Annotated in this window: 58 protein-coding genes and 1 tRNA gene (2 of these 59 cut by a window edge); 31 read left to right on the top strand and 28 right to left on the bottom strand. The window is 52.2% G+C overall.

Annotation, left to right across the window (positions count from 1 at the left end; all coding sequences use genetic code 11):
* Both HRF49_07090 and HRF49_07085 read right to left on the bottom strand, forming a co-directional pair.
* Window positions 1-1695: the 5' portion of a hypothetical protein gene (locus HRF49_07090; GenBank protein MEP0814414.1), read on the bottom strand. Its footprint begins 1296 nt before the window's first position; 1695 of the gene's 2991 nt are visible here — the first part of the coding sequence; its start codon is at window positions 1693-1695; the stop codon falls past the left edge of the window.
* Window positions 1696-1748: 53 nt separating this feature from the next.
* Window positions 1749-1831, bottom strand: a tRNA-Leu gene (locus HRF49_07085).
* Between the two features lie 84 nt (window positions 1832-1915).
* Here HRF49_07085 and HRF49_07080 point away from each other — a divergent pair.
* The 7 genes from HRF49_07080 (at window position 1916) to HRF49_07050 (ending at window position 8644) form a co-directional block, all read left to right on the top strand.
* Entirely contained in the window at window positions 1916-3196 is a 1281-nt protein-coding gene (locus HRF49_07080) for an ABC transporter substrate-binding protein (GenBank protein MEP0814413.1), read from the top strand.
* Between the two features lie 78 nt (window positions 3197-3274).
* Window positions 3275-4744, top strand: a complete 1470-nt coding sequence (locus HRF49_07075) for a branched-chain amino acid ABC transporter permease (GenBank protein MEP0814412.1) — start codon at window positions 3275-3277, stop codon at window positions 4742-4744.
* The gene (locus HRF49_07070) at window positions 4744-6009 is read left to right on the top strand and encodes a branched-chain amino acid ABC transporter permease (protein MEP0814411.1); all 1266 of its coding nucleotides are present in this window, start codon (window positions 4744-4746) and stop codon (window positions 6007-6009) included. Before HRF49_07075 ends, HRF49_07070 begins: the two co-directional genes overlap by 1 nt.
* Complete coding sequence (locus tag HRF49_07065) at window positions 6002-6766, top strand: ABC transporter ATP-binding protein (protein MEP0814410.1); 765 nt, start codon at window positions 6002-6004, stop codon at window positions 6764-6766. Before HRF49_07070 ends, HRF49_07065 begins: the two co-directional genes overlap by 8 nt.
* Window positions 6766-7470 (top strand): ABC transporter ATP-binding protein, encoded by a 705-nt coding sequence (locus tag HRF49_07060; protein ID MEP0814409.1) that lies wholly within the window; start codon window positions 6766-6768, stop codon window positions 7468-7470. Before HRF49_07065 ends, HRF49_07060 begins: the two co-directional genes overlap by 1 nt.
* Window positions 7471-7512: 42 nt before the next feature.
* Window positions 7513-7794, top strand: a complete 282-nt coding sequence (locus HRF49_07055; protein MEP0814408.1) for a hypothetical protein — start codon at window positions 7513-7515, stop codon at window positions 7792-7794.
* A 31-nt stretch (window positions 7795-7825) separates the two neighbouring features.
* Window positions 7826-8644 carry an MBL fold metallo-hydrolase gene (locus tag HRF49_07050; protein ID MEP0814407.1) on the top strand — a complete coding sequence of 273 codons (819 nt, stop codon included), beginning with the start codon at window positions 7826-7828 and terminating at the stop codon, window positions 8642-8644.
* On the opposite strand, the gene HRF49_07045 is transcribed toward HRF49_07050, so the two are convergent.
* The 8 genes from HRF49_07045 to rseP form a co-directional block, all read right to left on the bottom strand.
* Window positions 8641-9576 (bottom strand): ComF family protein, encoded by a 936-nt coding sequence (locus HRF49_07045; protein MEP0814406.1) that lies wholly within the window; start codon window positions 9574-9576, stop codon window positions 8641-8643. The genes HRF49_07050 and HRF49_07045 overlap by 4 nt on opposite strands.
* 39 nt (window positions 9577-9615) lie before the next feature.
* On the bottom strand, window positions 9616-10089 hold the full coding sequence (rfaE2, locus tag HRF49_07040) for a D-glycero-beta-D-manno-heptose 1-phosphate adenylyltransferase (protein MEP0814405.1): 474 nt from the start codon (window positions 10087-10089) through the stop codon (window positions 9616-9618).
* On the bottom strand, window positions 10089-11057 hold the full coding sequence (locus tag HRF49_07035; GenBank protein MEP0814404.1) for a bifunctional hydroxymethylpyrimidine kinase/phosphomethylpyrimidine kinase: 969 nt from the start codon (window positions 11055-11057) through the stop codon (window positions 10089-10091). Before HRF49_07035 ends, rfaE2 begins: the two co-directional genes overlap by 1 nt.
* A 15-nt stretch (window positions 11058-11072) precedes the next feature.
* On the bottom strand, window positions 11073-11654 hold the full coding sequence (locus HRF49_07030; GenBank protein MEP0814403.1) for an HAD family hydrolase: 582 nt from the start codon (window positions 11652-11654) through the stop codon (window positions 11073-11075).
* 3 nt (window positions 11655-11657) lie between these two features.
* The gene (gene waaF, locus HRF49_07025; protein MEP0814402.1) at window positions 11658-12704 is read right to left on the bottom strand and encodes a lipopolysaccharide heptosyltransferase II; all 1047 of its coding nucleotides are present in this window, start codon (window positions 12702-12704) and stop codon (window positions 11658-11660) included.
* Complete coding sequence (locus tag HRF49_07020) at window positions 12701-13780, bottom strand: mitochondrial fission ELM1 family protein (GenBank protein MEP0814401.1); 1080 nt, start codon at window positions 13778-13780, stop codon at window positions 12701-12703. Before HRF49_07020 ends, waaF begins: the two co-directional genes overlap by 4 nt.
* A complete protein-coding gene (locus tag HRF49_07015; protein MEP0814400.1) occupies window positions 13780-16461 on the bottom strand; it encodes a hypothetical protein in 2682 nt (893 codons plus the stop codon). Before HRF49_07015 ends, HRF49_07020 begins: the two co-directional genes overlap by 1 nt.
* Before the next feature lie 296 nt (window positions 16462-16757).
* Window positions 16758-18110: an RIP metalloprotease RseP gene (rseP, locus tag HRF49_07010; GenBank protein ID MEP0814399.1), complete on the bottom strand. Its 1353-nt coding sequence runs from the start codon at window positions 18108-18110 to the stop codon at window positions 16758-16760.
* Window positions 18111-18243: 133 nt separating this feature from the next.
* Between rseP and HRF49_07005 the strand changes: the two genes are divergently transcribed.
* The 5 genes from HRF49_07005 to HRF49_06985 all read left to right on the top strand — a co-directional run bounded on the left by HRF49_07005 (window position 18244) and on the right by HRF49_06985 (window position 21615).
* A complete protein-coding gene (locus HRF49_07005; protein MEP0814398.1) occupies window positions 18244-18456 on the top strand; it encodes a YggT family protein in 213 nt (70 codons plus the stop codon).
* Between the two features lie 18 nt (window positions 18457-18474).
* Entirely contained in the window at window positions 18475-18975 is a 501-nt protein-coding gene (locus HRF49_07000; GenBank protein ID MEP0814397.1) for a DivIVA domain-containing protein, read from the top strand.
* A 93-nt stretch (window positions 18976-19068) separates the two neighbouring features.
* A complete protein-coding gene (locus HRF49_06995; GenBank protein ID MEP0814396.1) occupies window positions 19069-19716 on the top strand; it encodes an HD domain-containing protein in 648 nt (215 codons plus the stop codon).
* Window positions 19717-19725: 9 nt separating this feature from the next.
* On the top strand, window positions 19726-20181 hold the full coding sequence (gene ssb / locus HRF49_06990) for a single-stranded DNA-binding protein (protein ID MEP0814395.1): 456 nt from the start codon (window positions 19726-19728) through the stop codon (window positions 20179-20181).
* Between the two features lie 99 nt (window positions 20182-20280).
* The gene (locus HRF49_06985) at window positions 20281-21615 is read left to right on the top strand and encodes an MATE family efflux transporter (protein ID MEP0814394.1); all 1335 of its coding nucleotides are present in this window, start codon (window positions 20281-20283) and stop codon (window positions 21613-21615) included.
* Between the two features lie 13 nt (window positions 21616-21628).
* Here the strand turns inward: HRF49_06985 and HRF49_06980 are convergent, their stop codons facing one another.
* The 5 genes from HRF49_06980 to HRF49_06960 form a co-directional block, all read right to left on the bottom strand.
* A complete protein-coding gene (locus HRF49_06980) occupies window positions 21629-23362 on the bottom strand; it encodes an N-acetylmuramoyl-L-alanine amidase (GenBank protein MEP0814393.1) in 1734 nt (577 codons plus the stop codon).
* Window positions 23359-24474 (bottom strand): UDP-N-acetylglucosamine--N-acetylmuramyl-(pentapeptide) pyrophosphoryl-undecaprenol N-acetylglucosamine transferase, encoded by a 1116-nt coding sequence (locus HRF49_06975; GenBank protein MEP0814392.1) that lies wholly within the window; start codon window positions 24472-24474, stop codon window positions 23359-23361. Before HRF49_06975 ends, HRF49_06980 begins: the two co-directional genes overlap by 4 nt.
* Window positions 24475-24536: 62 nt before the next feature.
* A complete protein-coding gene (gene mnmA, locus HRF49_06970) occupies window positions 24537-25694 on the bottom strand; it encodes a tRNA 2-thiouridine(34) synthase MnmA (GenBank protein ID MEP0814391.1) in 1158 nt (385 codons plus the stop codon).
* A gap of 69 nt (window positions 25695-25763) precedes the next feature.
* Window positions 25764-27317: a hypothetical protein gene (locus tag HRF49_06965; GenBank protein MEP0814390.1), complete on the bottom strand. Its 1554-nt coding sequence runs from the start codon at window positions 27315-27317 to the stop codon at window positions 25764-25766.
* A gap of 24 nt (window positions 27318-27341) precedes the next feature.
* Complete coding sequence (locus HRF49_06960; GenBank protein ID MEP0814389.1) at window positions 27342-28376, bottom strand: hypothetical protein; 1035 nt, start codon at window positions 28374-28376, stop codon at window positions 27342-27344.
* 143 nt (window positions 28377-28519) lie between these two features.
* Here HRF49_06960 and rpmH point away from each other — a divergent pair, with 143 nt between their 5' ends.
* From rpmH to HRF49_06910, 10 genes are all read left to right on the top strand, one after another.
* Window positions 28520-28654 (top strand): 50S ribosomal protein L34, encoded by a 135-nt coding sequence (gene rpmH / locus HRF49_06955; GenBank protein ID MEP0814388.1) that lies wholly within the window; start codon window positions 28520-28522, stop codon window positions 28652-28654.
* A complete protein-coding gene (gene rnpA / locus HRF49_06950) occupies window positions 28655-28993 on the top strand; it encodes a ribonuclease P protein component (GenBank protein MEP0814387.1) in 339 nt (112 codons plus the stop codon).
* A gap of 1 nt (window position 28994) precedes the next feature.
* Window positions 28995-29207, top strand: a complete 213-nt coding sequence (gene yidD, locus HRF49_06945; GenBank protein MEP0814386.1) for a membrane protein insertion efficiency factor YidD — start codon at window positions 28995-28997, stop codon at window positions 29205-29207.
* Window positions 29208-29222: 15 nt separating this feature from the next.
* The gene (locus tag HRF49_06940; GenBank protein ID MEP0814385.1) at window positions 29223-30296 is read left to right on the top strand and encodes a YidC/Oxa1 family membrane protein insertase; all 1074 of its coding nucleotides are present in this window, start codon (window positions 29223-29225) and stop codon (window positions 30294-30296) included.
* Between the two features lie 8 nt (window positions 30297-30304).
* Entirely contained in the window at window positions 30305-30955 is a 651-nt protein-coding gene (locus HRF49_06935; GenBank protein MEP0814384.1) for a hypothetical protein, read from the top strand.
* A 22-nt stretch (window positions 30956-30977) separates the two neighbouring features.
* Window positions 30978-31571: a DNA-3-methyladenine glycosylase gene (locus HRF49_06930; protein MEP0814383.1), complete on the top strand. Its 594-nt coding sequence runs from the start codon at window positions 30978-30980 to the stop codon at window positions 31569-31571.
* Between the two features lie 80 nt (window positions 31572-31651).
* Window positions 31652-32110: a RidA family protein gene (locus tag HRF49_06925; protein ID MEP0814382.1), complete on the top strand. Its 459-nt coding sequence runs from the start codon at window positions 31652-31654 to the stop codon at window positions 32108-32110.
* A 41-nt stretch (window positions 32111-32151) separates the two neighbouring features.
* Complete coding sequence (locus HRF49_06920; GenBank protein ID MEP0814381.1) at window positions 32152-33681, top strand: hypothetical protein; 1530 nt, start codon at window positions 32152-32154, stop codon at window positions 33679-33681.
* Between the two features lie 103 nt (window positions 33682-33784).
* Window positions 33785-35347 carry a hypothetical protein gene (locus HRF49_06915; protein ID MEP0814380.1) on the top strand — a complete coding sequence of 521 codons (1563 nt, stop codon included), beginning with the start codon at window positions 33785-33787 and terminating at the stop codon, window positions 35345-35347.
* 1 nt (window position 35348) lies between these two features.
* Window positions 35349-36164, top strand: a complete 816-nt coding sequence (locus HRF49_06910) for a hypothetical protein (protein MEP0814379.1) — start codon at window positions 35349-35351, stop codon at window positions 36162-36164.
* Between the two features lie 31 nt (window positions 36165-36195).
* Here HRF49_06910 and HRF49_06905 read toward each other — a convergent pair whose 3' ends face one another.
* The 6 genes from HRF49_06905 to HRF49_06880 form a co-directional block, all read right to left on the bottom strand.
* On the bottom strand, window positions 36196-36861 hold the full coding sequence (locus HRF49_06905; protein ID MEP0814378.1) for a glycosyltransferase: 666 nt from the start codon (window positions 36859-36861) through the stop codon (window positions 36196-36198).
* Between the two features lie 17 nt (window positions 36862-36878).
* Window positions 36879-37940, bottom strand: coding sequence for a flavodoxin-dependent (E)-4-hydroxy-3-methylbut-2-enyl-diphosphate synthase (ispG, locus tag HRF49_06900; protein MEP0814377.1), 1062 nt, complete (start codon window positions 37938-37940; stop codon window positions 36879-36881).
* A 72-nt stretch (window positions 37941-38012) separates the two neighbouring features.
* Window positions 38013-38570 (bottom strand): 2-oxoacid:acceptor oxidoreductase family protein, encoded by a 558-nt coding sequence (locus HRF49_06895; protein MEP0814376.1) that lies wholly within the window; start codon window positions 38568-38570, stop codon window positions 38013-38015.
* Window positions 38571-38577: 7 nt separating this feature from the next.
* Entirely contained in the window at window positions 38578-39375 is a 798-nt protein-coding gene (locus tag HRF49_06890) for a 2-oxoglutarate oxidoreductase (protein MEP0814375.1), read from the bottom strand.
* A 46-nt stretch (window positions 39376-39421) separates the two neighbouring features.
* Window positions 39422-40531: a 3-methyl-2-oxobutanoate dehydrogenase subunit VorB gene (gene vorB, locus HRF49_06885; protein ID MEP0814374.1), complete on the bottom strand. Its 1110-nt coding sequence runs from the start codon at window positions 40529-40531 to the stop codon at window positions 39422-39424.
* 27 nt (window positions 40532-40558) lie between these two features.
* Entirely contained in the window at window positions 40559-40768 is a 210-nt protein-coding gene (locus HRF49_06880) for a 4Fe-4S dicluster domain-containing protein (protein ID MEP0814373.1), read from the bottom strand.
* 283 nt (window positions 40769-41051) lie between these two features.
* On the opposite strand from HRF49_06880, the gene HRF49_06875 reads away from it, so the two are divergent.
* Both HRF49_06875 and HRF49_06870 read left to right on the top strand, forming a co-directional pair.
* On the top strand, window positions 41052-41927 hold the full coding sequence (locus HRF49_06875) for a hypothetical protein (protein MEP0814372.1): 876 nt from the start codon (window positions 41052-41054) through the stop codon (window positions 41925-41927).
* 353 nt (window positions 41928-42280) lie between these two features.
* Entirely contained in the window at window positions 42281-43186 is a 906-nt protein-coding gene (locus HRF49_06870) for a hypothetical protein (GenBank protein ID MEP0814371.1), read from the top strand.
* A 34-nt stretch (window positions 43187-43220) separates the two neighbouring features.
* On the opposite strand, the gene HRF49_06865 is transcribed toward HRF49_06870, so the two are convergent.
* Both HRF49_06865 and HRF49_06860 read right to left on the bottom strand, forming a co-directional pair.
* Window positions 43221-44195 carry an electron transfer flavoprotein subunit alpha/FixB family protein gene (locus HRF49_06865; protein ID MEP0814370.1) on the bottom strand — a complete coding sequence of 325 codons (975 nt, stop codon included), beginning with the start codon at window positions 44193-44195 and terminating at the stop codon, window positions 43221-43223.
* Window positions 44196-44231: 36 nt separating this feature from the next.
* Window positions 44232-45014 carry an electron transfer flavoprotein subunit beta/FixA family protein gene (locus HRF49_06860; GenBank protein ID MEP0814369.1) on the bottom strand — a complete coding sequence of 261 codons (783 nt, stop codon included), beginning with the start codon at window positions 45012-45014 and terminating at the stop codon, window positions 44232-44234.
* Between the two features lie 415 nt (window positions 45015-45429).
* On the opposite strand from HRF49_06860, the gene HRF49_06855 reads away from it, so the two are divergent.
* Window positions 45430-47232 carry a (Fe-S)-binding protein gene (locus tag HRF49_06855; GenBank protein MEP0814368.1) on the top strand — a complete coding sequence of 601 codons (1803 nt, stop codon included), beginning with the start codon at window positions 45430-45432 and terminating at the stop codon, window positions 47230-47232.
* On the opposite strand, the gene HRF49_06850 is transcribed toward HRF49_06855, so the two are convergent.
* The 4 genes from HRF49_06850 to HRF49_06835 all read right to left on the bottom strand — a co-directional run bounded on the left by HRF49_06850 (window position 47229) and on the right by HRF49_06835 (window position 49429).
* Complete coding sequence (locus HRF49_06850) at window positions 47229-47474, bottom strand: hypothetical protein (protein MEP0814367.1); 246 nt, start codon at window positions 47472-47474, stop codon at window positions 47229-47231. The two genes, HRF49_06855 and HRF49_06850, sit on opposite strands and share 4 nt — an antisense overlap.
* Window positions 47475-47557: 83 nt before the next feature.
* Complete coding sequence (locus tag HRF49_06845) at window positions 47558-48010, bottom strand: hypothetical protein (protein MEP0814366.1); 453 nt, start codon at window positions 48008-48010, stop codon at window positions 47558-47560.
* A gap of 74 nt (window positions 48011-48084) precedes the next feature.
* Window positions 48085-48807: an SDR family oxidoreductase gene (locus tag HRF49_06840; GenBank protein MEP0814365.1), complete on the bottom strand. Its 723-nt coding sequence runs from the start codon at window positions 48805-48807 to the stop codon at window positions 48085-48087.
* A gap of 19 nt (window positions 48808-48826) precedes the next feature.
* A complete protein-coding gene (locus tag HRF49_06835; protein ID MEP0814364.1) occupies window positions 48827-49429 on the bottom strand; it encodes an ATP-dependent Clp protease proteolytic subunit in 603 nt (200 codons plus the stop codon).
* Between the two features lie 163 nt (window positions 49430-49592).
* Here HRF49_06835 and HRF49_06830 point away from each other — a divergent pair, with 163 nt between their 5' ends.
* The 6 genes from HRF49_06830 to HRF49_06805 all read left to right on the top strand — a co-directional run bounded on the left by HRF49_06830 (window position 49593) and on the right by HRF49_06805 (window position 57543).
* Window positions 49593-51611 carry an ABC transporter substrate-binding protein gene (locus HRF49_06830; protein MEP0814363.1) on the top strand — a complete coding sequence of 673 codons (2019 nt, stop codon included), beginning with the start codon at window positions 49593-49595 and terminating at the stop codon, window positions 51609-51611.
* Between the two features lie 70 nt (window positions 51612-51681).
* A complete protein-coding gene (locus HRF49_06825) occupies window positions 51682-53568 on the top strand; it encodes an ABC transporter substrate-binding protein (protein MEP0814362.1) in 1887 nt (628 codons plus the stop codon).
* A gap of 76 nt (window positions 53569-53644) precedes the next feature.
* Complete coding sequence (locus tag HRF49_06820; protein ID MEP0814361.1) at window positions 53645-53866, top strand: twin-arginine translocase TatA/TatE family subunit; 222 nt, start codon at window positions 53645-53647, stop codon at window positions 53864-53866.
* Window positions 53863-55059 (top strand): aminotransferase class V-fold PLP-dependent enzyme, encoded by a 1197-nt coding sequence (locus HRF49_06815; protein ID MEP0814360.1) that lies wholly within the window; start codon window positions 53863-53865, stop codon window positions 55057-55059. The genes HRF49_06820 and HRF49_06815 overlap by 4 nt, the downstream gene beginning before the upstream one ends.
* A 122-nt stretch (window positions 55060-55181) precedes the next feature.
* Window positions 55182-56660, top strand: coding sequence for an NAD-dependent malic enzyme (locus tag HRF49_06810; protein MEP0814359.1), 1479 nt, complete (start codon window positions 55182-55184; stop codon window positions 56658-56660).
* A gap of 91 nt (window positions 56661-56751) precedes the next feature.
* On the top strand, window positions 56752-57543 hold the full coding sequence (locus HRF49_06805; protein ID MEP0814358.1) for a metallophosphoesterase: 792 nt from the start codon (window positions 56752-56754) through the stop codon (window positions 57541-57543).
* Window positions 57544-57557: 14 nt separating this feature from the next.
* Here HRF49_06805 and HRF49_06800 read toward each other — a convergent pair whose 3' ends face one another.
* A protein-coding gene (locus tag HRF49_06800) for a hypothetical protein (protein MEP0814357.1) crosses the window boundary here: on the bottom strand, window positions 57558-57671 show its end. Its footprint extends 1416 nt past the window's final position; 114 of the gene's 1530 nt are visible here — the last part of the coding sequence; its start codon lies beyond the right edge, outside the window; its stop codon occupies window positions 57558-57560.

The following is a 57671-nucleotide window of genomic DNA, read 5'->3' as shown; positions in this document are numbered from 1 at the left end:
CCTGGTTTGTGCAGAAGGCTGGTTATTGGAGAGCATCAGAGTTCTATATACGCCAGCGAACGGCAAATACTGCGAGTCCTCCAACTGGCTTGAAGAACGCACGGCCAGTGGAAATGTACGGTTCGCCACAAATTCAGAGACACTAGATTCCGCGTCTTCCGGAAATTCCCCCGACAGGAACAGCCGATCGATGTCCGAATCGGACATATCTCCCAATACTTTGTCCCAAAGGCGGTTCCGGTTCATGAATTCTTCAAAGACGCCGGTGGCAATTACGGCTGTGATGGGCAATTTATATGTCATTCCCGACGGTCCGCCGTCGAACGTATAGCGCGACATCATCCTGTTGATAAAGGCAAGATTGTGTGCCTTGCCTCCAAGGCTGCCGGCTCCAATTCGGGTGAATCCGGAAGTTGAATGGCCGGCAAAGTCGGTTACAACGCCTCTTAAAATTGCGCTTCTGAATTCGCTGAATACTCCTATTAGAAACGCGCGCAATTCTGCAATATCAGCGAATTCCTCCACGCTAATCGGCTTGAGCATTGCTGCAAGCTCAAATTCGGTGCGTGCCTTGAGCCAGCTTGAAAAATGATTGTGACTGGCGTGATAAAGCACGGACTCGTCCGGTATATCGGGCAGGATTTCCTGCAGTTCCTTTAAATTTCCAGCACGTCCGACTTCTTTGCCGTCCGGCAACCTGAAGATAAAATCCCCGAATCCGAAATTCTCCCTTATGAAGTCTCGGAGCTCGTTCAGGAGCGTGGGGGAGTTCTTATTCAAGAATCGGACTGCCAATTCCTCCGCTGTTTTCGAGTTATCCGCAAGGCTCGATTGCAGCAAAACGGGAAGGTGCGGATTCTCCTTGCGAACCATTTGAATGAAATGGAAGCCCGCGCCGTGATCGTGCACGCCGCGGCGCGGAAAAGCTACATCAGATACCACACCAAGCAGGTTGTCCTTGAATTCCTCATAGTACGCGCATGCTTCTTCGAAAGTTCTGGCGAGCAGAATTTTCGGCCGAGCGCCCTGACGCAGAAGCCTGTGGGCCAAGTTGAAGCCCTCGGCCATCAGGTGCTGGGTTTGTCTCATGATTTCGGTGTAAATAAGCGGAAGAAACTTGGATATGAATGTTGGCGAGTCTTCAATGACGATGATCGCTTGCACTCCTCCGACTTTAACGTCGTGTTGGGCGTTCAGTTGATCCTCGATCATCTTTGTGATCGCCATAAAAACCTTCAAATCACCTTGCCAAAGGAAAACATGGTCAATGGCCGACGAGCCTGGAAGTTCCTTTAAACGATCGATTTCACGCGAATTGTGCGCCAGGAGTACAATCGGCAGACCCCGATGCATTTTCTTGATTTCCTTCGCCAAATCCGTGATGCCGCGATCTTGAATCCTTGGCATCGTGACAACCAGATCGTAATTGCGCCCATCAAGCGCCCGAAGCGCTTCCTCCGCGGAACCTGCGCGATGGAATCTGGGTGAAAACCGCAGGTTGAGTTCAAGGAATTCGGATAGGAGGAGTTCGGAGAGATGCCCTTCGCCCTCTAGAATATAAGAGTCGTACAGGCTTGCCACCAGAAGGACATCCATAACCCTATGATGCATCAGGTTATGAAATCCCTCGAAATCGAGCGACATCCGTTTTATCCGCTCGTCCAGGGTGGATTTTCCGAAGGATTTTGGATGCATCGAGGCGATTATAGCGCCTGAAACCGCGAAGTATGCATTAAAAAACGGTTTAATGCCGAAGGTGGGAGTCGAACCCACACGCCCGTGAGGACACTAGATTTTGAGTCTAGCGCGTCTGCCATTCCGCCACTTCGGCCTTGCCTGAATTGTATTGTGGTGTATACTTTCGTGTCAAGGCGCCGGCCGCTTTGGCCCGCGCCAGGCTTTGGGGAGGTTGCTCATGAGGAAATGCGTTTATGGGTTGATTTCGGTCGTTCTTGCCGCGTTGCTGGCCGGATGCAATCCGCCTCCGGCCGAGGATGAAGGCGGCGGCGCGGATGGCACTGCCAAGCTTCACGGCGACGCCGAGGGCATCAAAATCGGCGTGAACCTTGAGCTTACGGGCGACACGGCGACTTTCGGCCAGTCGTGCCTTAATGGAATCAAACTTGCTCTTGAGGAAATGGGTCCGAAGCCGGTTCTGGGGAAGGATATCATTCTGATTCAGGATGATAACCAGGGCAAGGGAACCGATGCGGCGAATGCCGCAAAGAAGCAGGTAGATATAGATAAGGTTCCGCTGATGATCGGAGCTGTTGCTTCAACAAATTCCATCGCGATCAGCGCGATAGCCGAAGACAAGCATGTCCCGCAAGTTACACCGGCGTCCACCAGGACAGATCTTACGCTCGCGGGCGACGGCACAACCAAAAAGTACACATTCCGGACGTGCTTCATTGACGATTTTCAGGGCGATGCGATTGCAAAGTTTTGCCGCGAGGATTTGAAGGCGGAGCGGATAGCAATTCTTTACGACAACGGCTCGGACTATTCCAAAGGAATATATGAACGCGTCAAAAAGACCTTTGCAGAGCTTGGTGGAACGATTGCCGCGGAACGAACCTACGACGCCAAGGTGGACAACGATTTTAGAGCCCATCTTTCGCAGATTCACGCAAGCAAATTTGACGTGCTGGTCGTACCGGGCTATTACAGCGAAGTCGGCAAGATAGCTTCCCAGGCGCGCGAAATTGGAATAACACAAACAATTGTCGGAGGCGACGGTTTCGACTCGCCAAAACTGGTCGAAATAGCCGGCGACGCGATAGAAGGCGCGTTCTTCACGACACACTTCTCGGCGGATGATCCCAATCCGACCGTCCAGGCGTTCGTTTCAAAATACAAGGCGCGCTACAACGCGGTGCCCGACGCGATGGCGGTTTTGGGATACGACGCGATGAACTTGTGTGCGGACGCAATAAAGCGCGCGGGCGCAGCGGATCCTGAAGCCATAACGAAAGCTCTCGGCGAAACCAAGAATTTCCCGGGAGTTACCGGCAATATTACGATCAACGACAAGCATAACGCCGTGAAGGATGTCGTTGTTTTGCAGGTCAAGGAAGGTAAGTTCGCAATGTACAAAACCATTCCTGCCGAATCGCCTGCCCCTGCAGCCACGGATTCAAACGAGCCGGTTGAAATGAGTGATGCCGCCGAGCAGGGCGAAAGCCACGGTGCGTAGTCAGGATTGCAAATGTGTCGATAAAATGCGGGGGCGAATTCCGCCCCCGCATTTGGATTCAAGTCACCGGGGGTGCAAGTGAGGCTGTCGCTTTTGCCGACAACCAGGGGAGGGCGTATCGGCGCAGTTGCGTCGGCAGCGGTTTTGCTGTTGCTGTGGCTTCTTTTCGGCTTCCTTCAAAACAAATACCCTGATAGCGATCTTTTTACCGGCGGCTACCTTGTCCAACTTCTTTTTAATGGTGTGGTGCTCGGCTGCGTATACGCGCTTATCTCACTTGGTTACACGATGGTTTATGGCGTAATCCAGCTGATTAACTTCGCTCACGGTGACATATACATGCTGGGAGCGTACTTCGGCTATTACTTTTTGCGGATTTTCATCCACAGGCTTTACTTCGAGCGTGAATGGCCGCTGTATGCGGCGTTTTTCCTTGCGATGTTTTGCGCGATGGCTCTTTGTGCACTTTGCGGTGTTTTGATGGAAAAGTTCGCGTACCTGCCGCTTCGAAAGTCCACGCGAATCGCCGCGCTAATTACCGCGGTCGGGATGTCGTTTTTCCTCGAAAACCTGGGGATAATCGTTTTTACCGCCAATCCAAAAAGCTTTGCGCCGAAATCGTTCGCCGTTTACACGGCGGAATTCGACAAATCGGCGGATTTCTCCACCCCGATCAGGCGCATCGTTTACGACGCAACGCGCGCGGAAGCGGAGTTGCAGGGCGCGTGCTTCGCGCGCGTTCGGGTGGAAACGGAACTGGGCAAAAGCGATTGGAGCCAGCCTGTCGCGCTGGCGGAGGGCGAAGAATTCGCCGCGGGAGGATTCGAGGAGCAATCCGGCTCAAAACTGGAAGCGCCGACGGGATTGACGATTAACAGGAAGCCTGGCAAGACGACCGGAAGCGTTGAACTTAAATGGGCTGAGACTCCCGCAAGGATTAGAAATATAAGGTCGGTGTTCGGCTCGAACGCAGTTTACATTCCGCTCGATTTTGGTCTTCGAACTAATCCGGCAAACGCAGCCTCATCAGACTACGATGCGGCCGAAAAGCGCGGGTTCGGTCTGAGCGCAACGCCGATTCAGCTGGTAATCCTGGCTACGACAGCTGCCATCCTTGCGTTTCTATTCTGGCTGATCAACCGGACAAAGTTCGGCATTGCAATGCGGGCAATAAGCTTTGACAAGGATGTTACGCGGCTGATGGGCATTGACACCGATTCCGTTATCAGCAAAACATTCGCGCTGGGCTCGGCACTTGCTGCGGTTGCAGGATGTCTTGTGGGGCTGTACTGGGAGAGCATTACGCCGCTAATGGGCATCCTTCCGGGAATCAAGGCGTTCGTCGCAGCTGTTTTGGGCGGTATCGGCAGCATTCCGGGCGCTGCGGCTGGCGGCCTGATTATGGGAGTGTCCGAGTTCCTCGTGAAGGGCTATATTCCGGCCAATCTAAGCGCGTTGTCTGATGCAGTGGCGTTTGCATTCCTTATCATCGTATTACTTGTCAAACCCACGGGGCTGTTTGGAAGGTCCGCCAAGGAGAAGGTGTGATGATCAACGGGTATTTCGAGACCATCATCATCCTTATCCTTGTGAATATCATTTTCGCGCAAAGTCTCAACTTGATTCTGGGATTTAACGGACAGTTTTCACTTGGCCATGCCGCATTCCTGGCCATCGGGGCGTACACGAGCGCGATTTTGGTAGGCGGTTTCGGTATGCCGCTTCCCGTCGGAGTGATTTGCGGCGGTTTACTTGCAGCGATTTTAGGATTGTTGACAGGAGTGCCGGCACTAAGGCTGCGCGGGGACTATCTGGCAATCGCAACCCTTGGATTCGGGGAAATCGTCATTCGAATATTGCTTATTTTGCCGCCTGCGTATTTCGGCGGAGCAACCGGGGTTCCCGGTGGGGCTTCTAAAATCGAAACGCTTCCGCAGCTTAAAAACGTACTGGCTTGGCCTGGTGCGATCGCCCCCGAATACGCGGGCAAGGCGATTGCGGAACTGTCGGGCGCGCCGCCAGCGAATATCAACCAGGCGATGAACTTGGTATTTGCATTCCTTTGGATAGGGGCAGCGGCGTTTCTGCTCGTTTACGGCCTGGCCGTGCTGGAAAGAAAATTGTCCGCTTTTGTTGGAAGGCGTTTCGGCGTCAATAAACCGGCCCTCTTGATTCTACGGGTTATTTACATGGCGACGCTGGCAACTATTGCGGTGGTAAACTCGCGAAAGCTGAACAATGCCTTTTATTCAGTGTTCGAGTTGCAAAAGGCGAGATCATGGTCAAGTTATTTGTCTAGCCAATGGACGGTGTTCCTTTTGTTGATCGGCGTGGTCACGCTGGTGATTTGGCTTTTCCGCAACTACTTGAGGAGCATTTACGGCCGGGCGGTTATAGCCATCCGCGAAGATGAAATGGCAGGAACTATGCTTGGCATCAACCTATTTAAGTTCAAGCTCATGAATTTCCTGATTGGAAGCTTTTTCGCCGGCGTTGCAGGTGGGCTTTTGGCGCATTCAATTCCGTCTTTCAACCCATACGAGTTCAACTTCTTCAAAAGCGTTGAAGTTCTGCTTATGGTGGTGTTGGGCGGAATGGGCAGTCTAACCGGGACGATAATCGGCTCCACGGTGATCACGATATTGCCCGAAGCATTCAGGGCTGTCGGGCAATGGCGGATGGTTATTTATTCGCTGGCTCTTGTGTTCCTTATGATTTTTAGACCTGGCGGGCTGTTCGGTCAAAGTGAGTTTGCCTTTCAGCTGCCCAAGTTTTTGCGCCGCGCGCCCGCGGCCGGGAGCGCTGATGCTTGAGCTGCGCGACGTGAGCGTTGTATTCGGAGGGCTACGGGCGGTTGACAAGCTTACGATGTCCGTAGGAAGTAAGGAACTGATCGGCCTTATCGGCCCGAATGGAGCGGGGAAAACTACTGTTTTTAACGCCATTACCGGAGTTTATCCGCCTACCGAGGGCGAAGTAATTCTCGATGGAGAGAGATTGAATGGGGTCGAAACGCACGAAATATGCCGAAAGGGAATCGGCCGGACGTTTCAAAACGTGCGCCTATTCAAGAACCTGACCGTCTTGGACAACGTTAAAATCGCGCTGGACCGTAATTGCAAATACTCATTGGTGGATGCATTCCTGAGAACGCCTCGATGCCGCCGAATCGAGCGCGAAATCGAGGAAAAGTCGTATGAGCTTCTCGACTATCACGGTTTAAAAGATTGCGCCAAGTCTATTGCCAAAAACCTACCTTACGGACTTCAGAAGCATCTTGAAATTGCCCGGGCCATGGCTACAAATCCGAAAATACTGCTTCTTGACGAGCCTGCGGCAGGATTGAACGACCGGGAAACTTCAGAGCTTATGGAGAAGATTTTCCGCATTTTGGAAGAGCACGAGCTGGGCATACTTTTAATAGAGCACGATATGAAGCTGGTGATGGGCATTTGCCAGCGAATCGTGATGATCGACTACGGCAAGAAGATTGCCGAGGGAGCACCGGAGGAAATCAGAAGCAATCCGCGCTGCATCGAGGCTTACCTGGGCAAGGAGGCAAATGCCTGATGCTGAAGGTGGATGCTCTTCGGGTCAATTACGGCGCGGTCGAGGCGCTTAAGGGGATTTCGATTGACTGCCCGGAAGGAAAGATAATCTCGCTGATCGGAGCCAACGGAGCCGGCAAAAGCACGACGCTGAACGCGATTATGGGGTTGGTTCGAACTTCGGGCGGCACCGTTTCCTATAGCGGCCTCGACATTACTAACAAGCCGGCGCACAAAATAGTGGCGCTTGGAATGAGTCTGGTGCCGGAAGGCAGAAGGATATTCACGAATCTGACTGTCAACGAAAACCTGGAAATCGGAGCATTTCTGGAGAAGGACCGCGGCAAAATTGCCGAGCGCAAAGAGGAGGTTTTTGCGCTTTTCCCGCGGCTGAAGGAGCGCATCGGTCAGATCGGTGCAACGTTGTCCGGCGGCGAGCAGCAGATGCTGGCGATCGGAAGGGCGATGATGCAGGACCCGAAGCTGATGCTGCTAGACGAGCCGTCGCTGGGGCTTGCCCCGAATTTGGTGGCAGAAATCTTCGAAACCATTCGCAAGATCAACTCGCGAGGCGCTACAATACTGCTGGTCGAGCAGAACGCGTTCCAGGCGCTCAAGATTTCGGATTACGCGTACGTGCTCGTCACCGGCAGGATTGAACTTTGGGGCACGGGCGCTGAATTGATCGAAAACGAGGACGTCAAGAAAGCGTATTTGGGAATTTGACTTCTGAAAATTCGATGCCGGCGTACGCCGGGTGATGACACGATGGATTACTTCTGGGAATACGCCGAGGTGTACGCCTCGTTTTACAAAAACGCATTCAGCGTGCGAGTGCAGTTTCCTGACGGGAGTCACACGATTTCGACTCCCGACTCGACGCTAGTAATCCTAAACGAACTTGGCCGGGATGGATGGGAGTTGGCCGGATTAATCGGCCGTGGAAGACGTGGCGACGAGGGCGAATTCGGTCAGATTTACTACATGAAGCGGCAAGTGAAGAAAAAGCCGACGATGGAGTCATACGGTCCGCTGAGAGGCGCGAGGTAAAATGCGGTTCCCGCACGGGGAGGAATAAAAGATGATCGTTTTCGAGTCGGCAAACATGAAGCTGCACGCAATCTCCGACGGCTCGTTCGCGCTGGACGGCGGGCTGATGTACGGCGTCGTCCCCAAGTCATTCTGGCAGAAATGGCACGATGTTGACGCGGAAAACCGGATCAGGCTTGGCGTGTGGTGCCTGGTCGCCGAGACGCGGGAGGGATTGGTCGTTGTGGACACGGGCTGCGGCGACAAGCTTTCCGAAAAGCTGCGCGGAATCTACGATTTGCAGCGTCCGGAGGGCGATTTGATTGAAGGGATGAAGGCGGAAGGACTTTCGCCGGACGACGTGGTGGCGGTTATCCAGTCGCATCTGCATTTCGACCATTGCGGCGGTGTTACGAAGAAGTCGGACAGCGGCTGGGCGTTGCAGTTTCCGAACGCAACGGTTTACTCGACCTCGACCGAATACGCGGAGGCGACGCTTATTAACGAGCGCACCAAGGGCAGCTATTACAAGCATACGCTTGAAGGCTGGGAGCCGGGCGAGCGGCTGAAGCTTCTGGACGGCGAAACCGAAATTCTGCCCGGCGTTCGGGCGATTCCTTCTCCCGGGCATACTCTGGGGCATCAACTCGTTTTATTCGATGACGCGGGGATGAGGCTTGTCTACTGGGGCGATCTGATTCCGATGTCAACATTCACGCACATCCCCGTCATCGCATCCATAGATAACTACCCAATGGTGACGCTGGAGCGCAAGAAGGAGTTCCTTAAACGGGCCGCCGAAGAAAAGTGGCATCAGTTCTTCTGCCACAATTTCGGCTCGCCGTATTCGGAGCCGCCCGCGGCAGGCTAGTCGAACTCGATCGGAGCGGGGATTTCAAGATCGTCCGGGCCGTACCAATCGGGAAGTTGGGCGTCAGGCGTTTCCGGACGTTTGGTTGTGGAGAACAAGGTCAGCAGGTATACCGATTTAGCTCCCGCGCGTTTGAGTGCCCGCGAGCACTCGCTTGCGGTCGAACCTGTTGTGATTAAATCGTCGCAGAGAAGCACTGTCGCCCCCTTAACGCGCCGGGCATACCAGGAAGGGACATCGAATGCACCTTTCACGTTTGCCCGGCGCGCCGTGTGCGAAAGACCAACTTGCGAAGGGATGTCGCTGATTTTGCGCAGAACGCCCGACAAATAAGGTACTTTCAGGCTTTGAGCGGCGTAAAAGGCAAATACGGCGGCCGTGTTGAAACTACGGGTGTTGCCTCCCTTCCTCTTCTTTTCATCGTTTGGCGGCGGGGAGAACATCGGAAGCCGGGCCAGGGCGGACCACCGGGGCCGAAATACCGGCACCTCAACCGCGAAATCAAAGGCAAGTCCTTTCGAATTGAAAAATTCGGCTGAATCCTTTCCGGCGATACGCTTCTGAACTGCTGCCGAAGATAGCCTGTAATTCAGCTTGCGCTTTGAAACAGTGAATTTTGACGCCAGGAATAAGTTTCTCGCCGCGCCTTCGTATGGATAAAGGCTTCTAGCCCGGATAAAGCCGTATGTTTCGTCATGGCACTCCGCGCAATCCGGGCCGGGCCAGCCGGAACGCTTGAGCCGTCCGCAGCGAAGGCAAATTTCGTCTGGCGGTACGAAAACCTGATCGAAGCACGCGTCGCAAAGAACGAAAGGATTTTCCCGGCCGCAGAGCACGCAGCTTTGGGGGAAAAAAAGCTCGGCAAACGCGGCAAGCAGAGGCGGACTTTTGACCGCGGTTTGCGCGCCTTCTTTTCCAATTCTTCCCGCCATTCAAATATGGGTCCGCCGATTCGTAGGCGGCAAGTTATTTCACAAACCGAGTTTCCTGGCTAGTTCCGTTGTAGAAAGCCCCGGCACTAGCTCCAAAAGCACAACCTCACCACCGTAACTTTCAACGAAATCGCCGCCCACAACACCCGCGCGGTCGTAATCGCCCCCTTTAACGAGCACATCCGGCCGCAAGGCTTCAATCAGGCGAATTGGAGTATCTTCATCGAAGATGATAACAAGATCAACGCTTCTTAGTTCTTCAAGGACCGTTTTGCGCAAGGATTCGCGGATAAATGGCCTGTTTTCGCCTTTGAGCCTTTTTGTCGAGGCATCTGAATTCAGACCGACGATCAGCACATCGCCCAGTCGTCGCGCTCTCTTCAAAATGTCTATGTGGCCCGGATGAAGTATGTCAAAGCAGCCGTTGGTGAAAACTATCTTGAATCCCCGGGCGCGCCACTCGGCAATGGCTTCCGCAGCATCCGGCGGCAACTGAAAAGCGGACTCTTCCATCATACGCCCTCCGCATGCATCAAAACGGAAAGCACTTCCGCCGCTGTCACGGCCGCGATACCGGGCTTGGCTACAGCTACGGCGCCAGCCGCGTTGGCGATGTTCGCGGAAGTCACAAGGTCTGCTCCAGCGGCAATAGATGCGGTTAGTGCCGCAATGACCGTATCCCCAGCTCCGGTAGGGTCAAAAACAGAAACGCGGTGGGATGGAATTGTTGTGAGCGAAGCGCCATCCCATACGTGCATCCCTTCGGCTCCCCAAGTCATTACTACCTTGCCTACGCCCGAAAGATGAGATACCGCCTTCGCCGTCGCCGCAAGATCCGCAACCGGCCGCAAATGTTCAGGAACCGCATTCCGGGCTTCCTTTTTGTTGGGCGTAACGACGTCGCATCCTTGATAATAAGACCAATTGGGAGGTTTGGGATCCACTACGATCGGTATTCCGACACGCCGGGCGCAGCCTATCAGCGATTTACCCCAAAACGGGACCGCGCCCTTGTTGTAATCCGAGACGAGCAAGGCGTTACAATCGGACAGTACTTCCTCGGGAGGCACCGCATCCCTGTCGATCGGTAACGGCGATTCGTCGTCCACTCTAATCAATTGCTGGGACATTGATACAAACCTTGTTTTTACGGTGGTGATCGCTCCGGGCAGGCCGACAAGCAGCGATGTATCAATGTTGTTCGATTTAAGTTCGGCCTTAAGTAGTTCGGCGGCCGCGTCGTTTCCTACAATGCCTATCAGCAGCGGGGTTGCTCCGAGCCCGGCCAAATTTACAGCCACGTTTGCCGCGCCTCCAGGGAAACATGCTTCGCGCTCCCTCAACAGAACAGGGACCGGCGCTTCTGGAGAAATGCGTTCGACCGAACCATAGACGTAACGATCGAGCATTACATCGCCCAGTACGGCGATGCGCAGCTTCGGAAATAAATCAAGAATCCGCCGATAATCTGCAAGACTCATAGGGTCGGGGGCATTTTACATTAAATCTTTCGGCCTAGCGGGCGCCGTCTTGGCCTTCAATATGATTTCCGGAATTTCGGTGAAATCAGATGTGGCCCCGGCAATGTCCTCCGGATATCCCGAGACACCGTGGATATTGAAGTAAACGGTAGTTATTCCAAGCGCGCGCCCGAGTTCGATGTCAGCCGCAACGGTGTCGCCTACAATCGCGGAGTTTGCAAGGTCAATATCAAGCTCGCGAACCGCTTGATTCACCATTCCGGGTTTTGGCTTACGGCACCGGCATTCAACAGCGTATTCCGGTATAGTCCCTTCTGGAAAATGCGGGCAAAAGTAATACGCGGCCGGCGCGGCGCCACCGTTGTTAATTATTAGTTCGTTAATCCTATTGTTGACTGCGCGTACGCTCTCCTCACGGAAATACCCCCTTGCGATTCCACTTTGATTGGAGACGACGACAAGCAGATACCCCATGTCCCGCAATTTAAAAAGTGTTTCAGGTACGCCCGGAATCAGTACAACCTTTTCAGGATCTCGAACGTAATCCGTGTCATAAATCAGCGTGCCATCGCGGTCAAGGAATACTGCTGGGCGCATAATTCAGCACACTTCCTTTTCAGCGGGTGCGGTATTCCCGATGGCGCGGAACAAGGCGTCAATTACCGAGTCGGGCGAAATTTCGGCCATGCAAAACGTTCTATTTTTGCACTTCTTTTCCCAGCAGCAAAGACAAGACATGTGCGGCTGAATATGTACGCCCGCGGAATGAACCATTCCGCATATCTTCGGATCTGTCGGGCCGAAAAGACCGATTGTCGGCTTACCCAGTCCTTCGGCAATGTGCATTGGGCCGCTGTCAGGAGCGATGACGGCGTCGGCGCGGGAAATTACGTGTCCCAACTCCTCTATCGTGGTTTTGCCCACTAGATTGTAAACGGGAACCGAAATCGAATTTAGTCCTTCAGCCAAGCTCTCTTCTCCCGGCGCTCCGACAAGAATAATGCACACGCTGCCGACGGGAAGTTTATTTAAAAACGCCTGAACATTTTTTCGAGGCCAGATTTTTGTCGGCCAAGTGCTTCCGACTGCCAGGACGACCATGGGCCTTCCCGGATCAAGGGAAGGCAGGAGACGCGACAATGATTCGCTTACTCGGCTCGAATCCACGAAATAGGCGGGCATTTGCAAAGGTGCGTCTAGTCCGGATTTACGAAGCAGGGATAAACGCTGTTCGATAAGGTGCTGCCTTTCTTTGGGAAGAGCGACGCGGATCGTAAGCAAGTTTCCGCGGCCCTCCGTCGCGTATCCAACGCGGTGCTTAATGCCCGCCATCCATGCAACAATTGCGCTTCCAATTGAATTGTGAAGCAGGAAAGCAATTTCAAATTTCCGCTTTCTGAGCGCGGCCGCAGTTTGAAATATCCTGAACGGCAACCGAAATGCCGACTTCTTGTCAATTCCAATCACTTCGTTCACGTTTGGGTTGCCCGCAAGCGCCGGCGCGGAAGTTTGTGAGGCGAGTACGGATATCTTTGAATCGGGATAAGCCGCGCGGATTGCCGACAAGGACGGTGTAGCACAGAGGAGGTCGCCTATCATCGCCAAGTCCACGACCAGGATTCGCTCGGCGACCTTTGGCAGTTTCAAGCTTGTTTCTCCTTAGCCTGGTGCGACCAGCCCAGCTTTAGCATAATTTCGTCCCGAATCGCCGCAAGGTCGATAGTCGGAGATTTGGATAGTGATTCGGACTCCGCTCTGAATACTTCCGCCAAATCGGCCGACTGCACCCACCGCGCGAGCTTTTGGTCAATCAGGTATTTTTTGAATTTGGCAAGTTTTGCCGAGGCGCGCCTTTTCTTGAGTTCAAGGACGAGCGGCCTGTGCCCCTGAATAATCGCTTCGCTGATCATCGATATGCTGTCTTCGGTAACAACCGCGGCGCTTGCACGAGGAAGAAGAGCCGGGAGAGGATTAAACGTATCGGTTCTGCCCCAAATCCAATGAGCGTCCTTCTTTTTTTCGAATTCAGCTTGCAGCTTGCGCTCAAGGGAGGGAGCTGTCCTGCGTGAAGTTGTTCCTACCAGACCACACTTCTGTTTGCTTGCCCACGACCAGCTTATTTCCGCCGCTTCCAATACATCGTCGTCCGTCATATCGAATACTTTCGAGTTTCCTCCAACAATAAGGGCAATTGGTCTGTTTTTGAGTACGTCGCAACCGAAGCGGCGTGCGAGTTCGGCATCCGCGGTCTCAATACGCGCGGCATCGAAATAGGACAATGCCACGGGCGTGAATACGGCATTTGCAGGGTTTTTGGAACGCCTGTCATGCTCCGGCATCACTATTACGTCGAAAGATTCAAGCGGAATTGCGTTCGGTCTCATCATTGCAATGGATTTTCCGCCAACTGCACGGGCGATTAAAAGATTCGTCGCCGCCAGCGTCGAACCGGCGGAAACAATCACATCGGGGCGCTCAGAAAGCATGGATTGCAATGCCGTAAGGCAGGGTTCGGAAACAAAATAGCCCAGCAAGCCCAGCAGCTCCGGAATATTTGACGGACTGCGCTGGGACAGGTTCATCCTTGCCCGCAGCAGCTGCTCCCTAAGTTCGCTTTTAAATTCAATTTGCGTTTCGTGCGCAGCTAATCCCAATAGGGCGCATAACGCACGCGACTGGTTAAAGTGGCCGGGCTTGCCGTCCGAAAGAATCAAACCTCGCATTATTGCTGGTCGGGGTAAAACTCAGCCGAGATCAGGTACGATCCCGTGCTACCTCCTCCTCCCGTTACCTGAAGGTTAACCGGACCGAATCCGGCGGGAAATGATAGCACTTTAAGGTCAACGCCCGGCAAAGAATTAGAGTCGGAAAAGCTTTGTGAGTTAACCTTCACAATCGGGTTGAGTCCGCCCGGATGCCCTGCCACCACCCTTAGCAACATCAGTCCGCTTTCAGACAAGTTTGTAGTAAAGACGTCCTGGTCGTCGCCGCTTTCGATTGTTCCAGCGAAGTAGCGGTTGAATTCGAACGGCGTTGAGCCGCTTTGGGATTCGAAAACCTGAATTTCGTCAGCAGTTCTGGCGAATACCCCGATTATTGGTTTGGAACCGGCCGTTATCGCAATTCGCTTCGTGCCGGCGGACGAATCGTTAATTAAAACGAACAACGGCGCATTTGGAATCAACTGCATCGTCAAAGGCTCCGCATCGAGTCGGAGGGTCAGCGGACGGGGCAGCCTGGATGTTCTGCCGGAGTAGTCCACGAAATTCTGCAGGAAATTGACACCGGTAAGTCCGCCTGTCACCGAATGGATTGTCGGCTGCTTATATGAAAAATCCGCGGGGGGCGAACCCTGCCATCCGGCAAAGGACAAAGCAGCCAGCCAGCCCTGCAGCAGGGATTCCATAGGTTTGCCGGTCGCCTGCTCGATGTTGGCTTGTCCTGCGAACGCTGTAGAAGGAGTGGAAGATAGCACTAGCTTGGAGAGCGCGTCCTGCCCGTACTGCTCGAAAATGTGGCGTATGAAAAGGTAACCCGCACCGCGCACCTGCGGATTGTCCAGCGATTCGGGTGCGATCAAAGGTACGGCGTAAGCGGCATCCAGGAATTGCCCGATACCGATCATGTTGAAGTAGCCCTGGTAGCCGACGAAATCTTCTGTAAAATGCGAAAGCGCTTCGTTTAACCATACTTCTTCCGAAATGATGTCTCCTCCGAACGAATCCCTTACGCGAAGCCGGTTGGAAAAGTTGATCAAATGCTGAAGCTCGTGCGCGATAACCTGCCTGATGCTTGTCGAATAATCGTTGCGAGTTATCGGAGCGGTTCCATCGAAAAAGCCCGGTGCAATCGGAGATGGAGGCGTGAATTCGTCCGGCGGATCCTCCGCATCGGGAATGTCCACAAACACAACGTCCATTAGGTTCGAGGCTGGAGTATCTTGCAGATCGCCCGAAACGAACAAGCCGCGTACCATTCCGGGCAGATTGTTGACCCAAGGCGTTGCCAGAATATCTAAAAAGCCATCGGAGTCTATGTCATATATGTCGCCGTATGCAGCAGCCTCTTGCGCCCTAATGACTTCGCGCACATCATCAGCAACATCTTGAGCAAAAGAATCCGATATCCGGCCGTCGTCCACTTGCGGATCTATCCAAAATCTGACCGATTCATTTTCGCCTTTGAGTACTGCGTTGACTGTCGCATCCACCGTTTCCAAATTCAGTGCGGGATCGCCGAAAACTATTTTGAACTGACGGATATCACCGATGGTCGCGGGATTCCTTGACAACGCAGGGCGTGTTCCTGTTTCGGCAAGCAGTTTTTGTTCCAGCTGACTCAATTTGACTGAAAGCTTGTTTTGCTCGAAGGGGATTTCTTCCGTCGTCACCGAGGGCAGCTTGGGAGCTGCACTGACGCCTGATGTAACTTCCTCGATAGTTACATTATCTCCGGTTGCAGCAGGCTGTCCGAAGCTAATAAACGCCGCTATGTAATTTGCTTCCGCGGAATCGCGCACAACGTCGAAAGTCTGCGTGGTTCCCGCGGGGATTTCGAATGATTTAACTCCGAACTCGGCCAAATTTACGGTGTTGTCCGGCGGTGAAACTTCCTCCGGAGGATCAGGGGTAAGTGCGGGATTGGAGCCGGGCACACCGATTACGACGCTGGGCGTGCCCAAGTCGTCCGCGAGATCGTATGGCCTGACGCAATAGTATGTATCTGGCGACGTTGCCGCGGGGTCCAAATACGTGTAGCTTGGCGGACGCCAGTTGGGATCGGGTAGAGCAGGGCGCTCTTCGCGGGCGATTTCCACCCAGGAGCCGCCTGCTGTAAATCTGAGCACCGCGTACCCGGATACCTGATTCTGATAGTTGATGGCGATCGGAGTGATGTCGGACACTCCGACTTCGTTGTTGCCGTCGCCATCCACAATGGCAGCGTGATCGTTCGGATCCGAATGGTTGACCGTCGCCTGAAAGTTAAGCGCAATCGGCGTGATGTCGGACACGGCGACTTCGCCGTCATTGGAGTAATCACCTACGTTTCTCTCGGTCCATGAAAGCGCCCAGTTTCCCGCGTCGTCGAATACGGCCAGGTCGGTAACAGAGTTTTCAGCTCCTCTTGGCGCGACCGAAATCCTGCGCGCAGCCATATCCTTGCCTGAATTAAGCTTTATCTCAAATCTCACTTCCGCATCAAGCGCCTTAAGCGGTGCAGCTCCAACCAAAACCACTCCAGGCGCTGGATGCAGAATCAGTGTTATGGCTCCAATCGAGGAATCGACTGCGGACTCAAATTGGAGCCCGGAAGGATCGAAAACCACAGCCAAAAAAGAGCCGTCGGCGTTTGGGCTGCCTTCGATTTGTACGTTACTACCTGTTCCGGAAATCTCGAATTCCAATGGCGCTGCTACAGGCAGGATATGCCTTGCCGAATCGAAGGCGATTACCTCGGTTTTTGAATCGGTTCTGTTGCCAAGCCAGGCAATCAGTTCCGAGTCCGATGAAAACTGTAAATTCTGCCGGTTTTTGGGCAACTGCAAGCGACCGGAAGTCGGTGATTTGGCCCGGTTTCCTGAACAGCCAAATGCAATTGCAAGCAAGAGCGCAATCGGCAGCGTTTTGAGTGCGAAGCTGCGAAATCTAATGTACAGCATACCAACCCCTGAATGAATTCCCCGAGTTTCTCCGAACCGGTTCATCCGACCGGCAAGAGGCCCAGAACCTCTTTGAATGTAATCACGATAATCAGGCCAATCAGCATGATGAAGCCGACGAGATGCACAAGCGCTTCCTTGTGCTCATTTATGCGGACTCGGAACAAACCTTCCAACAGCAGGAAGACGAGCCTTCCGCCGTCAAGCGCCGGAATCGGGAAAAGGTTAATCAAGCCCAGATTGACGTTTAGAAGAATGGCGATGAGCATCAGCTGGTACGGCCCGCTTTTGGCGGACTGCGCAATCAGGTTCGTTATGCCGAGCGGGCCAACGAGATTCTGTGTCGGAGCATGGAAAAGCGTCCAAATTCCTTGGATCATGCCTTCCACAATGTCCCTGAGATAATTGAATGTTGTCTCCATCGCCTCGGCAAATGGCAGTTTGACAAGCACCGGTTCGAACACCATTCCTGTATACGCCACATTTGCTCCGACCTGCGCGTTCGACTCCGGTTGTATCGTGATTTGCAGCAGTTCGTTGTCGCGCACGACGCCCAACACTACCGGTTTGAATACGGGTGGGTTCCCCGTCTCCTGTTGAGCCGGGCGCACCGGCTGGCCTGCGCGCGTCTCCAATTCGATAAATTCATAGACTTCCCAGCCATCCCTTGCAGAATTAGAATTGACGGAAGTGATTACATCCCCAACCTGCAGTTGTGCTTTAAACGCGGGGGAACCTGGAATGATGCTGGAAATTTTGCTTTTGAATTCCGGGTATTTTCCAAGGGCAACACCGAGGCTTGGGATTTCGTTGTTGTATTCGGGAATTACGGTCGGAGCGGCCGAAAGGCGGAGAAGTTTGCCATCGCGTTCCACCTCGAATTCAAGAGTTCGCCCACCCGCGTTGCGGACCGAGCGTTGGAATGCAAGCACACTTTCAACCGGTTTGCTGTCCACCGATTCGATTACATCAAAAACCTCAAAACCGGCCGCCTCCGCGGGACCGCCGGGGAAAATCGCGCCGACGCGCACCTTGTTTTTGGGGTAGCCAAAGAAGCCAAGCGCAAAGACGAGCAGTACCGCGAGGATGAAGTTGAAAACAGGGCCCGCGGCGATAACCGCAATTCTTCGCGAAACCGGCTGCGAATTGAAGCTGCGGTCGGATTGAGGCTCTCCAGGCTCCATTCCGGCCACTTTGACGAAGCCTCCAATCGGAAGCAGACAGATTCCGTAATATGTTCCACGATGCTTGAATCCCCACAACTTGGGTCCGATGCCGATGCAAAACTCGGTGACCTCGATGTCGAAAACGCGCGCGAGCAAGAAGTGGCCGAATTCGTGGACAATCACGATAACCGCGAAGACAAGAACAACCCAAAACGCCGCGACAAGCATGACTTGAGATTATACCCTTTCACTTCACAATTCCTGTTTTTTGCCAAGGCGAGCCGGGGGCACTGATACGGCTAAGGTATAATCGCTGACCGTGGGTATCGGCGCGTTTTTGGCAGGCTTGGTCGAGCTTTATATGCTTGTCATATTCGTTTGGATTATTTCATCATGGTTCCCGCAGGCGCGTTACAACGCGATTGTGGACTTCTGCGGCAGACTTTCGGAGCCGTTTTTGAAAATTTTCCGGTCCGCTATCCCCCCGCTTGGCGGGATGCTTGACGTTTCACCCATTCTTGCATTCATAGTCCTGCAGCTGATTGCTCGGATTTTGATTCAAGCACCCTTTTAAAGTTCCAGGAGTTCGACCGTGACATTAACCCCGCTCGATGTCGAAAACGTGGAGTTTCCCCAAAAAACCTTCGGCGGCTACCATCCTGACGCGGTTCACGAGTTCCTCGAAGAGGTGGTCAAATCGCTTGTGGAACTCATCCGGGAGCGCGATTCGCTTAAGGAAAAGGTTGCCAAGCTAAGTGAGGAAATCGAGGGATGGCGAGCGAAGGAGCAACTGGTATCGCAAAGCGTCCAGCTCGCGCAGCAAACCCGCGACCAGGTAATCAACTCGGCGCAAGCCGAAGCGGAAAATATTGTAAAAGAAGCCAGGCTGTTGGAAGTGGCACTCAAGAACGAACTTTCGGCACTAAAAACCGAGCGTGAACTTTTCGAGTTCGAGTTCTACGGGCTTCTTCGCGGATTCCTGGAAAAGCTTGAATCCCGCAATCCTGCGCTAAAATCGGGCGCTGACAGCCGGGGTAGCATCATCGCGGGGAGTCCATCCGCACCGGATGGTGCTCCCGGCAAAGCCCAATAATGGAGATCTGTTTTGCGAAAGAAACACAGTCTGACTCTGGATCACCCTTATCACGACCACCGCGAGGTTCCGACCGACGAGGAAAGCATATATATGCGCGTTTACAATGACTTGGAAGTACGCGAGTACATCGAAATGGCAGACCGAAGCACCGCGGTGATCGGATATACCGAACACGGTTTCAGGCATGCGCTTATGGTCAGCCAAACCGCCGGGTACATTTTAGAATGCCTCGGACATCCACTGGAGCAAGTGGAATGTGCTAGAGTTGCCGGATTAATGCATGATATCGGGAACATGTTAGGACGCGTTGCTCACGGCCAGACCGGCGCCGCGCTTGCATATCCGATTCTTACGCGCTTGGGATTCACACCATATCAAAAGGCTCTTGTCTTGAGCGCCATCGGAAACCACGAAGAGCAATACGGCCAACCGCTTAACGCGATTTGCGCCGCGTTGATAATCGCGGACAAAGGAGATGTCCACCGAAGCCGGGTGCGCTCGTTTGATCCTTCCGCGAACGACATTCACGATAACGTAAATCAGGCTTGCATCGAATGCAGCCTCCTTGTGGACGAGCACATCCCGAAGGTGTCGTTGGAACTTTTGATCGATACTTCCATCGCATCCGTGATGGAATACTTCGAGATATTTACAGAAAGAATGGTGATAAGCAGAAAGGCCGCCGAGTCGTTAGGCGCGTCTTTCGAGCTGGTCATAAATCACGTAACTTTAAGCTAGGTGAGTATCATGGCAAGCCTCAACAAAGTTTTCCTAATCGGCAATGTGGGTAAGGATCCGGAAGTGCGGTATGTCGCGGACGGTGTTGCTGTAGCAAATTTTCCAATTGCAACATCCGAGCGCTTTACTGATCGTAGCGGCCAGCAGCAGGAACGAACCGAATGGCACAATATAGTTGTGTGGCGCAAGCAGGCCGAAATTGCAGGTGAATACGTGCGAAAAGGCAGACAGCTTTATGTCGAAGGCTCAATAATGACCAGAACATGGACAGATGCCGACAACGTAAAGCATTTCCGCACCGAAATTCTTTGCCAAAGGTTCCTCTTACTCGGTCGCAAGGATGACGCTCCCAGCACCGCTCCACCGGGCGCGCGCCAAGCGGTCAGATCCGCGGAGGAGCCGGAAGAGGAAGAGCTTGGGCCGCCGCTGGACTACGACGACAACATTCTGAACCCACCGGGATAATCCGCCACGTTAGCATTCAAGTTTAAGCGAAATAACGGCAACTTCCGAACCGCTAGTCTCCGTCTGAACGGCGATGCGATTACGCGCGTAGGCGGAGAAATGGCTGCACCCGACCTGTCCGGCGCCATTCGACCTATTTTGCTCAAACTGGCACTGCCTGTAATCGCATCCAATTTGCTTGTTGCGGTTATCAGCTTCACCGACTTCAAGATGGTCGGCTGGTTGGGCAAAGAGGCAATTGCGGCACTTTCGATGAGCCGGACAGCGCTTTTTATAATTCAAAGTGCATTTATGGGAGCCGGCATAGGGGCGACCGCATACGTCGCCAGAAGCTACGGCGCGGGCAGAACGGATGAAATGAAGCGTTACGCCGCGCAGGCGGTGATGATGTGCATTTATATTTCCGTTCCGATCACACTTCTTGGCTATTCGATTGGGCCTGGTATGCATCACTGGCTGGGTGCGGATCCCGTTACAGCCGGGTACGGCTGGGATTATCTGAGCATGATTTATATTGGAATGTCGGTTATTGGATTACGGTTTATCGTAACCGGCGTGATGAACGCGCTCGGACGCACCGACGTGCCGATGTACTTGAATGTTGCGTTCGCATTTCTTAATCTGATTTTCAATTTTCTGCTGATTCCAAAGTGGGGAATGTTCGGGTGCGCGTTGGGAACTACACTCACAAGCCTCTTGGTTTTCGGCTATGGTGTGCTTTACATGCATTTTAAGGGATGGGCCGCGTTTGCCATATCGCAGTTCTCGGGAGCCGAACGGGCGATAAGGAATATGCTCGCACTCGCCGGCCCGGCGATGCTCCAAGTCGTTGCCCGCTCCGGCGCAGGGCTATTGATGTATAAAGTAATTAGCCTAGTGCCTAACTCGACGGTAGGAGCGGCAACCCTTGGTTTAGGACTTCAGGGCGAAAGCATCAGCTTCATGCCGGGGCTTGCGGTAATGACTGCTTCAGCGACGCTGGTCGGCCAAGCGCTTGGAGCGGGACGCAAGGACAAGGCTGCGGAAACTCTTAGGGAATCGCGCAATTTGACGCTGCTGATAATGATTTTGCTCGGTATTGTTTTTTTTGCCTTCGCCAGGGAGTTTATGGTGTTTTTCACCAAAGACCCCGATGTGATCAGAGAAGGAATCCGCTACCTTCGCATCAACGCATTCGCACAACCGATTATGGCGATTTCCTTTTCCGGAATCGGATGCTTGCGCGGGGCCGGTGATACTAAATATCCCTTCATCACAACCCTGCTATCGCATTACCTATTCCGGTTACCGGTTGCATATTTGCTGGGTGTCTCGCTCGGAATGGGTATTTTAGGAATATGGATATCCTTCCTCATCTCAAACGTGGCGGAGGCTCTATTGATACTTCACCGCCTGTCCCAAGGAAAGTGGCTGCATATAGAACTGAAGTATTGATTCCGGGCTGCATCTATCTCCCCGAAATGTCCGCGCAATAGTCCAGAATCCCCTCGCCGATGGCTTCCGCCAATTTTTGGCGGTATTCCGGAGTCGACAGCAGACTCTCCTCTTGTGAATTGGTTATGAATCCGACTTCGACCAGCACTGCAGGCACCACCGTTTCCCGGAGAACGAAGAAATTGGCGGTTCGAACGCCTTTATCCGTGACGCGGCACCTATTGACAAGGTTTTGCTGAATGTACGCGGCAAGCTTTTTTCCTTCGCCGCTCGACTCGAAATGGAAAGTCATCGCGCCTTTGATGTCCGGATTGCCGATGGAATTGGTGTGGACGCTCACGAACACCATCGGCAGGATTCTGTTGGCGATGTCAGCCCGCTCCTGAAGCGAAATGAAAAAATCGTCATCTCTGGTCAAGTAAACGCTCTGTCCTTTCTTTCCCAGATACGCTTGAAGCCTAAGTGCGATATCGAGGTTTATTTCCTTTTCCTGAAGCTCGGTAAAGGGGGATAATGCGCCGGGATCGCTGCCTCCATGGCCTGCATCAAGCATAATCGCGTATCTGCCCGTATCCTTCCCAAGAAATTGAATGTAGTAAGTGTCCTTGTTTTTGGTCGGTATAACACGATACCTTGTCCGTTCTGTCAAATCCACAACAACACGTACAACGTATTGATCCGGGGGCTGGCTGAATTGGCCGATTCTGATGCTCTTCACAACGCCTATTCCGACATCGTGCTTTGCTGTGGCGTCCGTGTAAATGCTGTCAGCAAAGTCCAAAACAAGCCTGTCGGGGGATGACAGCTCCCTTGCAGTGAGAAAAGTTGGCTTGCCGAATTTCACTTTCAACCTGATTTCCCCGGACGCGGTCTTTTCGAAATCCGCAAGTTGAAAGTGGTTTCGGAAGTTAACCCGGAAAAATTTGTTATCCGGCTCGGAGTAAAGTTTGAAACCGGTTGTTTCTTTTTGTCTGACCGAAATCGTAAGGACGGATTCGACGTCGGTGGAAGAAACTTTCAGCTTGTCCACTTCGGCGGAGCCTATGCTTCTTTCTTCTGATTCTACGATGAACGCGCCCAGCACCGTGAATTTAATGACCTTTTCCGCGTAGTCTTGCTCCTCGATGACGCGAACCGGCAACGTGCTTTCGAATACAAGATCGCGCGATTCTTTGTTATAGGAGATCCTCGTTAGCTTTCCAATTACCTGCCATGCCTTGAAAATCGGATTCCACCTCGGCCTGAATCCCCATTTTTCCCAAAATTGTGCGGCCAAATACCACTTATTGTTTCTTAGTAACAGCGCGTCTGGGGGAATTGATTCTGTGCCCAATACGGCTTTTTTCGACTTCATTTCAAGTTGGAATTCCTTTTCCGCAAGCTCTGCATTGATCGTTTTGGATGTCGCGTCGAATTTCACCGAGCCGCCGAGATTCCAAATGGCATCAAGCCCCAGATACACGCTGCCACCCGAAACTTGAACCGGTTTGGCAGCGACAGCATAAGCCTGGTTGCCGATATAAATTACCCACGCACGAGAGCCGGAGTTTTCTGAAAAATCAGTGGTTTCAGCTTTGGGCGGCCTGGATTCAATGTTAATTGCGCCGCCGTCTTGCGCGCCGACGCGAACTGGCAAAAGCGGCAAGAACAAAGCGGTTATCAGCAGCGCAAATGCGCCGCAGATTCCAAAGGAACGCTTTGCATTTCGGGTTTCGAATTCCATTCCGGGCACGATTCGCGCTTTCATTTGAAGGCCTGTACATCGGCTGCGATTTGCGCTGCTATCACCCTGGCTGCATCCGAGTCAAACTCTCGTATCCTTTTTCTTAACTCCTCGTTGTGGCAAGCCCGGAGCATTTCGGATAGGTCGTCAATGAACCTAGCTCCATTGAATCCTTCCTCCAAATGAATGCACGCCAGGCCTTCCTTGGCAAGAGGCATCGCGTTTAAAATTTGTTGCTTGTCTTTATGGTGCGAGTAGGGTATGAACACCGAGGGAAGTCCGAATTTTGCAACCTCGGCGACCGAGTTTGCGCCTGAGCGTCCCACGAAGACATCCGCGATGTGCAGCACTTCAGGAGAATCCCTAATATAATCAATCGGCATGTACGGGAACGAAAGTTTGCTGCGCCATTCGGTTGCCTCATGAATTTCTACCTTGCCTGTTTGATGCAATATTTGAACACTCGGGGTGATTCCGGAATCCCCCTGAATCCAAGGCAGGATGTAATCGAAAACCGCCCGATTAACGAAGCTCGCTCCGGTGCTGCCTCCTATCACCAAAATCGTTTTGCGTCCAGATTGTAGACCGTACTTTTCGAGTATGGCTTCCCTGTCGAGCTTGCCCGAGTAGCTTCGAATGGGCGCGCCCGTGACGTTGCAATTGGCCCGCGGTCCGAGCGCGGCGGCAGCTTCCTCGAACGCGCAGTACACAACTTTTGCTTTGGCTGCAGTTTTTCTTGTCACAAGACCAGGTATATAGTTCGGCTCGATCAAATACAGCGGAATTTTCAACCGTGTCGCCGCAATGCATGCCGGATACGCCACGTATGCTCCCGTTCCAATCAATAGGTTGGGGCGAAATTCACGAAGGTGTATTGCGGCCTGTCCAACGGCTTTTCCAGATAGCAAATTCCAGGCGAGCCTCAGGTTTTGCGCTACGGCGGAAAAGTCAATCGAACGACGGGGAGGCAATATGTCTACGGTCAACAAACGGATTCCGTAATCCCGGAGAATCTCGGCCTCTTTACGTTTGGTTCCGATCCAAACGACATCCGGGGGCGCAGGAAGAAGCGCTTGAAGCGCCTCCAAAACAGCAATTGCGGGATAGACGTGCCCGCCTGTCCCGCCTCCGGTCACCGCAATACGCACGGGCGAATTGTAACAAAGCAAATGCCTTGCTTGATTGTCATTGATTCGAGTTATTCGGAAGCGGGGAGCGAGCGCACAATCTCTCCGCATCCAACCACTATATCGCCGAGATATGCAACCGCCCACTGTCCCGGCGCCAGCAAATATTGAGGCTCCTTGAACTCGAGAACGGCTTCGCGTCGGGAGTATGAAGGCACAAATTTGACATCCTCGGACGCACCCCTCGGCGCTGTCCGGCCAGAAGAAGTTAGGTCGAGTGCCGCTCGAACCGGTTTTGCGCGGTAGCGAAGCTGCCACTCGAACTCATCTGCGCGCTCAAGTAGATCCGGCGCCGTCCAATTTAGGCTTCCAAGCTCCATAGCCGTGATGGGCCTGTAATTTCGCGGCCCGACTTTGACTGCAGCGGTTGCCGTGTCTATTTCGTAAACGAACTTGCGCTCGCCCATCCCTACGCCAAACCCTTTGCGTTGACCTATTGTGAAATTCTCAATGCCGCAATGCCTGCCGCGCACGCGGCCTGTTTCGTCAAGTATCGAACCCGGCTTGCTTTTCGGCAGCTGAATTCCATTGCGCTGGGCAATTTCCGCGAAAGACGCGCCTTTTTGCAAAAAGCATACATCCTGGCTTTCCGGGCGGGCAGCATTCCGAAATCCGATTTCGGCAGCCAAAGTGCGAACTTTATCCTTTGTTAGCCCGCCAATCGGAAATCGTATTCTTGGAAGCAACTTCGAGGGAATAACAGCAAGAAAATACGATTGATCCTTGTTGCGGTCTACTCCGCGCTTGAGTCTGTACGCGCCGGTTTCGTCACGCTCCAAGCGCGCATAATGACCGGTTGCGAGCATCTCGGTATCCACTGCTGCGGCCAGGCGATAAAACAGGTCGAACTTGATGAACCTGTTGCAATCCACGCAGGGATTGGGAGTACGACCCTCGCTGTAGCTTTTGAAAAACCTCTCTATGACTCCCGCCCTGAACTCGTTAACAAGGTTTTTGGTGATATGAGGAATCCCAAGCATGTCGCACGCGCGCCGCGCGTCGCGCGCGCTCTCCGCGGTGCAGCACTGTGTCGAGCAATCTTCAGCTTCTCCTGCAAGAAACTTGCCGGTGACTCCGAAAACGTCGTATCCTTCGCGATGCAGCAAGAGCGCAGCTACCGTCGAATCAACTCCGCCGCTCATCGCGACAGCGATTTTGGTCCCGCTCACGGGATTATTCTACCTGTGGCGGGTCAGGTTATTCTTGTTTTGCCGGGTCAAATGCTGCCAAATGAGGCTTTAAACGATCTCATCGTTTGCCGCTCCCTGGGCAAGCTGCTGGATGTCCTCTGCCTTAACTGAAAACTTGCGCCTTATCTGACCTGAAACCTCGCTGTCTGAACTTAGAAACGCACTGAACAAAATAGAGGAAGTCACATCGGGGGAACCTGATTGCACCGCCAAATCCATTGCTTTTGTCCAAAAGCGGACAAAAGGCCAGCGCAGGTCAAGTTCTTCATGAGAACCTTTGGCCGCCGCAGAAAAGGCTTTTTGAGTTGTCAGCTCCCATTCTTCCTTGGAACGGATTTTCAACCCTTCAAGGTTTGCGATCATTTCGGCGATATCGCCTTCAGTGCCGATAATGGGTATAACCGCCTTTCCGGTAACCTCTTCGATTTCGCGCAATATTTCCTTATTGTGCGGATCCGATACTATAACAAGCAACTCGTTTTCATCAACCAAAAGATAGGGCAAGGCACGCAATCTGGCGGCATCGCTTTTAGACATACATTTCAGCGCGTTGCCGTCGAATCCGGCGGTTTCCGGATTAAAAAACTCGATTCCAAGCTGGAGCGCAAGTCCCTTTGCAACAGCTTCACCGGAGCAATAACCCAGATCTACCAGCGTTTCGCCAAGGCGTTTACCGCGCTCTTTCTGGACAAGTAAAGCCTGATCCAATTGGTCCGGGGTAATCGAGCCGAGGAGAATTAAGATATCTCCAAGCTTCTTCCATGTGTACGGTTCAGACTTATCGGCATCCTTTTGACCGGCTTTGAGTGCCTGTCGCTGCGTGTAGGTTTTCAGCCTCAAATAGCACCACTTGGAATCGATACCAATGGATTCAAGATCGTCGACTAGCGGATCGGATTCTTTGATCGCGTTTGAAAGAACGGCCGAAATAATTTCTTCAGGCAATACACGGCCCGGCGTCAGAGAAAGCCGTTCGGAAAGCGCCTGCCCAATCGCGAACGCAGTACGCGATTCCGCTGTCAGAAAGATTAACGAAAGCGCGGGGCCATAATGCGCAACTGGTTGACGGAACTGTTTTGCCAAAGAATTAGTTTTGCCATGATCAATTACAGAATCTTCAATACCGTTGTTCCACCCGGGAGATGTCAACCACATCCTAATCAGATCTGAGCTAATTTCGAGATCCTCCAGAACCTTCGACAGTTCGGAAAAGCGCTCGAAGTCCATCGCAAGGAGCAAGTGCACCGTGGAAATCTCACCGGATCCCGAGCGGGTTTTTTCTTTAAACGCTTGACCCATCAGCAAAGTCGTGCGTCGGGAAAAAGAAGGTCGGCCGGAAGGAACATCTCGCGCTTTGTTTCTCGCCAAAAGGCTTTTTAGTCGAAGCTCAAGCGGACCCAAATCCTGGCAAAAGGAGCGGAGCAAATTCCCCGCCTTGGATTCGGGGCTTTGGACAATCGCAAGGAGGACGTGCTCTGGTTCTATTTCACCGTGCCCGTGCAAATCAGCCAATGAACGGGCGCGGTCCAGAACCGCCTTGGCCGAGGGGCCGAAGTAATCGAGATAATCCATCGCGCCGCCGGAAAAGTGGGATCGGCCCATTATAACACCGAGAGAAGTACGATATTAAAGCATGGTCGGCTTTCCGGTAAGCGCTTCGATCGCTATGTAATAGTCGAAATGCTCCAAATACTGGATGAATCTTTTTTGAAGTGGATGTTGCTTTGGAAGGACAGACTCCATCTCGCCGACTTCCATATCCACGCGGTGCTGCCACCGGCACATCAGCAACCAAGCAGGAACTACCGTAATGTAATCTCCCCGCAAATTTACGTAGCCCAGCTTCATGTTGATAAGCGTCAAATACGGGATGTTCGTTACCGTGGCGCTTCGATCGGTAAATGTTTGGCCGCCTGCCTGCTGGATAACCCAGCGCTTGGCCTGATTCACGGCGAATCCTGCGTCTATTATTTTTTTATCAGGTACTCCGGGACCGGGGGCAAGTTCGTCGTCCCAAAAATAGGCGAAATTCACAAGGCTTCTGTTCGAATCCAAAACAACCTGTATGTAATCGTCCAGTAACTGCACACCTCTGAAATACTTATTTGTTGTTAAAACGAACAAACCGTCGGCCTCTTCCCCGATTATGGCGGACTGCTTCACGCTCATTTCTTTCGCCTGTGCAGGCATTTCGCCGATGTACGTGCTTGTGAATTTCAAAGCGGCAAGCTTACCTTCCTCCACGGAGTAAACGTAGGATTTGTCGCCCCTTTCGTTCAGTGTCAGCACGCGTTCGATTTTTGCGGGATTGGCATCGAACTCGAAGCCGTACTTGAACACACGCAGGGTTCTCCCTCCGGAATCGCTGTAAAGCTTGCCATCCCCGTAAATCGGTGAGTAAATCTGCTTTGCAGTGCTGGTTGTCCCTTTCTTAAAGAACTTGTCGACCAGCTCCTGCTCGCCGAATCTCATTGGCCCGCGCTTAAGCCAAGTTAGCGTTGGCATATCGGTCGGCAGCTCAATCTCTACGTTTATGGCCGATGCTTCGAGAATTGACCGATCAAGACCTCCGGCTTGAGAGCCGTACAATGGACCCGATGCCAGCGAAACCGCAAATGTCAAAACCGCTCCCGCAAGAGCGGCGAGATTGTATTTCTTCATCAACTTATTTTATCACCGGATGCTTTGACCCCCATCCGCTTATACCGCTAAGCAAATTTGGGATTTGCGCCAAGGAATCAAAAGTGCTATTCTACCCGTTCGATTTTCGGCCTTGCGCCAATTCTCATCGGAAGTGGTGTGTAATGAAGCAGACGTATCAACCCAAAAAGACGAAGAGGTTAAGGAAGCACGGCTTCCGCTCCCGGTCTGCATCACCGGGCGGAAGGCGGGTATTGGCGCGCCGCCGGGCACACGGAAGGAAGAAGCTAGCGGTGTAAATGAAATCGCTTCCTTCTCTCCGGGGCGCGTATGGATTTTCGAGGGTTATGAGGCTCGGAAAGACCGTGAGAAGCGACTTTATGAGAATACATGTGCTCAAAAAGGAGGAAGGCGAACCACGGCTCGGAATCATGGTAACAAAAGGAGCTGGTTCGGCCGTGAAGAGGAACAAAATCAGAAGACGAATCCGGCAGGCGTTTGCCGAGCTGTTATCCGGAAAGCAGCTTTCCGCGGATATCGTCGTTTACGTGAACTCGGATATATCTTTTGTTGGATTTAGAGATTTAAAGATCGCGGCGGCTGATTTGGCAAAGCGAGCGGGTGTGCCCGTATCCTGAAATGGGCAAGCGACTTCTCTTATTCATGATTCGTTTTTACCAAAAAAGGATATCGCCGCTCACACCCCCGTCTTGCAGATATTCGCCCACATGCAGCGCCTACGCTCTGGAGGCAATTGAGAAATACGGAGCTATAAGGGGAAGCTGGCTTGCCGTCAAAAGGCTGCTTAGATGTCATCCTTGGCATCCCGGCGGCTATGATCCCGTTCCTTAAGGATATCGAAAACAGATGATTTTGCCCATTTCTGATTTGGCGCTGATTCTGGCCAACGGCCCTATGGGTCCGTTCCCGGAAGGTGTCACGCCGCATACCGTCACTCCGGGTATGACCGGATGGCTGGTGGACTTGTTTATCTTGATCATTGTTTCAATATCCTCCTACACCGGCAGCTGGGGGATTGCGATAATTTCCGTTGCTGTATTGGTGAAGCTCAGCCTTTTCAGGCTGACCGTCACGCAATTCACCGGAATGGCCTGGATGCAGGTGCTGGCCCCGATGCAGAAGGCGTTGAGCGAGCATTTCAAGGCCGACAAAGAAACGCTGAACAAAAAGGTGATGGCGCTTTACCAGGAGCTCAAAATCAACCCGTTGGCCGGCTGTTTGCCGCTTTTGATTCAGATGCCGATTTTGTTCGCGGTAATCCGCGCGCTATACAATCCTTCGGTTTTCGGAGATGCAAAGTTTCTGGGAATTCAGCTGATATATTCCGCGCTGCCTAAGTTTGCGCTTGGAATGAGGCAAAACGGTGGGCATGTGGATTTTAGCGATCCGGCCATATTCAACTTCACGCTGGGGACAAATGAGATTAATCTGTACTTTCCCGCTTTCGCCATCGTGTTAGGTTATATCGCCTCGTCGCTGTATTATCAGTTCATAATGAAGAAATACCAAGCGAAAATGCCAAAGGTGACCATTCCCGGAGTAGCCGCAGAGCCGCCAAAACAGATGATGAACCAGAACGCAATGACGATCATCATCGTCATATTTTCGATGATCATTCCGGCTGGGGCGATGATTTACTTCATCACCCAAAACGTTTGGTCCATTTTCGAATACACTTTCATCATGAATTCCGTCATCCCTCAAATCAAGGCTAAGGATCTGGATTCCCTATACGAAAAGCTGATAAAACCCGAACCGCGCGAACCTGCCTCCAAGTCCAAACCGCCTTCCAACGGTGAGCCATCCAGCCAATCCGATAAGCCGGACGAGGACTCAACAACCCATGATGCTAAAATAAACGGTGCGGCGCCGCCCGAAGCTTTGTATCCCAAGCCGAAGCGCAAGCGCCGCAGGCGCTGAGGGGGCCGATGGACATACTTCAACTTGAGGTTTTCAAGTGGCGCGGCGAAAGCGATGCCGAAGCGCGCAAATTGGCGCAGGATCATTTCGGCCAACTCGCGATAATTATAGACAAAATCGAACGCGACGATTACACGGAATATTTCGCCTACGCTCTCGAGCAGGTGGAGGCCTTGGCAAATCAGGTTGCTGATTATGTCATAAAGCGTATGGACAACCGCGCCAGGGTTTTTGTCAAGCCATCGAAGGATTATTCCGAATTTTTGGTTTCCATCAGAACAAAGAAAAGCGGATTGCTTGTCGGACATCATGGCGCCACATTGGATGCTCTGGAGCTTATTATATCGGTAATTTTCAACCGACAATTCGCCTTAAACAGGATCTTGACTCTCGATGTGGACGGTTATAGGGAAAGGCGCGAAGCAGCGCTGATTCGTGCGGCAAAAAGCTTAATCAGGGAAATAGAAAAAGATCACAAGCCGCGACCGCTACCTAATCTTCTTCCCAAGGAGCGAAAGGTGATTCACAAATTCCTTGCGAACCACCCTTATCTTACGTCTGTAAGCTCAGGAAAAGGCAAGGACAGGACGCTCTATATAGCTCCAAAATCGTTTTCCGGCGCGTTGGGCGTGCCGTCAGACGACAATGACGACGGGTAGTTTATAGCGCCTTAGCGATGATATGAGCGAGCAGGAATTCGCGTTTTTGGACAGCGACGTTGTGATAGCCGCGAAGAAACTTATCGGTTGCAGGCTAGTTCGAAACTTCAGGGGGCGAAAAGTTACGGTCAAAATCATTGAAACAGAGGCTTATCACCAATCTGAACCGGGCTGCCATGCATACAAAGGCCCCACAGCGCGTAACATAGTGATGTTCGGAGCGCCGGGGCTCGCATACGTCTATTTTATATACGGGATGTACCATTGCCTTAATGTAGTGGCGGAAAAGGAAGGGATCGGTGCGGCAGTCTTGATTCGAGCCGCTGAATTCGCCGATTCAAAAATGGGATCATCGTTAGCAATCAATGGAGGAAACAAGAAGCAGCATCATCTTGCCGGTCCTGGTAGGTTATGCCGCGAACTTGATATAACAAGGGCGGAAAACGGAATCAACCTTTTGGATAAAGAGAACGGCTCGTTGTGGCTGCTTCCACGAAAACCGGGCGATCGTCCCATACTCGGGTGCTCCAAGAGAATCGGTTTGTCAATGGAATCTGACTTGGAATGGCGGTTTTACGAAATCGGGAATCCCCGAATCAGCGGTCCGAAAAGATAAAACCTATCAAACCCATTCGGGCAATTTTGCCCATATATAAACAGGTAAAATAAGGCGGCGCAAGGCCAGAGGAGTTACCGATGAACCAGCGACTGAAAGAGATTGAGGATCGGCTTCCGCCGCCCATTTCGCCGGTCGGAAATTACGTTTTCGTAAAACGGACAGGCGACCTAGCATTCACGTCGGGAATTATTCCGCTGCGCGACGGAAAGCTTGTTGCAACGGGCAAATTAGGCGGCGGGCTTTCGGTGGAGCAAGGTGCTATGTGCGCGCGAATCTGCGCCGAGAATGCCTTGTCGCTGGTCTTGGAAGCGCTTGGCTGCAATCTCGAAGCTATTAGGGAAGTTGTTTCACTTCGTGCAATCGTATCAAGCACGCCGGATTTCATCGAGCACGCCAAAGTGGCGAACGGCGCAAGCGATTTTTTGGTCGAAGTATTCGGCGATTCGGGAAAGCACACGAGATCCGCATTCGGCGCGCCTTCGCTGCCGCTTGACGCACCGGTCGAGATCGAGTTTGTTTTCAGGATCGAGCAATAACCACGGACGGATTTCCGTCCGGTTTGGGGAGGTTGATGAAAATGTGGAGTTTTCGGCATTGCTTCCTGGCCGCGTTCGCGGTTGCGTATGCATTCGCATTATTCGGTTGCAATCCTGCGGATGATGAAGAGCAAGATGCTTTGACCAGAGACTCCGCTGTAGCTGGGCTGGCTTCGAAAAATTTCAATCCGGACGCGCTATTTATCGCGTACACTTACGATACGAACGGCAAACTGGAATCCTGCGGGTGTGATTCGCGCCCCCTTGGCGGATTTCCGAGGCGCGGTACTTTGATGGATTCGTATAGAAACAACTACGGCAGAAGCCTAATTGCGCTGGATGGAGGGCGGCTGTTGCCCGACAATTCGGACATCTCTAAATTCAAAGCCCAAATAATGCTCAAGATGATGAGCAAGATAGGATACTCGGCAATGCACGTCGGCCATTGCGAGCTGAATTTCGGGATCGAAGAGCTTTCGAAGTGGGCGGACGAAGCGAAATTTCCGCTTGTTAATTCGAATGTTCTATTGGCAGGCGGCGGAACAAATTTAATTCGCAAATCCGCTCTTGATTCAGTGGGGGCGCAGGACGTGTCAAATCGCATACTTGCAGAGGAATTTTACAAAAGCGTGACCGGCAAAGAGCCGAACGAAAAATTGAATTGGCTGGCAAATCCTGTCCTGATTTTGAAATCTGGAAACGTTCGAATCGGTATTGTTTCGGCGACCGACCCGTCGTATGTGGAGCGGCTGGGCTGGAAAAACCTTCGCGCGCTTCCCATGCGCGATGCACTAAAGCGGCTCGTGGCGCTAAACAAGGATTCGGCCGACCTTTGGGTAGCTATGGTGGAGGCGGGAAATGTAGAAATCGTTAATTTAATGAAGGCCTTGCCGGAGATAAAAGTCTGGCTTACAGGCAATTCGAAATCGTCGGAAGGTTCCGTCGGACACAGCAAAACCCAGGAAGGACAGTACTGGCAAAATGTTTTCCTGGACGGCAAATATCTTGGAATTTCCTCCATCGACTTACGCGAAGGCAACCTGTTTGTTTCACAGGAAGAGGTGCCGATCGAGATGAGCAACAAGCCGAGGGAGGATCTTCAGCTGATTCTGGTCAGCGAATGGCGCCCGAAAGTAGAGGAAATCTACTCTGTCCAGGCTCAGCCGATCGGCGGAAAGTTCGTCTCCGCCGAACAGTGCAGAAAATGCCATCCGGAGCAGTACGAAAAATGGAAGTCCACCGGGCATTCGGCGGCATTGGCCACGTTGGAAAGCGAAAAGAAAAACTTCAGCAAGGAATGTGTGAAGTGCCACGTCGAATACGACTCCGTAAACGACAGGCAGTATTCGCTTCAATGCACGACCTGCCATTACAGGGCATGGGAAAAGCATATCGAGGAGGCCGAATCGGGCGGCCCAGTCACAAAATTGGACGAAAAAATCGACAAAATGTCCTGTCTCAGGTGCCATAATCCGCCGGAGGGAGAAAGCATCGAAGAATGTTGCGCAAGGTATTTCGGGATGATCAAGCACTGGGACGGTCCCGTAATGCCGGACGAAGGCGCGGCTTGAGTGGTAATCTCATTTGAACATGTTGTCCCTCGGATTTGTCTAAGGCAAGTTAGGGGTACAATGGCGCGGCTTTTCGTGCCTTACAGTTCATTCGGAGGCTGACTTGTTCAGTTCGACTTGGGTCAGATTGCTTGTTTTTTTGCTGGCCATCGGCCTTGCCGCCGCGGCGGTTTCATGCAATCCGAAGCCCGACGGCAATGAAGACGGCGCCGCGCATAGGAACACGGTTCCTTCGCCTGCTGTCAAGCAGCTCAATCCCGATGGCTTGTTTATCGCCTATACCTACGAGACCAATGGAAAGATGGAAACTTGCGGATGTTCCTCCAAGCAGCTCGGCGGTTTGGCCCGGCGGGGTACGCTTATTGATCAATACAGGGATGGTTACGACCGCCATTTGCTGCTTTTGGACGGGGGAAAAATAGTTCCCGACAATTCCGAATTTTCGCGTTTCAAGTCCGACATCATACTTCGAATGATGAACAAAATGGGCTACTCGGCGATGCACATCGGATTTTACGAGTTCAACTTTGAAATGCCTGAGCTTGCAAAGTGGGCTGACAATGCGTCTTTTCCACTTATGAACTCCAACGTCCTCTATACCGGCGATTTCCCAAACCTGATTAGGGAAAAACCCCTGGCGGACATCGGCTCCACAAACATCACTGCCGAGCTGGAAGCGACGGATTTTTACAGGATGGTTACCGGCAAGGAAGCGGCCACAAAATACATGTGGAGCGCATCGCCGGTTGTTTTTGTTACGAAGGGCAATATTAGAATCGGAATTTTGTCGGCAACGGAGCCTGAATGGATAGAGGGTCTCGGCTGGAAGTATCTAACGCCTCTACCAATCCGCGATACATTCAAGCACCTATTGGCCAGGTTCCACGACAAGGCGGATCTTTGGGTTGCAATGGTGGAAGCAAACAACATAACGGTCGAACAGCTTATGAAATCCCTCCCCGAAATCAAGATTTGGCTTTCCGGCAATCCCCGTAAGGGCGAATCGATGATCACCCACAGTAAAACAGATGCGGGCCAATATTGGCAAAACATTTTCATGGAAGGCAAGTATCTTGGAATCACGTCGGTGGATAAAAAAGCAGGCGAGTTCTTTATTTCCCAGGAAGAAATAGGGATCGAAGATACAATCGCGCAGCGAAACGACCTGCAATTGATAATGGTGAACGAATACAGACCGAAATTGGAGCAGATTTTCAAGAATCAAACTCAGCCCATCGGACGCGAATTTGTTCCGGCCACAAGCTGCAACAAATGCCATCCGGAGGAGTTCGAAGCATGGCGCGCAAGCAAGCACCACGAAGCACTGCCAACATTGATCGGCAAGAAGCAAAATTGGAATCCGGATTGCGTTAGCTGCCACGTTGAATATGACTCGGTTAATGAGGCGCAACTCACATTGCAGTGCACAATGTGTCATTACAATTCCTGGGAAAAGCACATCGATGAGGCGGAGGCCGGAGGTGCGGTGACTCCGCTTGGAGAAACGATAGATAAGCAGTACTGCACCAAGTGCCACGATCCGGAAAACTCGAACAAATTCGATTCGGATTACAGACATTACTTTGAAACGATTAAGCATTGGGACGGGCCGACCGTTCCGGGAGAAGCACAAGTTACCGGTGGTTCGACCAAAGGAGAGCATTGAGATGAGTAGCGGAATTCATTACCCAAATCTTGAGATCGCCGCCAAGGATGGCTCCCGCGGTCGCGACTTCGAGCTTGCTCTGGCGGAATACAAGCTTCTTCACAAGAAGGTGATCGCCAGCGTCGCTATGCGGATGGCAGCGCCGGGTGTTTGGAGCATCCTTTTTGCGCTAATGTTCTTTACGGCTGCGCTGGGGCAGCCAAGGCCGCACATCCAGAATGTAACCGGGATAATATTTGCGCTGCTAACGCTCTGTTTCGCGGCTTTCGAGTTCTTTCTTCACAAGCACCAATCGGTCATAAACACGGCATATTTCGATTTGCGCGAGAAGCTTGGGCTTGAATCGGCGGGCGGGCCGATTCACGCGTCCACCAAATTTGCTTTTGGCATAAGCTTTGCCGGATTGATGCTGTTATACGCAATATTTTTCCTGGGCTCGCTTTATTTCGTGTTTTTTACACCGAAGCAGTCCTCACCGGCTATTTTGCAAACCAATCCCGAATTCCGCCGAGATTTCAGAAGGCAAGGCGAACGGCCCGGCGAGTTCCGAAGGGAGCCGGGCGCAACTCCGGAAAGACGTCCGGGTATGAATCCTGGCGCGATGCCGGGCGAGCCTCCGATGGGGCAGGGCGCCCCGCCGGCGGGAGGTCTACCGCCGAAGGGAGATAGGCGAAACCCTCCGCCGCGAAACGGCTCCGAAGGAAATACTCCGCCACCGGATCCAGGCGAACCGGGTATGAATCCTCCTCTTCCTCCCGATTCCGGCCCGGGCTCAAATCCGCCGCCACCTCCCGGAGGTGCGCCCGGAGGCCGTTAACTATTCCGAGTCTTGCTTTTGCGATAGCCTTTCAGCGAGGTTTGCGCAAATTGTAACGCGCTATTTCAGCGTACATTTTCAGCCTCCGCACGAAACCGGAAAGCAAACCGTGTTTCTCTTCTTTCATTAGGTGGCTGGCTCCTTCAAAAGCAACCTCAAGCATTTTCACACCCTTGCTTTTTAGGTGGTCGTTCAACGCGTGCTCGATCCCGAAACCTGCAGATTGCCAGCCTTCGAAATCGGCCATCAGGCTGCGGAGCAGCGCACGTTGCCCGCTAATCATCGGCGCGATTTTTTGTGCAAAATCGGTCGGGCCGCGCCCGCCCTTGAATATGCCGATCGTAGCCTTCGCGGTTCCGGAGGTAACAGGCTCGACAAGAGCGCGAATATGCTCGTGTTTCAAATTTAGCAAGTCAGCATCCAGAAAAGTGACCACAGGTTCGCTTGTTGCGTCGAGACCGGCTTTAAGAGCCATCGCCTTGCCGGCATTCTTCTGGGAAATGACGGTAACTCCCGCAATGGTCCGCGCGGCATCCGCCGTATCGTCCCTCGAGCCGTCGTCCACGCAAACTATCGTTGAAAAAATGCCGGATTCCGAAGCAACCTTGAGTACACTCGCGACGGTTCCCGCTTCATTGAAAGCAGGGACAATCAAACAAGCTGTACGTTGAGTAATTGATTTGTCAGCTTCAGCCACGCCGAAATTCTATCAGGCTAAAGCCTGGCAATTTCCGCCATAAGCTGGGTGCGGGCTTCGTCTAGCGTCAGATTTTTGCCGAATACCTCGCCCTTTCTGAAAAGTACGAAGCGATTCGCCCCTGCCGCGATGCCGATGTCGGCCTCTTTCGCCTCGCCCGGGCCGTTTACGACGCAGCCCATCACCGCGACTTTGATGTCCTTTTTTTGAGACAGGATTTCATCCTCAAGCTCGTCTATGAGCTTTATCAGGTCGAAACTGATCCGGCCGCAGGTAGGGCAACTTATTAGTTTAATCTGCGGGGACGCCGTTGGCAGGCCTAGCGATTGAAGAATCTCGTAGCAAACGCGGACTTCCTGAACCGAGTCCTCTGTCAGGCTAACCCGCATTGTGTCGCCAATGCCTTCGGACAACAGCAACGTCAAGCCGACAGTGCTTCGCGCCGTACCGACGACACCCGGCCCAGCCTCGGTCACGCCGATGTGAAGCGGAATGTCGGATAGTTCGCTGAACCGGCGGTATGACGCAACGGTATTCAGCGCGTCGCTTGACTTGAGTGAAACTACGATGTCTTCTACGCCAAATTCCTTTACGATGTCTATGTAATGAAAGACGCTTTGCACAAGCGCCTCCGGCTGGTCGTGCTCATACAGCTTTTTGAATTGCGGCGCGATGCTGCCCGAATTCGAGCCGATTCGAATCGGCACCCCTTCGGATACAAGTAATTTGGCGATTTCCTCCACTTTTTCTTTGGAGCGAATAGTGCCCGGATTTAGGCGGATTTTCGCCACTCCCGCTTTGATGGCCGCGATTGCCATTTCGGGATCGAAGTGGATGTCTGCAATTATCGGAACGGGGCTTTCCCGGACGATTTGGGGCAGGGCGTCCGCATCCCGTAGCTCCGGAACCGCGACGCGCACTAGCTGGCAGCCGGCATCTGACAGCCGCTTTATCTCGTTCAGAGTGGCCGGAATGTTGTGAGTGTAAGACGTCGTCATAGACTGAACGACGACCGGATTGTCCCCGCCTATGGGGACGTCGCGAACCATAACGGTTCGGGTGTGCCTTTTGGGTTTCACAAAGCTCAAACCACGAGAGGATACCACGCGCCAACTTGAGTTAATTCACGTTAACGACAAAGCAGCGCAATATCAACTTGCTTCGGAAGCACCGTTTCTAACAAGCTGCGCACCTCGTTCCAGCGCTTCCAAATTGAGCGGAATCAGCTTGTGACGGTGCTCCGGCAGCATCTTTTCAAGCACTTTTCCGAGCGTTTCCGCGCGAACCAAGTGCATGGTCTCATTGAGCCCACCAAGAGCTACCATACCCGCAAGCACTGGATGCCCAAGCTCTTTTGCAACTGCAGCCGTATCAAGGTAATAGGTTCTAATGTCGGTTCTTTTGCTTACTTCGGGGATCAACGAGCTATTTACTATTAAAACGCCTCCCGGCAGCACTTTCGGCTCGAACTTGTGAAAAGACGGAAGGTTCATCACCATAGAGGCGCTGGGTGTGTCGGTAGTAGGGCTTCCGATAGTGTCGTCGCTAATGATGACAGTGCAATTGGCTGTGCCGCCGCGCATTTCAGGCCCGTAGGACGGAATCCAAGCGACTTGGCGTCCCTCAAGCATTCCTGCGTATGCCAGGGTCATGCCCAATGTCATTATTCCCTGGCCGCCGAACCCGGCGAAAATCATTTCCTCGAACATAGGCTTATCATTCATCCTTCTTTCCCTTTTCTCCGGCAAAAACGTCCTTGTATACACCAAGCGGAAAAACCTTCACCATCTCGGCGTCTATCCACTCGTTTGCCTCAATAGGAGATTTATTCCAGTTCGTGTTGCAATTCGAAAGGATTTCGATTATTCCAAATCCTTTCTTTTCAAGTTGTGCGCGGAAAGCCTTTTTCATGAGGGCTTTGGCCTTTAGCGTATTCTTCGCGCTTGAAACCGATGCCCGAGCAGCAAACGCGACGCCTTCCAGTAGCGACAGCATCTCGACGACTCTTATCGGATGGCCGACCAGAAGCGGATCGCGGCCAAGAGGGGAGGTTGTAGTAACCATATTTTCGAGGGTGGTCGGAGCCATTTGGCCGCCGGTCATTCCGTAAATTGCGTTGTTCACGAAGATGACGGTAATCAGTTCTCCTCGGTTTGCGGCATGGATGGTTTCTGCCATTCCGATACTGGCCAAGTCGCCATCGCCTTGATATGTAAAGACAAATGCATCCGGGTGCGCGCGCTTGACGCCCGTCGCATTCGCCATCGCGCGCCCGTGTGCGCAACTAATAAAGTCGCAGTCGAAGAACCAGTAGCTGAACACGCTGCAGCCAACTGAAGCCATACCAACGGTGCGATCTTTCAGGCCGAATTCGTCAATCAATTCGGCCACAAGTCTGTGAATCGTTCCGTGTCCACAACCCGGGCAGTATGTGTATCCGCGGCTGGTGAGTGCGTCCGGACGATCGAATACTATTTGCTCGCACCTTTCTTTGGAATCAGCCAATGCTTCCATCTAAAAACCTCCTTGTCCGAGCGGTAAAACCTGCCGCTCGGTCAAATTACCGGACGATACTCCATAAAGACCCGGGATTGAGCGGATCAGCGGACAGATTATTGGCCAAAGCCACAATTTCAGCCGGAGTAAAAAGCAGCCCACCGTGCTTTCCAGCAAAGTGAATCGGTACCTTGTCGCCCACAACAAGACGCACATCTTCTACCATCTGTCCCCAATTCATCTCCAGCACCAAAATGCACTTGTAGTTAGTGCACATCTCCAAAAGCTTTCGGGCTGGAAAAGGCCAAACGCTGATTGGCCTGAAAAGGCCGACCTTCGGACCGTTTGCGGTTCTCATCCTTTTGATTGCCGTTCGAGCAACCCTGGAGCTCGTACCGTATGCCACAATCAGGATTTCGGCGTCATCCGTCATGTATTCTTCAAAGTAATTAACTTCACGCCTGATTCGATCGTATTTGGCAATCAGTTTTAGATGGAACTCCGCCATCTCTTCGGGATCCAGGTAAATCGTTGTATGGACGTTTCTGGGACGTTTGTCTTGACCGGGGCCAACAGCCCAGTCCTTTACGGGAGGATCTTTTGCCGGAATCGTCGCCAAGTCCACCGGCTCCATCATCTGACCGATTACGCCATCGGAAAGAATCAGGGCAGGGTTCCTGTACTCGTCAGCCAGGTCAAAAGCCGAATATGTCAACTGCGCCATTTCCTGGACGCTGGCCGGCGCAAGTGTAATAGTTCGATAGTCTCCGTGACCACCGCCTCTTGTTCCTTGAAAATAATCACCCTGATGCGGAGCAATGTTTCCCAAGCCCGGCCCGCAACGGACAATGTTGGCAACAACACATGGAAGTTCCGCTGTCGCGATGTAACTGATTCCTTCCTGCTTCAACGAAATGCCGGGCGAGGAGCTTGAGGTCATTGCGCGTACTCCAGCCGCCGCCGCACCGAAAACCATGTTAATCGCGGCAACCTCGCTTTCCGCCTGGATGAACGTTCCGCCGGCCTTAGGCATATGGAATGACATATATTCGGTTGCCTCATTCTGCGGAGTTATCGGGTACCCGTAATACGCCCTTGCGCCAGCCCGAATGGCTCCCAGGCACATTGCATGGTTGCCTTTCATTAATTCACGGTCGCCGCCGTTATCTGACATCGGAACCTCCAGGAAAATTCGCCATTTTCACTTGTATACCCTGATAGCAATGTCGGGACAGATGACGGCGCATAACTTGCAACCAGTACATTTTGCATCAGGGTCGATATACTGTACAGGATAAAACCCGCTCTGGTTAATTTCCGACTTGGTGTAGTGAATCAAGTCGTGTGGACATGCCGGCACGCAAAGCTGGCACCCTTTGCAGGTCTCCATAAGAACGTCAATATGAGGCATCAACAACTCCCGCGGCCGGATTTATTCGCGCCAAAACAAGTAATTCCACGTGGGCAATGCGAACGTTGGCCATTGGTGGGATCCAAGAAAATATTAACACGGCGCTCGGTATGCGGCAAACAGGTCGCCATCTGTTCCAGCTTTCACTAGATTTCAATCCACCTCAATTCAATCATAGTGTATGTAACATAATATACATTATGCGCCATATGCAGGATGTGGCCTTCCCTGTCTAAGGTGTCAATCGGGCGCGCCCGCAGCCTTGTCGTGCTATTTTTATGTCGTGAGCCGATTCCCGAAACCCGTGATGAATCCGCCTTCCGATGAGGAATTCAATGCTATTTTAGCGCGCGCATCGTATCTTGCGGGACATGATTTGCAAAGGTATCGAAGGGAACACCTTATTAGGCGGTTTACAACCGCGCTGAATCACGCTGGATTATCAAGATGGGATGAGTTTGCAACTTGGTTGTCCGCAAGTCCGAAGGCCAAAAAAGTAATACTGGGGCTGTTTCCGGTAAGATATTCGCCGGGGTTTTTTCGTGATCCAGCCGCCTTTTTTAAAGCAGAACGGATTATCGCCGAAGTGTCCAAAGAATCGTCGCGCATTTTGGTATTTAGCATCGGCTGCGGTTTCGGACACGAGGCATATTCCCTTGCGATTATTTGTAATAGGTGCTGCATGCAAAAATGTGAATGGAGCGTTATCGGTATTGACATGATCAGCGAGGCAATTGACTTTGCAAGAAGAGGGATTTACCCCAAAATTGATATCGAGGCGATTGATTGCGACACTTCCAATTCTTTCTTTACTCCTTGCGGAATGCCGACATCGCACAAATATGAAGTAATTCACGAACTGCGCAATCGCTGCTCCTTTATACAGGCCGATTTGGTGAAGCTTAATTTAAAAGTGCCTCCAAATCCTGATTCCGAAGAGGAAAATGCGATTTTCAGCTTGAAAGGAAATGTGGATTTGATTGCTTGCCGTTACGTGTTAACCTATTTAGGAAATGAGGCGGCTAGTGATTTGCTTGCAAACGCTGGGCTTTTATTGAAATCTGGAGGTTTTCTTTGGATTGGTGAAGGGGAAACTATCGTTGATGAAATTCGAGCAATGTTTGAGCCGGTTGAACCGGGATTTTTTGTACGCAAATAGCAAAGGAGCAATCGTTAGCAAAAAAGGACCGGCTATACAGACTGAATTTGGGCGCGGCCTTCCCTTTCGGGAGCATTGGGGATCGCCGGCCGCCCTTCTTTTGGGTTATTTCTGTGACTGCTTCTGTTAAAGACAGTCTTCATATTATTCACTATTCATCCGTCAAAATCGCTGCATCCTTGACTTGCTTGACTTGTTTCTTTTTGTTTGGTCAAAATCATGCCTTAAGCAAGGATCCATTGCTGAAACCGCCTTAAAAAGCCTTTTTTATTGAATATATACTACACGTATGAAGAGTAGACAATGCGTATGATGAAATGGTAAAGTTTCAATGCCTGTCATTGAGGTGATTTTTGAGCAAAGGCAGTCAATCGGGCGCAGAAGCTGGCTCCACGGGAGTCCCTGTCCTGTCTAAAAACGAACTCGACGATTTGATAACGGCAGTCGCGCAATACTTCTGTCAATTTGACGAAGTTGACGAGGACCCCCAGCAGGCATCGCTGTTTTTGGACGACTTGCTTGCACCCAAAGATATCCGGTCGGACATAATCTCCAGGATTGTGCTTTATGGGGCCGCGGCGCTTAGAAACGATGTCAGCCTTCAAATTCAAAGTGAATCCGAAGGCGACAAACGAAGAGAAAATGCGCTGTTCATTCCGCTGTATGCAATTTCAAAGCTTATTTCGGTGGCCTTAAATGGTGACGACGAAGAATATGGAAACATAATTGCTACGTTGGGCAAGTATATAGCGCCGCAACACCTGCTTCTCGTGAACGCGATCCGGCTTAAGGATTCCGCACTGATTTCGGCCGCGATTCACAAAGTGATCGAACTTGCGGAAAACAAGGTGGAAATCCAATACTTTGTGAAGTTGCACGAAAAAATAGTAGGCGAGGAAGTTATCACTCCCCTCCTCGTCCGGAATACTCTTGAAAGCGCACTCGACCTCTGCGCCGGACTGATGAATTTAACCAAACATGCCTCCTCGTTACGCGAGCACATTCAGGATAGAATAAACGTCGCTCAAGCGGAGATTTTCAATCCCGAAGGCGTCGGGCGCGCGTTGGGATATGGCGCAGAAATAATTCAGCTGTTTGATTCGTTGAACCTTGCCGATCGTTTCATAGAGGATCTGGAACGTGCCAAAACGGCCCTTTGCAGAGTCAATGCATTGCTGGATCATTGGCACAGGGAAAACCTGATCAAATCCCGCAAAAGAAGATCCGCGCGCTGCGAAAAGGTCAGCCCGAGAAAATGAGGCCTACATCAGCCGTGTCGCGCCCGCGAAGCGGTCAAGCCTCAATCACCTTGGCCAACTCGTCCTCCAGTAAAGGAAGAATAGTGAAAATGTCGCCAACTATTCCGTAGTCAGCAATTTTGAAAATCGGCGCTTCCGGGTCGGTATTTATGGCGACTATGACTTTAGACGTTTGCATACCCGCCAAATGCTGGATAGCGCCAGATATTCCGCAAGCTATATACAGCTTCGGATTTACAGTTTTACCCGTTTGGCCAACTTGGTAACTATGAGGAATCCAGCCCGCATCAACCGTAGCCCGGCTCGCGCCCATCGCCCAACCGAAACGGCGGGCAATTCTCTTGATGGGCTCAAAACCTTCCGGTCCTTTAACTGCCCGGCCGCCGCTGATTATCACCTGTGCTTCTTTTAAGTCAACTTCACCAGCTTCTTTCGGCCTGAAAGATTTGAACACCGGATCCTTAGCATGATCTGTGACTGGTTCAAGAGGAATTACTACCGCCTTGCCGCCAATCAATTCCGCCGCGGGAAAAGTGTTTGGCCGCACGGAAAAAACTTGCATTCCGGTTCCGCGAAGCCTGCATTTCGAGACGATTTTCCCGGCGTAAAGCGGCTTAGTGGCAACGATACGCCCGTCATCCCCAAGTTCGAGCCCCGTGGCGTCATCAATTAATCCGCAGTCGAACATCGCCGCCAATCTGGCGGAAATATCGCGGCCGAAAGTAGTGAAGCCGAAGAGAACCACTTCTGGCTTTTCGGTATTGACCACCGAAGCAAGCGCGGAGGCAATTTTGGCGGACGTTATTCCGGTTCTCGGCGCATCCTCAAGAGAATAAACCTTTTCAACTCCGGCATCCCCAATGATACCCGCCAGTTCATGGGCGCCCTGCCCTGCCATAAAAGCCGTGATGTTGCCGTCAAGGGACTTAGCGGCGCTGACAAGCTCGAATCCAACCTTGCGTATTTTTCCTTCGGCAGTTATTTCCGGAACAACTAAGGACTTGGGCATGGTATTCTCCGAAATCCGCTTAAAAGCGGTCGATCTTCAAATGACTTTGGCCTCGTTTCTGAGTGCCTGGACAAGTTCTTTCACAACTTCCGAGGGCTCGCCTTTTAATATTCTGCCGGCCTGCCTGGTTGGAGGCAATGCGGCGCCCACGAATTCGATTTGCGATTCGTTCGGATCCGCAACCTCGGCCTCCAAATCCAAATCGTTGAGCGTTTTTTCATCGAATGGCTTCTTTTTCGCGCCCATTATCCCTTTCAGGCTGGGATACCTGGGTTCATTGATGCCTTTTTCGATCGTAAGCACGGCAGGCAAGGCGACTTCGACAACCTCAATGCCGTCGTCAACTTGGCGTTCGCATAAAGCAGACGAATCATTAATTTCGAGCTTTGTGACCATACTCACGTGCGGCAGACCCAGGTACTGGGCGACAAATATCGGAGTTTGGCCATAATCGTAATCGACACCCTGCTTCCCAGCGAGAATCAAATCAGGTTTTTCGCCCTCCAAAATCCTGGCCAGAATTTTGGCGGTTCCACGGGGATTTGCGCCTTCCATATGAGGCAAATTCACAAGGATTGCCCGGTCAATGCCCATGGCAAGTAGGTTGAGCAAATTCTTTCGTTCCCCTGCGCCGCCGACGGTTACGAATAGTGTTTCCGTTCCCGGAATCGCTTCGGCCTTCCGGATGGCTTCTTCGACTGCATACTCGTCATACGGATTGACTATGTATGCGATGCCCTCGCGGGATACACGACCGCCTTCTACCCGGGGTCTTGCTTCGGTATTGGGCACTTCTTTGACTAAAACTGCGATCTTCATTGGCAACTCCAGGGAAGCAAATCGTTTCCCGCCGCAAAATCTGCGGATTCTCGGCCGATTGGCCGGGAGTTTATATCAAAGCTGCTTACGGAACGTCAAGGAAGTTAAAGTGCGAGTCCAACGTAGCGAGCTAGTGAACTAAGTTACAATTTTGGATGGTATACTGGCTTGACTTAGTCCCGATTTCGGAGCGGCAATGCATCCTACGTTCGGCCTTATCCCTAAAGCGCTTTATGCGATTGTCCTCGTCGCCGGCCTGGCATGGTTCTTTTGTCAGATTTGGTTCAGGGCACGTCACCTGTTTAAGGCATCGAAACAGAACAGGTTCGACAAACCTCTTGCGCGAATCTGGGGAGTTTTGGCCTTTTACTTGGGACAAAATTCACTTTTCAAAGGCTACCGATGGGCCGGCTTAATGCACGCAGCGATTTTCTGGGGATTCTGGGTGCTGTCGATTAACACTATACAGTTCATTATGTCGGGTTTCGTCCCAAGTGCGCACCTGCCGCTTCTGGGCAAAGATCAAGCGCTCGGGATCGCTTACGTTGTTTTCAGGGACGTTTTCGAGGTTGTAGTTTTAATTGCTGTCGCGCTTGCGGGACTTAGAAGGTTGGTTACGCGACCGAAGAGGCTGACCTACAGCTTCGAGGCGCACGTGATTCTGTTTCTAATAGCGGCGCTGATGGTGACCGACTTTTTAATAAATGGGGCCGAAGCCGCGGCGGTCAATCCTCATTCCGCGAGTTTTATAGAGCAAGTTTTCGGCTCCTGGATGCTGTCGTGGCCGGTTGGAGCTTCCGCAGTTGCGGGCGTTACCGCATGGTGGGTTCACCTTTTGGCCCTGCTTTATTTTTTAAACCTGCTGCCTCAAAGCAAGCACTTCCACGTGGTAACGAGCTTGTTCAGCGTATTGTTCCGCCGGCTCGATGCTCCTGCACTTAAAAAGGTGGATTTGGAATCGGCTGCCGAAGCAGAAAAATTCGGAGCGGAAAACGTTTACGACTTCGGATGGAAGTATATTTTGGACAGCTATTCCTGTACCGAATGCGGTCGTTGCCAGGACAACTGCCCGACGTTCTTCACCGGCAAGGAACTTAATCCAAAATTGATCGAAGTTGATATCAGGGAATATCTGTTCGAGAACCAGCGAAAGTTGCTTTCCGGCGGAGTGGAAGGCGAAAACGGGATTCCGAAGCTGCTTGGCGGCATGATAAGCCATCAAAGAATTTGGGATTGCACGACCTGCCGGGCTTGCGAAGAGTTCTGCCCGCTGTTTATCGAGCATCTCGGCCCGATAATGGACATGCGCAAGCATCTTGTGATGGACAAGGCGGAGTTTCCCGACGAACTTGGCACTTTTTTCAAGAACATAGAAACCCAGGGCAATCCGTGGGGAATCGGCCAGTCGAACCGCACGAAATGGATGGAAGGATTGGATGTGCCCATCATGGCAGACAATCCCGATAAACAAGTACTTCTTTGGATCGGATGCAGCGCAAGTTTCGACGCCAGAAACCAGAAAATCGCGCGCGCGCTGGTGAAATGCCTTAAGTCCGCTGGAATAGACTTCGGATATCTCGGCGAAGAAGAAACCTGCAACGGGGATTCCGCCAGGCGCGCCGGTAACGAGTACCTGTTTCAAACTATGGCGGAACAGGTTGTGGAAACCATCGGGCAATACAAGAACCTGAAGCAGATAATTACGCCATGCCCGCATTGTTTCAACATTTTCAAGAACGAATATCCTGAATTCGGCTTGAAGCTTGATGTAAAACATCACAGCACGGTGCTAAGCAAGCTTATTGTAGAAAGAAAGCTCAAACCTGCAAAAGGCAACGGACATTTTAAGCTCGCATATCACGACAGCTGCTATCTTGGCAGGTATAACGGGGTGTACAACGCGCCGCGGGCAGTTTTGGCCGGCGTGCCGGGCATTACCGTTGTAGAAGCAGAGAGGCACCACGATAAAGGAATGTGCTGCGGCGCAGGTGGCGCGCGAATGTTTATGGAAGAAAAGCACGGCTCCAGGATCAATCACGCGCGGATTGAGCAACTTGCCAAAAATAGTCCGGACGGCGTGGCGACCGCGTGCCCATACTGCCTGACGATGCTGGGCGACGCTATCAAAGAAACGGGCAAGCAGGACCATTTGAGGATTCTGGATATCGCGGAAGTACTTGCGGATTCGATAGAGCCTGGTGCGGCCGAAGCAAGTTAAACAGCCTTGGCGGACTCGTCGCCGCGCGCGATTTCGAAAAACTGCAGCAGCCCGAGCCTGTCCAAAACTCGCATCAAGGAATCGGACGGGTTGAGAAGCCTGACCTTCAAGCCCTGCCTAAACGCGCTTCCCGAAAGTTTCACCAAGTCCAGAAGTAGCGTAAAGTTTTCATCGGCAATATGGGTGCAGTCCACAAGCAACAGATCCCTGTCCGCCCTGGAGACCCACTTTCTACGCGCCAAATCGCCAAGAAATATTGACATGTCATATTAGTTTTCGGCGCATTGGCGAGCCGCTGAAGGAAAACATTTGATTCAATCAGCTGCTAGTGCCCGGTTAGTCCTTGGGCCTCCTTTTGAGCCCTTTTTGTCTCCAGAATCTGTGCCGCTTTGCGGCAGTCGGCGCGAAGCAGCTCCTTGTATTCCAAATCCCGTTCGCCTCCGGAAGTTTCGACAGTGATCCTTCCAAAGAAAATTCCTTCTTCTTTCTTCACCATAGCGATTTTGGAAAACGGTACGCTGACTTCGTCCACTCTGTAGCCCCAGTACTTGAAATCCCTGCGCTTGAGAGTGTCAGCGTGAATTTCGAGCCTAGGCTGGAAGAACAGCGGGCCGATGTTCCAAATGACCAAAATCAACCCGAATCCAAAGCCGATAATTAGAGGAATCCAGCCGGGATCAATGACAAACGCAAGAACGATACCGATTACGGCCAGAGCCGCGGCTCCTAGCCAGATTTTAAACGCACGCCAATGATTTAGCTTGCAGGAGAATTCCATGGCGCCCCTCCGGAACCGAATCTATATTAGCATAAACAGCAAGTGTCGGCAGCATTTTGTTAGGGAGGTTCGTGCTAAACCCAAAGCCCGCCGCCAACATCCAGTACCGCCCCGGAAATGTAACTTGCTTCCGGACTTGCAAGAAAGGAAACGGCGGAAGCAATGTCTTCGGGTTCGCCCAACCTGCCAAGGGGTACCTTTGCCGCCATCTCTTCTATTACTTCCGGAGTGTAATCTTCTGTTCGGATAAAGCCGGGATTGACGCAATTTGCCCGGATGCCGTGTACCCCTTCGGTTTTGGCTATATACCTTGCAAGCATTGAGACGCCCGTCTTGGCTATGCCGTAAGCACCCACACCGGTTGTCTGGCCGGCTTTCGGCGCGCCGATATTGATAATGTGCCCTGCGCCTTGCATCCTCATTACCGGAATTGCTGCCCGGCAACAAAAAAAAGCGCTGGATAAGTTCCCGTCCATCATCAGTTTCCACTCGTCAGGTGTCATTTCCGCCACTCCCTTTATCAGAAACGGCCCGACGTTGTTCACGAGAAGGTCCAACCTGCCGAATTCGGACACCGCCGCGGAAACAACCGCCTCCGCGCCTTGCGGTGTGGTCACGTCAGCCATAATAAGTTTGTATTCTTTGGCCAGAGAACCAACTTCGCGCCTTGCTGCTGCCGCGGCAGATTCGTCGCGGCTTCCGTTTATGACCATCCGAAAGCCGTCGGCTGCAAGCCGTTTGGCGATTGCAAGGCCGATGTTTCTGGTTGAACCCGTAACAACCGCAACGGCCGACATGGCGCTCAGTCCTTCACCGTCACTTCTTGCCGTTCCTGCCAGGAAGCTGTTGGACGATTTTGTCAATCAGCCCGTACTTCTTTGCTTCCTGAGCGGACATAAAATTGTCGCGATCGGTGTCCTTGACCACCTTATCGTAAGGTTGTCCAGTTTCTTCCGAAATCATTCGGTTAAGAATCTCCTTCATCCGGACAATTTCCGCCGTTTGAATCTCGATATCCGTGCTCGTGCCGATCGCCCCACCTAGAGGTTGATGAATCAGGAACCGCGAGTTTGGCAGCGAAATCCGCTTGCCCTTTGTCCCTCCAAGCATTAGGATTGCGCCCATGCTTGCCGCCTGTCCTATGCAAACCGTCGTTATTTCACAGGAAATGGCGCGCATCGTATCGAGTATGGCCATGCCTGACGTAATGGAACCTCCTGGACTGTTTATGTACATATAAACGTCCTTTTTATCGCCGAGTGCATCCAAGTACAGCAGCTGTGCTACGACGCTGTCCGAAAGCTCGTCGTCAATCGGGCCAAAAAGGAAAACGATCCTTTCTTCCAAAAGACGCGCGTATATATCGTAAAGAAAGCTTTCACCGGAAAAGGGCTTAATCACAAAAGGCGCGGGAGCCATTCAATCCTCCTTGCACTGCCCCGAAAGGTTGGGGCGCGGGGAGTATATTGCCGGCTTGAATGAGTGTCAAGGAAGATGTGCCAACGCAACAAGGAGATTTCACAACGCAAACAAGCCGGGATCCGGATGTTATAATTTTGCCGCCGCTTTGTCGGCTCAAACTATGCTCAAACTAGCTTGCTCTTTGTTGGCCGCGCTGTTGCTTATGGTGCTGGCGGCTTGTCCCAACAAAAAAAATGCGACTTCCTTAAACGGCAACAATAAAATGGAAGCCGAACTTAGGCTTCCGTTGGACACCGACGTACCCACGTTGGATCCAGCCCACATGGTGGACGTAACCTCGTTCGCGGTCGGCTCACAAATATTCGGACGACTGGTTAGATTCGATGAAAACGTAAATTTAAAACCGGATCTGGCCGAGTCCATTCCCGTCGCTACAGATGGCGGCAAATTGATCACGTTCAAATTAAAAAAAGATATTCGTTTCCACAACGGCAGAAAATGCACCGCAGAGGACTTTGTATACAGCTTCACTAGACTTTTGGATCCTGAAACCAGCAGCGAGCGCGGTTCCCTGCTGTTCGTTGTGGAAGGCGCCAAAGAATATTTTTACAGCCGCCAATTTCCCGCAACCGCCAGTTATCTTTTGGCCGGCAAATTCGAGGACGAAGGCGAGCCCAAGAACACACTTGAACGCCTTGCCGACACAATAGATTATGTGGCGTTTTTGGAAGAGGTGGACACGACTGAGTTCAAAAAAGCAATAGAGTCCGGGATGAAAAGGGATCCAAAATCAGTTCCTCAATCCGTGATCGAGTTCCTGCAAACAAATTCCTCGAAGGTTGCGCCGCCCCAAAAAGTGTCGGGTCTGAACGCTCCTGATGCTTACACATTTGAAGTAAAGCTTGCGGAGCCTTATGGCCCCTTTGTGGACCAGATGGCCATGGTCAACTTTTCTCCAATACCCAAAGAAGCTATCGCCGAGCTCGCGGATCCTGATGATTTCGGGAGAAATCCTGTGGGAACAGGGCCGTTCCGGCTAGCCAAATGGGATGCGGACAGGCAAATTGTCCTGGAGGCGTTCGACCAGCCCGAGCGTGCCGCATCCAAGCTGTCAAAAGTAACCTATCTTATAGTTCCCGACCGCAATACTCAATTTCAGATGTATGCATCCGGTGACCTGGATACCTGCAACGTTCCGACCGGGCAATACAACCGCCTTAAAAACGATCCTCTATATTCCGAAGAACTCAAGCGCGTCGATTTGCTAGCCGTGCAGTTTTTCGTACTTAACCTAACCAAAGACCCCTGGCGCGAAGAGGTCTTTCAGAATAAAAACGCGCTAAGGCAGGCGGTAAATTATGCAATTGATCGTGACTACATCTGCGATGTGGTGCTTGAAGGCCGGTTTCGTCCGTTCGTGGGCTTGATTCCGCCCAGCATGGGGGATTGGACAAATCCCGAAACCAAACTGAGGCCGAAATATTATTTCGATCCCGGTAAGGCGATGGAGCTTTTGGCCGAGGCCGGTCACCCGCAAGGGCTGTTCTTGGACAGGGTAAATTTGACATACAATCCCCAGGGCGACAATCCGACAATCGCGCAGGAAATCCAGGGCGATCTCAAGAACATAAGCGTAAAAGTCGACCTTGTTCCGATGGAGTGGGCTACGTTCATCGACGCTATGGAAAGCAACCGTCTCGCTTTTCATCGGCTGGGTTGGGTTTACGACTTTCCAGATCCGGACAATCTCATATTTACCCTGCTTCACTCAAGCCAGCGCGGCGCGAGCGGCAACTTTGCGTGGTACCGCAACCGAGAGGTTGACAAGCTTATTGAGGAGGCGCGTACCTCGTTCGATCGGAACAAGCGCAGACAGCTCTACTGGCAGATCGAGCAGATGGTGCTGGAAGACGCTCCGTGGATTTTCTGCTTTGCCCAAACCAACAACGTATTGATCAAGCCTTGGGTGAAGGGCGTGAAGCTTTCCGGCATGGATACCGACGCAAGTCTGCCTAACGCGGATTTAACCAAAGTCTGGATTGACGAAGAGGCCCGGCAAAGCTTTCCACAAAAATCGGCCACCAGCCCGCCGGAGGTAGGCGAGAGCATTACCGCTCAAACACAAGTAGACAACGAAAGGACGTCCAGCGATGCGCAGCCAATCGGCAGCCAAAAATAGAAGCAGTCGGATGGAAACGGAGCAAAACCGTGCGCGGACTCGGGATTTGTCCGGAAAAAGGAGATTTCTTATGAAGAATCCTCTTGTGATTTGTCTGTTGAGCTTGATCTTGGGGACATTTACGATGTTCGGCTGCCCGTCGCCGAACGGAGGTGACGAGTCAAGAAAACTTTCCGGACAGACCGTTGACACCTCGGACGCGCTGCAGGAAGACGTATACCGCTTTCCGATACCCTCCAATCCGATGACGCTCGATCCAGCGCATGTGACCGACACTGTGTCCGACTCGGTTACACGAAGAATCTTTGACGGATTGGTTAGATTTGACGCCGACGGGCGCGTTTCGCCTAGCATCGCCGATAAATGGGAGGCAAGTCCGGACGGAAAGACGTGGAAGTTTTACTTGAAAGAAGGCGTTAAGTTTCACAACGGCAGAACGGTAACTTCGCAGGATTTCGTTTATTCGTTCACAAGGCTGCTCAATCCGGCAACTCAAAGCGAGCGGGCGGGACTTCTTTATCCCATCAAAGGCGCGCGCGCGTATTACTTCAGCCGCAGCTTTCCTGCACAGATAGATTTCCTCATCGCAAACCAAGGTGACAAACCGGAGTTTCATGAAACCCTTGCCAGTATTGCAGACACAATCAAATATGTTACTTTTGCCGAAGGTGCTGACCCCCGGAAATGCGAGAACTTGCTAGCCGCGGCTGTGAAGGCCAAAGCGACTTCGCTTAGCGCGGAATTGACAGCGGAATTGAACTCACTGAAGGGGAAAGCCTTGGCGCCCCCGACAGTGGCTGGCATTACTGCACCGGACGACGCCACGCTTCAAATTGAGCTCGAAGAGGGCTACGCGCCGTTTTTAATGGTGCTTGGGATGACGAACTGCTACGTTGTTCCCAAAGAGGAAGTTGAGAAATACGCGGATGATTTCGGGCAGCATCCCGTGGGCACAGGGCCGTTCATGTTTCAATCCTGGGAAGCGGACGTGAGCGTTCTGCTTGCCGCAAACCGGCTTCACTTCCGCAAACCGCCGGGTGTTGACAAGCTTTTGTTCAGGATAATCAGCGATGAAAACACCAGGTTCGAGGAATTTAAAAACGGCCAGCTGGAGCACACCGATGTGCCCAGCGGACGGATGGGCGAGGTGAAGCGCGACGATATCCTGGCGGCTAATCTGATGACCCGGCCGGCGATGGATATGTATGGATATTGCTTTAATTGTTCCAAGCCACCGTTTAAAGATAACAAGCTGCTTCGGAAAGCAATCAATCACGCAATCGACAAAGACGACATCATCGCGAATATCCTCGAAGGCAAGTTTAAGCGAATGGACAGCTACGTCCCTGAAGGTACTTTTTATTACTGGGCTGACTCGCCCGGATACAAATACGACATCGAACTTGCGAAAAAGCTGTTGGCGGAAGCGGGATACCCTGGGGGGCAAGGTCTGCCAACAATCACGCTGAACATAGACAACCAAGAATTCCGTAACAAAATTGCGGTTGCCGTACAGGAGGACTTGCGCAACATCGGAATCAACATAGAAATAAACAGGAAGGATTGGGGAACGTTTCTGGAGCAGGTTTACGCAGGCGAAACCGTCTTTTGCCAAAACACGTGGCTTGCGGATTATCCCGATCCCGACAACTGGCTGTTTACGCTGCTGGATTCTTCCCAGGCAGGCGCGCCTGGCAACATATCTAGATACAGCAATCCTGAATTCGACAAACTTGTGCGCGAGGCACAGCGCACCGTAGATCAAAACCTGCGCGCGGATCTCTACAGACGGGCGGAATCGATCGCCCTGGAAGATGCGCCCTGGGTTTTATTGTTCGTCAATTCCCCCACTATGCTCGTTCAACCTTATGTGAAGAATCTCAAGCTGACGCCGATGGACCGAGCACCGCAACTTACGAATTGCCCCATCGAGGAGGTTACGTTCGATAGAAGTTAGTACACTTGTGTTGGTTCTCTTGCCACGGCTGCGGAGTGTATAATGGAATTGCCCACTTGCGGCGCGGGAGACTGAAATGTTCGGTTTTGGCTCGCAGGAACTTCTGCTGATTCTGTTGGCGGTTCTTGTCCTTTTCGGAGGAACACAGATTCCGCGCCTGTTCAAAGGTCTCGGCCAGGGAATAAAGGAGTTCAAATCTGCAGTAAAGGATGAGCCGGCGAAACCCGATGCCGTGCAAGAAAAGCCCGCGGAACCTGTGAAGGATGATTCCGTGGGCGAAGGCGGGGATTCGAACTGAGCGTTTGCGCGAACGACCTGCTGCATACCGGGGGCATAGCGGTATACCTGGACAATGCCGCTACTAGCTTTCCAAAGCCGCAAGGGGTTTACGATGCCGTAAATGAATTTATCCGCACGAATGCCGGTTCGCCTACGCGCGGGCTCGGCGCCGGCAGCAGCGAGACAAACAAACTGCTTTCGGATACGCGCTCAAGACTGGCAAGATTTTTCGGAATTAAGGACTCCAACAGGCTGAACTTCACATACAGCGCAACGGACGGTTTGTCTACAATTCTCTTCGGTTGGCTTGGAGCAGGCGATCACGTCTTGATTACGCCGCTGGAGCATAACAGCGTTCTCAGGCCGCTTGAGGAACTGTCAAGGACGCGCTCCGTTTCGTTTGACGTATTGCCGCATGATTCCTTCGGACGCGTATATCCCGAATCGATAAAAGACTTTGTCAAACCGAACAGCAAGCTTGTCTGCTGCAATATGGTTTCAAATGTAATTGGCTCCATTCAGCCCTACCGGGAAGTGATAACCGAAGCATCGAAATTTGGAATCCCGGTGCTGCTGGATGGCTCGCAAGCGGCGGGACATCTGGAAATCGACCTCGATGAGCTGGGCGCGGCGTTTTTCGCCTGCCCGGGACACAAGGCGCTCCTAGGGATTCAGGGAACCGGGCTGATGTACATTGCTGAAGGATACAAAGTGAAGCCGCTTCGGATCGGCGGAACCGGATTCTTGAGCGAGTCAATGCGCCATCCTGAAGCCCTTCCCCAGTATTACGAGGCCGGAACGATTAATATGCCGGGCGTAAGAAGCCTTGCCGCCGGATTGGATTACATCGAGAACCGCGGTATCCCCGACTTAAAAAAACATTTGGAGTCGCTGACCGATCTACTGCTGTCAGGACTGACTTCGATAGATGGAGTCGTTGTTTACGGGCTTTCATCCGCGTTCGATGGTCATGGTGGATCGGTCAGCTTTAACTTATCCGGTATGGCGCCTTCGGAAGTTGGCAGAAGGCTTGCCGAAGACTTTCGAATTTCAAACAGGGTTGGCATTCATTGTGCGCCGCTGGCCCACGAGATGATCGGCACGAAGAATCAGGGCGGAACAGTGCGGTTCTCCGTTGGATGCTTCAATACGAAGGAAGAAATCGAATACTCTGTGAACGCCGTCACGCAGATTGCAAAATCAAGCATATAGCCTGTCGCTTTGTTACAAACGGCTAATGCCCTCCCTGCCCTTGGCAATTCTTCCACGCGCGCCGGAAGTAGTATCATCATGCCCTGTGCGGTTCCCGCACGATTACTTACGGAGGTAATAAGATGGGAGTAACACCCAGTGCCAGTTACAGTGTGACGTTGCGCGTCGAGCATGTCCGCGTCCCGGGCACGCTCGCAAAGATCCTGGAGAAGATCAGCGAAGTGGATGGCTCCATAGGCGCCATTGATATCGTCCAGGTGCAAAAGGACAAGTCCATCCGCGATTTCACCGTAGATTGCACGAGCTTTGAACACGCGAAACAGGTAATCGACGCGGTCAAATCGATGGAGGGTGTGAACGTCCGCTCTTGGAGTGATAGGACGTTTCTAATCCATCTGGGAGGCAAAATCGAAATTGCCAACCGCGTGCCGGTTAAAACGCGGGATGACCTTTCAATGGCCTATACGCCGGGGGTCGGGCGCGTGTGCATGGCAATCCACCATGACAAGGAAAAGGCGTGGGCGCTGACCATAAAGAAAAACATGATTGCCGTTGTTTCTGATGGAACCGCGGTGTTGGGACTTGGGGACATCGGCCCAGAAGCCGCGATGCCTGTGATGGAAGGAAAGGCAATGCTGTTCAAGGAGTTTGGCGGGGTAGACGCCTTTCCGATCTGCCTGGATACTAAAGACCCTGACAAGATAGTTGAAATCTGCAAGATGATTGCTCCGACGTTCGGAGGGATAAACCTTGAAGATATCAGCGCGCCGCGCTGTTTTTACATCGAGGATAGACTGAAGAAAGAAACAGACATACCGATTTTCCACGATGATCAGCACGGTACCGCCGTTGTTGTGGCCGCCGCACTTATTAACGCCCTAAAAATCACCGGGAAGAAAATCGAAGACCTGCACGTGGTGGTGGCCGGAGTGGGAGCAGCCGGCGTGGCTTGCACAAAGATGCTCATGTCCATGGGTGTAAGCCATTTCATCGGCTGCGACAGAAAGGGCATAATTTGCAAAGAACGGTCGGACTTGGGCGATAATTTCGCCAAGCAGTGGTATGCCGAAAACACCAACCAGGAGAATCGCAAAGGCACTATTCACGACGCCATGAAAGGCGCAGACCTGTTTCTTGGACTTTCCGGACCCGGAATAATCACGCTTGAAGACGTGAAGAAAATGAACAAGGATCCAATAGTTTTCGCAATGTCAAATCCGGTTCCCGAGATAATGCCGGAGGAGGCCTGGGGGCACGTAGCAATAATGGCAACCGGACGAAGCGATTATCCCAACCAGATAAACAACGTACTGTGCTTCCCCGGCATAATGCGCGGAGCACTTGACGCACGTGCGAGGGACATCAATGAAGAGATGAAGCAGGCGGCAGCACGAGCGATAGCCTCCAGCGTTACTCCGGACGAGTTGGGGCAGGATTACATTATCCCTACGGTGTTCAACCGGAATGTACCAAAGTTGGTGGCGCGGGAAGTGGCGATGGCGGCAATGCGTACCGGTGTCGCGAGGCGCGAGATCAAGCGAGACATAATGGAAATTGAAGAAGCAGAAAAGGAAGAAATTATGGGGCGACTGGAGGTTTAGCGCTGCTTTTGAACAAACCACTCTTCCAATCGAGTTTCTTTAAGCTGTGCTGGATGCAGGTCTGGTATAAACGGCTGTCATGCGCGTTCATTTGAGAAGATTTTCAATCCTGCTCGCAGCTTTGTGGTGCTCTCTCGGAGTTCCGCTGGCCGCCGCGCCGCTATCGCTTGCAGAGAACATCCGCGCAATCTGGTCGGACAAAAGCGGGGTCGATGGCGGATTCACGTTCATTGTCGTCGGCGACAACCGCAGCGGCGATGCGGTGTACCGCGAGATTCTTGAACAGGCGTTGTCATATAAGCCGCTGTTCATTCTTAACACGGGCGATTTGGTCAATCACGGCGATAGCTCCGAATTCGATGCTTATGCCAAGTTAATTGAGACGTTGAGCGTGCCCATCGTACATGTCCCCGGCAATCACGACAGAGAGCGCGGATTGGCGAACTGGAAACGGCGAGTTGGAGAGCCAAACTGGTATTTCGAGTACGGAAGCTGCCGATTCATCGGGTTGGATAACTCGACGGGAGAGTTTTCGCGGGAGGCCCTCGCGTTTGCTCATAAATACATCAATAATGAAAAAACATGTTTCGTTGCTTTTCACAAACCGCCTGCCGTGGGACGATGGAAAGTTCATTCCATGGACGGCGGGAAGGACCAAGACCAAGTGATGTCCTTGATAAGGGCAGCCGCATGCCCGATGGTGTTCCTCGGACATATACACCTCTATGATTCTATGGAAATCGACGGAACCGATTTCATCATCAGCGCCGGCGGCGGCGCGGGCCTGTATTCGAAGTACAAATTCGGAAAGCCAGAACACGGATTCGTGGTGGTAAGGGTTTCAAAAGAAGGTATCACTCACGAGTGGATTCGCGTTAAATAGACCATTGCCTAAAATCAACCATCCGGATTTGCCTCGATTGACCAAAGCATGTTCCAGTTGCCGGAACCATCATCTGCAATAGTCCTGGGGACTCCGCCCTCGTAATCGACCGACATCAGCTTGTGCTG

This window comes from bacterium (assembly GCA_039961635.1).
Classification (GTDB): Bacteria; 4484-113; 4484-113; order JAGGVC01; family JAGGVC01; genus JABRWB01.
The sequence above is the reverse complement of the archived record's forward strand: the minus strand, read 5'-3'. Positions and strand labels throughout refer to the sequence as shown.

What these genes read in the sequence shown, in the direction of transcription:
- rpmH (MEP0814388.1), top strand. Translation starts at nt 28,520, where the DNA reads ATGAAGCAGACGTATCAACCCAAAAAGACGAAGAGGTTAAGGAAGCAC.
- HRF49_06910 (MEP0814379.1), top strand. Translation starts at nt 35,349, where the DNA reads ATGAGTAGCGGAATTCATTACCCAAATCTTGAGATCGCCGCCAAGGAT.
- HRF49_06985 (MEP0814394.1), top strand. Translation starts at nt 20,281, where the DNA reads ATGGCTGCACCCGACCTGTCCGGCGCCATTCGACCTATTTTGCTCAAA.
- HRF49_06925 (MEP0814382.1), top strand. Translation starts at nt 31,652, where the DNA reads ATGAACCAGCGACTGAAAGAGATTGAGGATCGGCTTCCGCCGCCCATT.
- HRF49_07065 (MEP0814410.1), top strand. Translation starts at nt 6,002, where the DNA reads ATGCTTGAGCTGCGCGACGTGAGCGTTGTATTCGGAGGGCTACGGGCG.
- HRF49_06845 (MEP0814366.1), bottom strand. Translation starts at nt 48,010, where the DNA reads ATGGAATTCTCCTGCAAGCTAAATCATTGGCGTGCGTTTAAAATCTGG.
- HRF49_06940 (MEP0814385.1), top strand. Translation starts at nt 29,223, where the DNA reads ATGATTTTGCCCATTTCTGATTTGGCGCTGATTCTGGCCAACGGCCCT.
- HRF49_07080 (MEP0814413.1), top strand. Translation starts at nt 1,916, where the DNA reads ATGAGGAAATGCGTTTATGGGTTGATTTCGGTCGTTCTTGCCGCGTTG.
- HRF49_06830 (MEP0814363.1), top strand. Translation starts at nt 49,593, where the DNA reads ATGCTCAAACTAGCTTGCTCTTTGTTGGCCGCGCTGTTGCTTATGGTG.
- HRF49_06995 (MEP0814396.1), top strand. Translation starts at nt 19,069, where the DNA reads ATGCGCGTTTACAATGACTTGGAAGTACGCGAGTACATCGAAATGGCA.
- HRF49_06920 (MEP0814381.1), top strand. Translation starts at nt 32,152, where the DNA reads ATGTGGAGTTTTCGGCATTGCTTCCTGGCCGCGTTCGCGGTTGCGTAT.
- rseP (MEP0814399.1), bottom strand. Translation starts at nt 18,110, where the DNA reads ATGCTTGTCGCGGCGTTTTGGGTTGTTCTTGTCTTCGCGGTTATCGTG.
- HRF49_06880 (MEP0814373.1), bottom strand. Translation starts at nt 40,768, where the DNA reads ATGCCTCATATTGACGTTCTTATGGAGACCTGCAAAGGGTGCCAGCTT.
- vorB (MEP0814374.1), bottom strand. Translation starts at nt 40,531, where the DNA reads ATGTCAGATAACGGCGGCGACCGTGAATTAATGAAAGGCAACCATGCA.
- HRF49_07070 (MEP0814411.1), top strand. Translation starts at nt 4,744, where the DNA reads ATGATCAACGGGTATTTCGAGACCATCATCATCCTTATCCTTGTGAAT.
- HRF49_07055 (MEP0814408.1), top strand. Translation starts at nt 7,513, where the DNA reads ATGGATTACTTCTGGGAATACGCCGAGGTGTACGCCTCGTTTTACAAA.
- HRF49_06965 (MEP0814390.1), bottom strand. Translation starts at nt 27,317, where the DNA reads ATGGGCCGATCCCACTTTTCCGGCGGCGCGATGGATTATCTCGATTAC.
- HRF49_06890 (MEP0814375.1), bottom strand. Translation starts at nt 39,375, where the DNA reads ATGGAAGCATTGGCTGATTCCAAAGAAAGGTGCGAGCAAATAGTATTC.
- HRF49_07035 (MEP0814404.1), bottom strand. Translation starts at nt 11,057, where the DNA reads ATGAGTCTTGCAGATTATCGGCGGATTCTTGATTTATTTCCGAAGCTG.
- HRF49_07005 (MEP0814398.1), top strand. Translation starts at nt 18,244, where the DNA reads ATGCTTGTCATATTCGTTTGGATTATTTCATCATGGTTCCCGCAGGCG.
- HRF49_06835 (MEP0814364.1), bottom strand. Translation starts at nt 49,429, where the DNA reads ATGGCTCCCGCGCCTTTTGTGATTAAGCCCTTTTCCGGTGAAAGCTTT.
- rnpA (MEP0814387.1), top strand. Translation starts at nt 28,655, where the DNA reads ATGAAATCGCTTCCTTCTCTCCGGGGCGCGTATGGATTTTCGAGGGTT.
- HRF49_06935 (MEP0814384.1), top strand. Translation starts at nt 30,305, where the DNA reads ATGGACATACTTCAACTTGAGGTTTTCAAGTGGCGCGGCGAAAGCGAT.
- HRF49_06960 (MEP0814389.1), bottom strand. Translation starts at nt 28,376, where the DNA reads ATGAAGAAATACAATCTCGCCGCTCTTGCGGGAGCGGTTTTGACATTT.
- yidD (MEP0814386.1), top strand. Translation starts at nt 28,995, where the DNA reads ATGGGCAAGCGACTTCTCTTATTCATGATTCGTTTTTACCAAAAAAGG.
- HRF49_06820 (MEP0814361.1), top strand. Translation starts at nt 53,645, where the DNA reads ATGTTCGGTTTTGGCTCGCAGGAACTTCTGCTGATTCTGTTGGCGGTT.
- rfaE2 (MEP0814405.1), bottom strand. Translation starts at nt 10,089, where the DNA reads ATGGAAGAGTCCGCTTTTCAGTTGCCGCCGGATGCTGCGGAAGCCATT.
- HRF49_06810 (MEP0814359.1), top strand. Translation starts at nt 55,182, where the DNA reads ATGGGAGTAACACCCAGTGCCAGTTACAGTGTGACGTTGCGCGTCGAG.
- HRF49_06855 (MEP0814368.1), top strand. Translation starts at nt 45,430, where the DNA reads ATGCACGCAGCGATTTTCTGGGGATTCTGGGTGCTGTCGATTAACACT.
- HRF49_06930 (MEP0814383.1), top strand. Translation starts at nt 30,978, where the DNA reads ATGAGCGAGCAGGAATTCGCGTTTTTGGACAGCGACGTTGTGATAGCC.
- HRF49_07050 (MEP0814407.1), top strand. Translation starts at nt 7,826, where the DNA reads ATGATCGTTTTCGAGTCGGCAAACATGAAGCTGCACGCAATCTCCGAC.
- HRF49_07045 (MEP0814406.1), bottom strand. Translation starts at nt 9,576, where the DNA reads ATGGCGGGAAGAATTGGAAAAGAAGGCGCGCAAACCGCGGTCAAAAGT.
- HRF49_07060 (MEP0814409.1), top strand. Translation starts at nt 6,766, where the DNA reads ATGCTGAAGGTGGATGCTCTTCGGGTCAATTACGGCGCGGTCGAGGCG.
- HRF49_07020 (MEP0814401.1), bottom strand. Translation starts at nt 13,780, where the DNA reads ATGCGAGGTTTGATTCTTTCGGACGGCAAGCCCGGCCACTTTAACCAG.
- HRF49_06980 (MEP0814393.1), bottom strand. Translation starts at nt 23,362, where the DNA reads ATGAAAGCGCGAATCGTGCCCGGAATGGAATTCGAAACCCGAAATGCA.
- HRF49_07030 (MEP0814403.1), bottom strand. Translation starts at nt 11,654, where the DNA reads ATGCGCCCAGCAGTATTCCTTGACCGCGATGGCACGCTGATTTATGAC.
- HRF49_06860 (MEP0814369.1), bottom strand. Translation starts at nt 45,014, where the DNA reads ATGAAGATCGCAGTTTTAGTCAAAGAAGTGCCCAATACCGAAGCAAGA.
- HRF49_06840 (MEP0814365.1), bottom strand. Translation starts at nt 48,807, where the DNA reads ATGTCGGCCGTTGCGGTTGTTACGGGTTCAACCAGAAACATCGGCCTT.
- HRF49_06895 (MEP0814376.1), bottom strand. Translation starts at nt 38,570, where the DNA reads ATGTTCGAGGAAATGATTTTCGCCGGGTTCGGCGGCCAGGGAATAATG.
- HRF49_06825 (MEP0814362.1), top strand. Translation starts at nt 51,682, where the DNA reads ATGAAGAATCCTCTTGTGATTTGTCTGTTGAGCTTGATCTTGGGGACA.
- ssb (MEP0814395.1), top strand. Translation starts at nt 19,726, where the DNA reads ATGGCAAGCCTCAACAAAGTTTTCCTAATCGGCAATGTGGGTAAGGAT.
- HRF49_06865 (MEP0814370.1), bottom strand. Translation starts at nt 44,195, where the DNA reads ATGCCCAAGTCCTTAGTTGTTCCGGAAATAACTGCCGAAGGAAAAATA.